We start from the raw sequence: 55525 nt of genomic DNA, 5'->3' as shown, positions 1-55525 counted from the left end.
GAAGTCGCCAGCGGTGGTCGCTCGGACGCGAGCCACAAGAGGGCCGCGAACACCCAGCGCCGCAGGCGCTGGAAAAACAACACAGCCGCGAACACGCCGCGACGAAGTCGCGGCCAAATACACTGCACGGATGCGTCGCTATGTGGCCGCCATCGATCAGGGCACGACCTCGAGTCGGTGCATCGTCTTCGACCGGCAGGGGCGTGTCGTCGGCGTGGCCCAGCGGGAACACGAGCAGATCTTTCCGCAGCCGGGGTGGGTCGAGCACGATGCCGAAACCATCTGGCGCAATACCGAAATCGTCCTGGGCGAGGTTTTGGAGCGCAGCGGGCTCAGTGCCGACGACATCGCCGCGGTCGGCGTCACCAATCAGCGCGAGACCACGGTGGTGTGGGACCGCGAGACCGGACGGCCGGTGCACAACGCGATCGTCTGGCAGGACACCCGTACCGACCGGCTGTGCGCCGAACTGGGCGGTGATGCGGGACCGGCCCGCTACCAGGATCGCACCGGTCTCCCGCTGTCCACTTACTTCGCCGGGCCGAAGCTGCGCTGGATCCTGGACAACGTGCCGGGCGTGCGGGAGCGCGCGGAGGCGGGTGAGCTGTGTTTCGGCACCGTCGACAGCTGGGTGCTGTGGAACCTGACCGGGCGGCACATCACCGACGTGACCAATGCGTCCCGCACGATGTTGCTGGATCTGCGGTCATTGCAATGGGATTCGGAGATCTGCCGGGAGTTCGGCGTGCCCGAGTCGATGCTGCCGCAGGTGCACAGTTCCTCGGAGGTCTACGCGCCGATCAGTTCCGGCCCGCTGGCCGGGGTGCCGGTCGCGGGCATTCTGGGCGACCAGCAGGCCGCCACCTTCGGCCAGGCCTGCCTGTCGCCCGGCGAGGCCAAGAACACCTACGGCACCGGTAATTTCATGCTGCTGAATACCGGCACCACACCGGTTTTCAGCAAGCACGGCCTGCTCACCACGGTCTGTTACCGCCTCGGTGACGCGGACGCGGTGTACGCCTTGGAGGGCTCCATCGCGGTCACCGGTTCACTGGTGCAGTGGTTCCGCGACAACCTCGGCATCATCTCCGCCGCCGACGAGATCGAGCCGCTCGCCCGCAGCGTGGCCGACAACGGCGGCGCGTACATCGTGCCCGCCTTCTCCGGGCTGTTCGCGCCCCGCTGGCGCCCCGACGCGCGCGGCGTGATCACCGGGCTCACCCGTTTCGTCACCAAAGCGCACCTGGCCCGGGCGGTACTGGAATCCACCGCCTTCCAGACCCGCGAGGTGGTCGACGCGATGCGCGCGGACGCCGAGTCCCAGCGGCTCGGCCTGGAACTGACCACGCTGAAGGTGGACGGCGGCATGGTCGGCAACGATCTGCTCATGCAATTCCAATCCGACATCCTCGACGTACCCGTGGTACGGCCGGTCGTGAACGAAACCACCGCGCTCGGTGCCGCGTACGCGGCCGGGCTCGCCGTCGGCTACTGGTCGGGCACCGACGACATCCGCGACAACTGGACCGCGGACAAGACCTGGCACCCCACCATGCCGGACGCGGACCGGCACGCGCACTTCGCCGCGTGGAACAAAGCGGTCGAGCGCACCTACGGCTGGGTGGACTGACCACGCCGGATCCGACTTCGCTCGCCGGGCCGCATCCAACGATGACGTCGCGCGGCGCGGTTGTCGCCGTGGACCCGGTTTCGCCGTAGATCCGGAGACGAAGATCGGGCCGGTTCCGAGATGGAACCGGCCCGATCGAGGTAGCCGTGATTCAGTTCCCGGCCGACGACTCGACTAGCTCGGATGGCACCACGTCGTCACCGGCTGGCAATGGTGCGCCGAAGCGACACCCGGCACCAGCGAAACCATGCCGACGGCAATCACCGCGCTCGCAAGGAATTTCACGATCATCGAATTACTCCCCTCCTATTGGATGCCTGCAACCCTATCTGGCGAACCCACGCGCGGGCAACCGAAAGCCCCTGTGCCCCGCAGCTATTCACCTATCGCACGCGCCAAGCGCGCGACCGCCTCCCGAAGCGTCGCCGCCTCGGAGGTGGTGAAGCACAGGCGCATCGAATTGCGGTGACCGCCGGCCACCGCGAACGCATCGCCGGGGACGTAGGCGACGCCGAGATCGATGGCGCGGGGCAACAAGTCCACAGTGTCGGTCCCATCGGTGAAGTCGACCCACACGAACATGCCACCCGCGGCGTCGGTGCTCACCAGCCGGTCACCGAAGCGCGCGCGCAGCTCGTCCACCAGGACCCGCGCTCGCGCACCGTAGACGCGCCGGATCCCCTCCACCTGCGCCCCCAGCCAGTCGGCGTCGGCGAGCAGATCGGCGGCGATCTGCTGCGTCAGCGCCGAACCGCACAGGTCCGCGCCCTGCTTCAGCAACTCCACGCCCCTGCACACAGCGTTCGGCGCGGTCATCCAGCCCACCCGCAAGGTCGGGGCCAGGGTCTTGGACACACTCGACAGCCGGATCACGTTGGGCGAGTATGTCGCGATCGGCTCCGGCGACGGCCGATCGAACCACAGCTCGCCGTAGGGATCGTCTTCGATCACCCAGAATCCGTACCGGTCGGCGAGTGCGGCGAGTTCACGTCGACGCGGTTCGCTCATGGTGACACCGCGCGGATTGTGGAAATTGCTCACCGTGTGCACCACTGCGGGCCGCTCGCCGCTGCCGAGCAGGTCGGCCAGCTCGTCGACCCGCATGCCTTCGGCGTCCAGCGCGACCGTCACAATGCGCGCTCCGGCAGCGCGGAACACCTGCAGGGCGCCGACGTAGGCCGGGTCCTCGACCACGACCAGCGCGCCCGGATCCAGCAACACCTCGGCGAGCAGCGACAGCGCCTGCTGCGAACCGTGGGTGACGAACACCTCATCGAGCGGCACCGGCCGCCCCAGCCGCACCGTCTCGCGCGCCGCGAGCACCTCACGCAGCGGGCCCCAGCCCGCCGATTCGGTGTACTGCAGTCGCGCGCGGTCGGCCAGCGCCGCCTCGGCCGCCTGCGCGATCCGGTCCCGCGGCATCAACTGCTCGTCGGGCAGGCCACCCGCCAGGCTGATGACGTCGTCGCGCGCGGCCACCTTCAGCAGATCGCGGATCGCCGAACTCGTCAGGCCGTCGAGACGCCGGGCCAGCGGTGGAGTGATCGGCGACAGGGACACCTCCGAGAAATGCGCCATAAGGCACTGTCGCACAGTCATATCAGAATCTGAAATAGAAATCTCACATTCTGAGAAATAGACTCAGTCGATCAGATAGATGAGGGTCCGTCCGTCCAGGTTCACGGTCGTGATCACCGGGAAGTACCGGGCCTCGGTGCCATCGGGACGGCGCTCGGTGATCTCGACGTTGAAGCGATCGGGGGCCATCTCCGCGATCCGCAGGCAATAGGCCGTGCCCTGCGGGATGTGCTGGTCAATGGTTTTCTGCAGGTCGGCAGGCGGCTCGACGTTCGCGCCCGGCGCCACGAACGTGTGCGCGCGGGTAGCGCTGCGCTCGGAATAGTACGCATGCTCGAAGCCGAGAATCGCCCGGATCCCACTGCTCGTATCACCCGCACCGTTGCCGAAGGTGACATTGCCCTCGGTGCGGGTCGGGCAGCTCATCGCCACGGCGCTGGTGGTAGCCGCAGCAGCCGTGCCGTCCTGGCCGTCATCGCTGCCGCTGGACATCAGGATGGTCACCGTCAGCGCGACCAGCACCACCACGGCCGCGAGCGTGCCCAGGACGACCCTGCGCCGCGAGGAGTTGCGCCGCGCGGGCGAGGGCGTCTCGGGAACGCCCAGCGCAAGCCGCATGGCGATGGGGTCCTCGGCCCAGGACAGGCTCGACTCGGAGGGCTGCGGAGGCTTCGGAACGCCGCCTTCCAGCGTCGGCCGGTTCCACCAGGAGTCCTGCTTGCCGTCCGTGGACTGCGGGCGCACGGGCTCCGCGGCAGGCGGCTCGGGCTGGGCGGGCGCGGGCGGTGCGGACGGCCGTTCGGAGTAGACCGTCGAATCCGGCGCGCGATACTGCGGGGGCGGTGCAGACATCGCCTCCGGCTCGCCCGCCGGGCGCCAGGTTAGTTCGGGGTGGTCGGCCGACTGCTGCGGCACCTGCCAGCCCGGGCCGGTGTCCGCGCCCATCGGCGGCCCGAATTCCGCGACAGGCGGCCCGAATTCGGAGATCGGCGGCCCGAACTCCCCCACTGGGGGACCGAACTCCGACCCGGACTGGTCGGATTCATTCCTCGCATCACCCTCGGAGGTCACACCCAATCCTTTCCCGTGACACACGTGTGGGGCGGTCGCGAACGACCGCCCCACCCGTCGGAATCAGCTCGTGTCAGTACTGGAGTGAACCACCCCACTGGGTGGTGACACCACCCACTTCGGCGGTTTGCGGAGCGAAGTCGCCCGGCTGAAGCGGAAGCTTAACCTGTGCGGCGGCTTCCAGGGCGGCCGCGCCGCCCGGCTGCTCCCGGATCCAGTCCTCCACCGCGGCCTTGGCCTGGTTCAGCTGGGTGGTGTCGAACACCGCGGTGGTGTTGTTCGAGGCCAGGCCCTCGCCACCGGTGTAGGTGGTCAGCTTGACGGTGTTCTTGTCGACGAACTCCACCGAGACGCCCGCTTCACCGGCACCGGTCGGCGTGCGGTAGCCGATGGTGCCGACGTAACCCGCCTCGTTGCTGAAGTGGTGGGTGTTTGCCACGTGGCCCGGCAGCAGGGTGCCGCCGTCGACGTTCGCGCCGATCTCCGCGTGCGGGCCGGTCATCTCCACGACCGGGGCGGCCGGGGCCGCCTCCAGACGCGGAGCCTGCCAACGCGGCTGTGCCTGTGGCTGCACCAGCGTCGAGCTCTCCGGCTGCCGCGCCTCGGAATTGTCGCTCTCGGTGCCCTGCTGCGGGGCGGCTTGCTGGCCGGGCTGCGGAGCCGCCTGCTGTCCGGGCTGCGGTGCGGCCTGGTCCGGCGTGACCGCGGCCTGCGGGTCGCTCGGCTTCTGCTGGCCGGGGACCGGCAGCGGCGCGACACGCGGCGGGGTCACACCCGGCTGGGTCGGCTTGGACAGCCGCGGATCCTTCTGGTCCGGCATGGCATGATCCGGGTCCGCGTCCGGTTCCGGAGTGGTGACGCCGGGCTGACGCGGCGTCGGCTTGCTCTCCGGCTTCTGCGGATCCTGCTTGGACTCCGGCTTGTTCGGCTCCGGCTGTGTGGTCTCCGGGGTGCTCGGCGACTCGTTCACGCCCGGCTGCGCCGGAGCGGGCGTCGGCGGAGTGGTCGGCTGATCGTTGGGAGCCGCCCCCGCCGGCGCAGCGAAGAGCGTGGCCACGGCAGCCGCTGTGGCCAGTGGCAACGAGGTGCTCGCCATCGCTCGCTGCGCCCGACTCGGCTTACGATGTTTCACTTTCCGCATTCCCTTCCCGGGTGCGGCCCGGCAGGCCGCATTCAGTTGTCCCCTGGGTGAGACGCCTGATCGTCGAACGACCCGGGCCGTTCGCTCGTGCCGATTTGGAAAGGACCATCCCCCCACACCGAACCCCGCGACCGCCTCCGATCGCATCTCTGCCGAGAGTGAACCACATGTGCGCACGATGGGCAACGCGGCGAATAGCCAAGGGTGGCAAGACCGCCCGCCTCCCCTGCCCGCCCCGAGTTCGCAGGGCACGATGTCCGAGACCGGACACGGCACCGTACGCGCCAAACCGAGGTCAGTCCAAGTCGTCGTGGCGCATCAGCAATCGCGCCGCCTCGGTGACCGAACCGGTGAGCGACGGGTACACCGAAAACGTCTGTGCCAGGTCGTTGACCGTCAGATTGTTCTGCACCGCAAGGGCGATCGGCAGGATCAGCTCCGACGCGATCGGCGCCACGACGACGCCGCCGATCACCACGCCGGTCGCCGGGCGGCAGAAGATCTTGACGAAACCGCGTCGCAGCCCGGACATCTTGGCGCGCGGGTTCGTGTTCAGGGGCAGCATCACCGTGCGCGCGGGCACCTCACCGTTGTCGATCGCGGTCTGGCTGACGCCGACGGTCGCGATCTCCGGCCGGGTGAACACCGCGGAGGCGACGGTCTTCAGCCGGATCGGGCTGACGCCCTCACCGAGCGCGTGGTACATCGCGATGCGTCCCTGCATCGCGGCCACCGAGGCCAGCGGCAGCAGGCCGGTGCAGTCGCCCGCGGCGTAGACGCCGGGCACCGAGGTGCGCGAAACACGGTCCACCCGCAGGTAGCCGCCGCGATCGAGTTCGATGCCGACCTGCTCCAGCCCGAGACCGGCCGTGTTGGGTGTGGAGCCGACGGTCATCAGCGCGTGCGAGCCGGAAACCGTGCGCCCGTCGGACAACTTGACCACGATGCCTTCGGCGGTGCGCTCCACGGCGTCGGCGCGCGCGTGCTTGACCAGTTCGACGCCGCGCTCGGCGAGCGCGTCCTCCAGCACCAGCGCCGCGTCGGCGTCCTCGCCGGGCAGCACGCGATCGCGGCTGGAGACCAGCTTCACCCGCACGCCCATTTCGGTATAGGCGGAGACGAACTCCGCGCCCGTCACACCGGAACCGACGACAACCAGGGTCTCCGGCAGCTCCGCCAGGTCGTAGAGCTGACGCCAGTTGAGGATGCGCTCACCGTCGGGCTCCGCGCCGGGCAGCACCCGCGGGCTCGCGCCGGTGGCGATCAGCACCACCTCCGCCTCGATGGTCCGCTGCGCGCCGTCGGCCAGCTTGGCCAGCACCCGGTGCGCGGCAGGCCCGCTGCCGCGATCGATCAGCTCGCCGTGCCCGGCCAGCACGGTCACCCCGACGGTCTGCAGCTTCGAGCGGATATCGGAGGACTGGGCCAGCGCCAGCGCCTTGACGCGGGCGTTCACCTCGGGCAGCTGCACCTGCGCCTGGTTCGGGTCGAGGGTGATCCCGAGATCGCGCGCCCGGCGCAGGTCGGTGCGGACGCCGGTCGAGGCGATGAAGGTCTTGGAGGGCACGCAGTCCCACAGCACGCACGCCCCACCGATGCCGTCGGAATCGATCAGCGTCACCGACGCCCCGTGCTGGGCCGCCACCAGGGCCGCCTCATAGCCGGCCGGTCCGCCACCGATGATCGCGATGCGGGTCATTGATACCTCCGCTCGTGCTTCGCGCCGGGATCTCCGGCACGGGGTAAACGTTATCCGGGAACCACCTCGCACTACCGACCGCGTTACCGGTGCGCAACCCTTCCCGGTCGCGCGCCGCGCCGCAGGTGCGGCAATCGAACGCGGTCTCTCCCGGTTATTGGCTACCCTTTGCTGGTGCCGATCTATGCCGCCTATGGGTCCAACATGGACTCGACGCAGATGCTCGATCGCTGTCCGCACTCCCCCATGTCCGGGACGGGCTGGTTGGAGGGCTGGCGGCTCACCTTTGCCGGTGACGACATCGGCTGGGAAGGGCCTCTCGCGACGGTCGTCGAGGACCCCGGTTCCCGGGTGTTCGTCGTGCTCTACGACGTATCCCCCGAGGACGAGCAGCGGCTGGACCGCTGGGAGGGCTCGGACTTCGGTATCCACAAGAAGATCCGTCTGCGCGTCACCCGCAACGCCGACGGCGGGGGTGAGCCCACGCTGGCCTGGCTCTACGTGCTGGACGCCTACGAGGGCGGGCTGCCCTCGGCCCGCTACCTCGGGGTGATCGCCGACGCGGCCGAAAAGGCAGGCGCACCAGAGGATTACGTGCACGCACTACGCACCCGCAACAGCCGCAACGTCGGCCCGGGCAACTTCGGCTGACCCGGGCGCCCGCGCAGACGGCAGCGGCGTGGCCGACCCGAGGGTTCGGCCACGCCGCTGCCGGTGTGACGAAGAACTCAGCGCGTGCCGAGCACGAGATTGCTCAGCACCCGGACGCCGACCGCGAGCGCGCGCTCGTCGATGTCGAAGGTCGGCTGGTGCAGATCCAGCTGCTCGCCCTCGCCGGACCAGACGCCGAGGCGCGCCATCGCGCCGGGCACCTCCTCCAGATACCAGGAGAAGTCCTCGCCGCCGCCGGATTGCGGGGTGTCGGAGAGCGCGTCGGGCCCGAGCGCCCGGATCGCGTCCTCGAACATGCGGGTGGAGTGCTCGTCGTTGACCACCGGCGGCACGCCGCGCCGATAGTTCAGCTGGTAGCGCACGCCGGTCGGGGCGAGCAGGCCGTCGACGATCTCCCGCACCATCGGCTCCAGCAGCGACCAGGTCGCGTGGTCTCCGGTGCGGATGGTGCCGGTGAGCATGCCGGTTTGCGGAATGGCGTTCGGCGCCTTCCCCGCGCTCACCGCGCCCCACACCATCACGGTGCTGGTGCGCGGGTCGATGCGGCGGCTGAGCAGGCCGGGCAGGCCGGTGATGACCGAGCCGATCGCGTAGACCAGGTCGCTGGTCAGGTGCGGACGCGAGGTGTGGCCGCCCGGCGAGTCGAGCACCAGTTCGATGGTGTCGGCGGCGGAAGTGATCGCGCCGACGCGGATGCCGACCCGGCCCACCTCGAGGCGCGGGTCGCAGTGCAGCGCGAAGATCCGCTGCACGCCCGTCATGGCGCCCGCGGCGACCACGTCGATCGCCCCACCGGGCATGACCTCCTCGGCGGGCTGGAAGATCAGCCGCACGCCGACCGGCAGCTGCGGCACCTCGGCCAGCGCCAGCGCCGTGCCGAGCAGGATGGTGGTGTGCGCGTCGTGACCGCACGCGTGCGATACGCCCGGCACGGTGGAGGCGAAGGGCAGTCCGGTGAACTCCTGGAGAGGCAGCGCGTCCATATCGGCGCGCAGGCCGATCCGCGGCCCGTCGGGGCCGATATCACAGATCAGGCCGGTGCCGCCGGGAAGCGGCTGCGGCGTGAGCCCCGCCTTGGTCAGCCACGCCGAGACGAACTCTGTGGTGCCGAACTCGGTACGGGACAGTTCCGGATTGGCGTGGATGTGCCTACGCCACCCGACGAGATCGACCGTGTGACCGGCCAGCCACGACTCCACCGCTCCCCGCCCGGATACCACGGTCTCCGGCGCTGCGGAGTTCCCTGGCTCCTGCGTGACCACACGGACGCCCTCTGCCGGGCCCGTCGCCGGTGCCGCCGAACGGCCGGTTGTGCTCACCGAATGTCCTCCTGTCGTTGAACTAGCCGTTGCAACAACCTGTCTCTATGTATGTCATCGCCGGCGACGGTGATCGCGGTACGCGCGAGCGCCAGTGCGCCATCGATGACCGCGCGATCCGCCGAGGCGTTGACGCTGGCCGCGGCGAAGCCTGGCTGATGTGTCACCGCACCACCGGCATCGATTCCGATGACCGGGTGAATGCCCGGAATGACGTTGGTGACGTTCCCCATATCGGTGCTGCCCAGCGGCCGCTGCGCCTCGAACTCCGGAGCGAGCGGCACGCGTCCCGATCCGGTGATCTGCTCGCGGTAGACGAGCAACAGCTCCGGATCCGGGGTCAGCTCGGTATACGTCGGCGCGAGCGTCCGGATTTCGTGGGTGCAGCCGGTCGCGAGGGCGCCCGCCTCGAAACAAGCCGACGCTCGTCGCATCAGATCGTCGAGGGATGCGGAGTCGACTGCGCGTAGGTAATACAGCAGTTCCGCACGTCCGGGCACGATGTTGGGAGCTACGCCACCGTCGCCGACTATACCGTGCAGTTGCTGGCCCGGCAGGAGGTGCTGCCGTAGCAAGCCGAGAGCAACCTGTGCGACGGTCACCGCGTCGCCCGCGTTGCGGCCCTGTTCGGGGGCCGCGCTGGCATGCGCCTCGCGCCCGTGGAAGACCACCGACACGTCGGCCAGCGCCAGCGAGCGGGCGCCGACGATGTCGAGCGGACCCGGGTGCACCATCATCGCCATCGCGACGTCGTCGAACACCCCCTGTTCCAGCATCAGCACCTTGCCGCCACCACTCTCCTCGGCGGGCGTGCCGAACACCAGCACGGTGAGATCGAGCGCGTCGGCGACCTCGGCGAGTCCGAGCGCCGCGCCCACCGCCGAGGCGGCGATGACGTTGTGCCCGCAGGCATGCCCGATCTCGGGCAACGCGTCGTACTCGGCGCAGATGCCGACGGTCAGCGGCCCGCTGCCGTAGCGCGCGCGGAAAGCCGTGGGCAGTCCGGCGACGCCGGTCTGCACCTCGAAGCCGCGCTCGGCGAGCGGTGCGATGGTCTTGGCCGCGCTACGGGTCTCCTCGAACGCCAGCTCGGGCTCGGCGTGAATCGCGTGCGAGAGCCCGATCAGGTCGGCGGCGGCGGCGCGGATCGCGGCGTCACTGCGAGCGGCCGCGCCGACCTCGCACACAGCGTTGCCGTCGTGCTGCGATTCCGGGCGCCCGCTGCGCGGTGGTGGCATGCAACACAGTCTCGCACTGTGTTCGTTTTGCCGCGCCTTCGGCGCGGCGGGTTCGCGGCCCTCTTGTGGCCGCGAACGGCGCATGCTCGGTCTCGCTTCGCTCGAAACCGGGGCTGGAGTGCGCTGGGCGCGTCAGGGGCGACCGCTGTGGCCATTGGCACGCCGTTCGAGAGACCTCCACGCCGTTGCGGGACGGCGGGTCAGTTCGCGCCGAACGCCAGGTTCTCCGGAGTGGTGAGCACCGCGAGGCCGGCCAGCGCCTTCGCGTGCAGGGCGCGCTTGATCACCGGCAGGTTCGGCTTGCGGTTGCCGGCCAGCGCGGCTGCCCGCTGCACGGCGGTCGCGAGCAACTCGGCGGCTTCGGCCTTGCCGTCCACGATGCCCGCGGCGATCGCCTCGTCGGCCGGGTAGCGGTGGCCGGTGGTCATCGCCTGCACGCAGACCTGGTTGGTCAGCCGCTCGGTGAGCAAGGCGTTCATCCCGATGGTGAACGGCATGCCCAGATGCACCTCGGGCAGGCAGTAGAAGCCGCGATCGGCGCGCATCACCCGGAAGTCGTGCGAGGTGGCCAGCATGGCGCCCGCGCCGAAGGCATGGCCGTTGATCGCCGCCACGGTCGGCAGCGGGAAGGCGAGCAGGCGGGTGTAGAGCGAGTGCACACGGTCGAGGTAGCCGTGCATCTTGTCCAGATTGGGGAACAGCCAATCGGTGTCCAAACCGTTGCTGTAGAACTTCCCCGTCGCGGTGGTCACCAGCGCGGCAGGCCCCTCGGACTTCTCGACCTCGTCCAGCAGCCCGTGGAATTCATCGATCCAGTCCGGGTGGAAACGGTTCTCGCTGTCCGTGGTTCCCTCGGCGCCGAGGTACACGACGAACACTTCACCTTGGCGTTCGAGATACGGCATGCGGTGCAGAGTAACGGTCCGTGGCAGACCTCCCTACTCGCGGGTAGCAGTTGCTCGCGCCCCACCTCAGTGCCCCTGATCCGGCCCCCAGCCGAACCGACAGAGAGGGGACGAAGCGAAACGCCCCCACACGCCGTACACCTGGTCCCGACCGGCTTACACAGCCGACGGCTCACATGACAGCCCCTCCACCTGCGAGCCCCACGATCATCGGCGACGATCCCCATCACGTCCGCCCCGCCGCCCTGTCCACGGCACACCGACGCCCCGCCGCCGTGTCCACGGGACAGCCGACACTCACCGACCAACCGTCCCTTCGCCAACGACAACCCGACGCCACCGACAACACCCACCCGAAATCGAGCCCCCAACCACCCCACGCAACCCGAAATCGAGCCACCACCCCACACAACCGGAAATCAACCCACGACCACCACACGCAACCCATCACCCCTAACCCCGGGTTTCGAGCGAAGCGAGACCGAGCATGCGCCGTTCGCGGCCCGGCTCGCGTTTGCGCGGCCGCCGCGTACTCGACGAAGGAGCAAGCGGCGGCCGCGCAAACGCGAGCCACAAAGGGGCCGCGAACACCCAGCGCCGCAGGCGCTGGAAATCAAACACCGCTATCGTGACGATCATGCTTGCCGAACAGGCCGCCGAGGCGATCGCCGAACGTACGGGAGTGGCACGCCACCGGGTCGCGGTGGTGCTGGGGTCCGGCTGGCAGGACGCGGCCGCGGAGATCGGGGCGCCGCGGGCGTCGGTGCCGATGCCGGAGCTGCCCGGGTTCGGGACGCCGACCGCGCAGGGCCATGTCGGCGTGATCCATTCCGTCCAGGTGGACGACAACGCGGTGCTGCTGCTGATGGGCCGCCAGCATCTCTACGAGGGCTATCAGCCCGCCGATGTGGTGCACCCGGTGTCGGCCGCCGTGGCGGCGGGCGCGGAGATCGTGGTGCTGACCAACGCCGCGGGCGGCATCCGATCCGGCCTGCGGGTGGGCGATCCGGTGCTGATCAGCGACCATCTCAACCTGACCGGTCGCACGCCGCTGGCAGGCGCGACCTTCGTCGACCTGGTCGACGCCTGGGATCCCGAGTTGCGGGCGGTGGCCAGGGAGATCGACCCGAGCCTGACCGAGGGCGTCTACGCGGGCCTCACCGGGCCGCAGTACGAGACCCCGGCCGAGATCCGGATGCTGCGCACGATCGGCGCGGACCTGGTCGGCATGTCCACGGTGCTGGAAGCCATCGCCTGCCGCGCGCTCGGTGCACGGGTGCTGGGCATTTCCTTGGTCACCAACCTGGCCGCCGGGGTCACCGGCGCGCATCTGTCCCATGCCGAGGTGCTCGCCGAAGGGCACGCCGCGGCTCCGCGTCTGGGCAAGCTGCTGCGCGGCGTGCTGGAACGGGTGTAATGCTGCGCTTCGGCACGGCAGGTCTGCGCGGGCCGCTGCGCGACGGCCCGGACGGCATGAACGTCACCACGGTGAGCAGGGCGACCGCAGGAATCGTCGCGTGGCTGCGTAACCGCTGCCTCGGTGGCGGCGCGGTGGTGGTCGGCCGCGACGCCAGGCACGGTTCCGCTGAGTTCGCCGCGGTGACCGCGGAAATCTTCGCGGCGGCGGGCTTTCCGGTGACGCTGCTGCCGCGTCCGCTGCCCACCCCGGTGGTCGCGTACGCGGTGCGCGAACTGGGCGCCGTCGCGGGCGTACAGATCACCGCTTCGCACAATCCGGCCTCCGACAACGGCTACAAGGTCTACCTCGACGGCGGGTCGCAGCTGATCGCCCCGGCCGACGCCGAGATCGAGCGCTGTATCGAGGCGGTGGCCGAGCCGATAGACCGTACGCCGGTCGCCCCCGCTGACGACGACGTGGTGCGGCGCTACGTGCGCCGCGTCGCCGAATTGCCCACCCGGATCGGCGGATCGGGCGAGCGCGCCGGAATTCGGATCGCACTCACTCCGCTGCACGGCGTCGGCGGTGATCTCGCGGTCGAAGCCCTCGGCGCGGCGGGTTTCCCCGACGTCCACGTGGTCGCGGAACAGTTCGAGCCGGACCCCGACTTCCCCACCGTCGCGTTCCCGAACCCGGAGGAACCGGGTGCGGCCGACCTGCTGCTCGCGACGGCCGCCCGGGTCGGCGCCGACGTGGCGATCGCGCTGGACCCGGACGCGGATCGGTGCGCGGTGGGCGTGCCGCGGCGCGACGGCACCTGGCGGATGCTGCGCGGCGACGAGACCGGCGTGCTGCTGGGCGACTGCGTGCTGCGCACCGCCGCGGCCGGCGCACTGGTGGCGACGACCATCGTGTCCTCGCGGCTGCTGTCGAAGCTCGCTCCCGCGCGCGGCGGCCGCTACGCGGAAACGCTCACGGGATTCAAATGGCTGGCCCGCGCGGGCGACGGCTTGGTCTACGCCTACGAGGAGGCGATCGGCCATTGCGTCGACCCGGCGGCGGTGCGGGACAAGGACGGTATCTCCGCCGCCGTGCTCGTCGCCGACCTGGTGGCCCGGCTGAAGGCGGCGGGCCGCGACCTGGACGACGAGCTCGACGACTACGCGGTGGAATTCGGCCTGCACGCGGGCGACCAGGTGTCGCTGCGACTCGCCTCGGCCGCCGACGCCGCGGCGGTGGTCGATCGGCTGCGGGCGAACCCGCCGGAGGAGATCGCGGGCGAGCCGGTGAAATACACCGATCAACTCCAGGTGCGGGGCCGGATGCGCACCGACGCACTGATCTTCGAGGGCGGTTCGTCCCGCGTGGTCGTCCGTCCTTCGGGCACCGAGCCGAAGCTCAAGTGCTATCTGGAGGTGGTCGAACCGGTCGGCTCGCACGCCGATCTCCCGGCCGCGCGGGAGGCTGCGCGCGTACGCCTTTCGGCGCTGCGCGAGGTCTGCCAGCGGTTCTGACCCGCCCACCGCCGGTCAGCGCGGGCCGAACTGCCGGTCGCCCGCATCGCCGAGACCGGGCACGATGTAGGCGTTCTCGTTCAGCCCAGCGTCGACGACGGCCGTGACCAGCCGTACCGGAAGTCCCGAGTCTGCGAGTGCCGCAACGCCTTCCGGAGCCGCGACGACGCAGACCGCGGTGATGTCGGTGGCTCCGCGCGCCGCCAGCAGTTGCAGGGTGTGCCGCATCGAGCCGCCCGTGGCCAGCATCGGGTCGAGCACGAAGACCGGCAGCCCGGCGAGATCGGCGGGCAGCGACTCCATGTAGGGCACCGGCAGGTGGCTGTCCTCGTCGCGGGCCAGGCCGACGAATCCGATCCTGGCGTCCGGGATCAACTCGGCGGCCGCGTCGACCATGCCGAGCCCGGCGCGCAGCACCGGCACCAGCAGCGGCGGCCGGGCCAGCCGGACGCCTTCGGTGGGGGCGACCGGCGTGCGGATCTCGAAACGCTCGACTTCCGCGTCGCGCAGCGCCTCGTAGATCAGGATGCCGGTCAGATCACGCAGTGCGGCACGGAAAGCCGGATTCGCCGTTCGCTCATCTCGCATCGTGGTGAGCAGGGCGGCGACGAGTGGATGGTCCACGGTGTGGGTGCGCATGAGGGAACGATAAGGTCGGTCGCGGGCGCGCCGCCGAACGCCACCGGACTTTTTTGCGAAGCGGCGGAACCGAACCGGAACCACGCGCGTCGAACCAAGTGGATGACGTACTCTGCCTGGGAACGACAGATGGGGGAAGCTCTGATGCGAAAGATGTCGGCGGACACCGAGGGCATTGCAGCCTACGGCGCGACCGCCCACGTCATGGCGGGTGAGATGGCGACGGCGGGAGCGAGCGCCGCGGCGGCGGAGCCCGCGTTGCTCGGTCCGATCATGGGGCTGATCGGCGGTGACTTCATGGCCGCCTATACCGCGGCGCACGCAGGCCACGTCGCGGCGATCGGCCAACTGTCGGCGGTGCTGACCAGTATGGGCGGCGCGGCCACCGGCGCGGCCACCGTTCTCACCGAGACCGACGCCGCCCACGCCGGCGCGCTGCAGAACGCGGCCGGCGAGCTGGAGTGAGCCTGTGATCGACGTCAACGCGCTGGCACAACCCATCCTCGACCTGCTCGCCAGCTTCGGCAGCGGCGTGCTGCCCGCGGGCGGTCCCACCGACGCGCTACGCAGCACCTCGGCCGTGGTCGACCAGATCCATCAGATGGGCCGCGACAGCATCAACGGAATGAACGCCGCGTGGGACGGCCGCGCCGCCGACGCGGCCACCGCCAAGGCGCTGCGCGTGCAGACCTCGGCGGCCACCATCTCCGATCGCGGCAACGAGATGGCCACGGTCGTGAACCAGGCCGCGGGCGAGGTCGAGACGGGTCAGAAGGATCTCACCGACATCGCGCAGTCCTTCGTGAACACCGCGGCGAGCATGGGCCCGGTCCTGGCGACGCCGGAGGGGCTGACGGTGCTCGTCGGCTCGGCGATCGACCATCTCAACCAGGCGCTCAATGTCGTCGGCCGGGTCCAGAACGAATTGCAGACGCACACCGCGTCGATGAACGACCTGACCCCGCCGCCCACCACCCCGTCGCTCGCCGGTGTGCCCGCTGCCGGTGTTCAGCAAGTGGTGTCCACCGCATCCGGCGCGCTGGGCAGCGCGGGTTCGTTGCTGAGCACCGTGATGGCCACGCCGCAGTCGCAGTCCTCGCGCAATTCCCGCGGCACACCCGACACCTCGGGTACGCCCAGGCCGGACACCGGTTCGTCGGGGACGGCCGACGACGGCAAGGGCGTGAAGATCACGCTGCCCGACGGCAGCGTCGTGGAGGCGCCCAACGAGCAGGCCGCCACGGCGGTGCGGTCGGCGATCGGCGCCGTCGGCACGCCCTACGTCTGGGGCGGCAACAACCCGGGTGCGGGATTGGACTGCAGTGGGCTCACCAAGTACGCCTACGGCGAGGCGGGCGTCGACCTGCCCCGGCTCGCGGCCGAGCAGGGCAACGGAGCCACACCGGTGTCGGCCGGTGATCTGATGCCCGGCGACCTCGCGATCTGGGACGGCCACGTGGCCATGGTGATCGGCAACGGCCAGCTTGTCGAGGCGGGTGACCCGGTCCAGATCAGCTCGATTCGAACGGAGAACTCAGGCATGGACTTCTACGGTTTCTACAGGCCGACGGCATGACCCGACCCCAGGTCCCCAATGTCACGGTCGCGGCCAGCAGCAATCGGTCGGGCACCATCTCGGTCCGCGCGACCGATCAGGGTATGCCGGTGGAAATCAAGTTCGAGCGCAGCGAATACCGTTACGGCGCACAGTCGCTCGCGAACGAGATCCTGCGGCTCACCCAGCGCTCCGCCATCGCGGCCAGGGCGCGGCGGCGCGAACTGCTCGCCGAGGCGGGCATGCCCTCGGACGTCCTCGACCGGCTCGGCCTGCCCACCCGCCAGCAGGCGGTGGACGAACTGGACCGGATCGATGACGCGGACACGGGACCGACGAGCTGGATGAGGCCGGTATGAGCGCGGAAATGGACGCCCTGGTGGCGTCGGCTACCCAGAAACTGGAGGCGCTGGAAGCCGCGCTGTACGGGTTGAAGCAGGTGCGCGGGCGTTTCACCTCGGAGGACGGCGCGGTGAGCGTCGAGGTGAACAGCGACGGCGCACTGGTCGGCCTCAACCTGGCGGAATCGGTCACGTCGCTGCCGCCTGCCGAGGTCGGGCAGTTGATCGTGTGGGCGTGCAGGCAGGCCGCCGAGGACGCCGGCGCGCAGCGGTCCAAGGTCGTTGCGACACTGAACGAGTCATTCGTCCCCGCCGGACAGCCGCCCGCGGGAGCGAATGGGGGCGGGCCGGATAGTGCCTGACGCGGAAGGTCGATAGGCTTCCGCACATGGCTTCTGGAGACATCGTCCCGATCGAGCTCGGCCTGACCGACGGCGATCTCGTCACCTTGTGGGCACCGCGCTGGCGAGACGGTGACGACGAGTGGGAGGCGTTCCTCGGTCACGAGGACGCCCTCTACGGTTTCGAGTCCGTGGCGGAGCTGGCCGCGTTCATCCGCACCAACACCGACAACGACCTCATCGACCATCCGGCGTGGAAGGTTGTCGCGGGTCTCTCGGCGGTCGAACTAGAGCCGGAGGAGAATTTCTCCTTCGATCTGGTCGCCGTGCCGGAGCTGGCGGCCGGCGATCCGGACGTGGACACCGTCGCCGAGCTGGAGGACACCCTCGGTATGGTGCGCAACATCGGCGAGGTGTGCGAACTCGAGACGGTCACCAAGTTCTTCGGTTCCCATCCGGTGCTCGGCGCGCTGCCCGGCGGCGTGAGCGCGTTCGTCGGTCGCGACGGCGAGGAACTGTGGGACCAGATCGGCGCCGCCATCGCCAAGGGCTGGGACGACGTACTGGATGCCATCGACTCCGTCGTGCAGACGCCCGAGGTCGACGCCGAGGCGGTCGCGGTCGCCGAGGCCGAACTGCTGGCCGCCGAGGAGAACGTCGTAGACGCCGACGACGCGGCCGACAGCGACGAGGACGAGGAGTTCGAGCCCGTCGACCTCGAAGCAGAAGACGAGGAGGAGGACGAGGACGAGTCGTTCTGGCACGAGGTCGGCATCGACCCGGTCAAGATCGTCACGTCCGAGGGCAGCGTCTTCACGCTGCGCTGTTACCTCGACGACGAACCGATCTTCCTCGGCACCAAGCGCGCGATCACGGTGTTCTCCTCCGAGCGCGCGCTGGCCCGCTACCTCGCCGACGACCACGAGCACGATCTGGCCCGCGTGAGCACGTTCGCCGACGTGCAGACCGCGGCGGTGGACGGCTCGCTGGAGGTCGAGGTCACCGACGAGAACGTCTACGTGCTGCCCGGTCTGGCCGACGACCTGGCCGAAGGCCCGGAGGCGGTCGACATCGAACAGCTCGACTTGGCGGTCGAGTTGTTCACCGACGCCGCCGACTACGCCGACGACGACACGGTGGAGCAGGCCTTGGCGCAATCCACCCCGCTGGGCTGGTACGTCTCCTACCTGCTGAACCCCGACCCCACCCGGTTGGCGCCGAACCCGCCGTTCACCGCCGAGGCCCAGGCCTGGCGCGAGCTGGAACGCAACCTGGAGTCCCGGCTCGACAAGCAGTAGTCACCGCAGCCGGATCCAGACCTGCTCGGCCTGCCCGAGCAGGCGTTCGTCGGCGCCGTAGACCGCGGTGGAGGCCCAGCATTTGCGGCCCTGCTCGCCGTGGAACTCGCCCACGACGACGCAGCGCTCACCGACCTGGGGCACATCGCGCACGGTGGCGGTCATCGAGCCCAGCAGGGCGGGACGTTCCAGCATGCCGGGCAGCGACCAGCCACCGGGGCAGTCCATCGCGGCCCACAGCAGGGGCGGCACCCAGCGGGACGGTCTCGTCGGGAACCCACGGCGCGGCTACCCGGGCCGCGTCCACTCGACCGGGTTCGATGCGCAGCCCGTCGGCCCGCCCGCTGCCGCAGACGAAGCAAGACGCGAACATCTCGATGCTCGTGTAGCCGCGCGATGCCGCTACCGCGTCGGCGAACGGAACGGCGTGCGGCGCGTCCCGCTCGAGTCCGCCGCTCTTCGACTCGGCGATCAGCGTGTCGCGGTCGTACAGCCGGTCCTCGCGCACGTCGAGCGGCGTCTCCAGCGGCGGGGGGCTGCGCAGGATCACGGTCGCCGTCGCCTCGTCGCGCTGCTCGGCGAGCAGACCGGCCACATAGCCGCCGTTGCCGGAGTCGGGCGGTCCGTTGAAACGGCGGGGAATACGCAAGGTCGCCATGTTCGTCACGCTAGCGAACCGGTTGCCGGGCGCCTGCAAAGCCGCATCGCCGATTCGTACCTTTCCGGCACGACGGGCTCGGCGGTTCCTTCGATGCCGCACCCGGCAATCGATCGCGAGGACGGGTCCCCCTACCCGATGAGCACCGCGTATCCGGGCTTGATGATGTTGTCGATGATCCGCAGCCGCTCGGGGAACGGGATGAACGCCGACTTCATGGCGTTGATGGTGAACCGCTCCAGGTCACTCCAGCCGTAGCCGAACGTCTCGACCAGCTTGAGCATCTCCTGGCTCATGCTGGTGTCGCTCATCAGCCGGTTGTCGGTATTGACCGTGACGCGGAAGCGCAGCCGGGCCAGCAGGTCGAACGGATGCTTGTCCAGCGACGGCACGGCGCCGGTCTGCACGTTCGACGACGGACACAGCTCCAGCGGGATGCGCATGTCCCGGACATAGTTGGCGACCAGGCCGAGCTGTGCGTCCTCGACCGCGCCGGGCACGCTGATGTCGTCGGTGATCCGCACGCCGTGACCGAGCCGGTCGCAACCACAGAACGCGAGGGCCTCGTGGATGGACGGCAGGCCGAACGCCTCACCCGCGTGGATGGTGAAGTGCGCACTGTTCGCGCGCATGTACTCGAACGCGTCGAGGTGCCTGCTCGGCGGGTAACCGGCCTCCGCGCCCGCGATGTCGAAGCCGCCCACCCCGCGATCGCGGAAGCGCACCGTCAGTTCCGCGATCTCCCGCGAGCGCGCCGCGTGCCGCATCGCGGTGAGCAGGCAGGTCACCACGATGGGGTGGCCCTGCTCCGCGGCGGCCGCCTCGCCTTCGCGGAATCCGGCCAACGTGTGCTCGACCACCTCGTCCAGCGTCAGTCCGCGCTCCAAGTGCTGTTCGGGGGCGAAACGCACTTCCGCGTACACGACGCCGTCGGCGGCGAGGTCCTCGGCGCATTCCCGGGCGACGCGGCGCAGGCCCTCCGGGGTCTGCATCACGGCGACGGTGTGGGCGAAGGTCTCCAGGTACCGTTCCAGCGATCCGCTGTCGGCCGCGTCGCGGAACCAGGCCGCCAGCGCCGCCTCGTCGGTGGCGGGTAGGTCGTCGTAGCCGCTGTGCGCGGCGAGTTCGAGCACCGTCGCGGGCCGCAGGCCACCGTCGAGGTGATCGTGCAGCAGTGCCTTCGGCGCTTGGCGGATCGAGGCGAGAGTGAGAGGCATCGGTCCAGTCATGTATCGACGGTAGCCGCACCGCGCCGAAACGGCAGCCGACTCCGGCCGTGGCAACCATCTCGTTGCCCGCTGGATGCGGGCCGGTCCACAAGCGGACACCGCCCGGACCCCACCGTTGCGGCAGCCGAAGCGCAACCCGGACCGAAGGTCGGTCAGGACACGATTCGATCGAGGATCAGCGGGGCGGCAGGCACCGGCGAGGCATCGGCTTCGATCGTGACGGCGTCACGCAGGGCCGCCATGGCGCCGGTGAAGGCGTCGGGGGTGTCGGTGTGCATGGTGAGCAACGGCTGTCCCGTGGTCACGGCCTCGCCCGGTTTGGCGTGCATCTCGATGCCCGCGCCGAACTGCACCGGATCACCCTGACGTGCGCGGCCCGCGCCCAGGCGCCAGGCGGCGATACCGACACCCAGCGCGTCGAGCCGGGTCAGCACGCCGTCGGCGTCGGCGCGCACGGTCTCGGTGTGTTTCGCGGTGGGCAGCGGCGCGTCCGGGTCGCCGCCCTGGGCGCGGACCATCGCGCGCCAGTGGTCCATCGCCCGGCCGTCGGCCAGCGCCTCGGCGGGGTCGGCATCGAGGCCGGCCAGCGCGACCATCTCGCGGGCCAAGGCGAGGGTCAGCTCGACGACGTCGGCGGGCCCGCCGCCCGCGAGCACCTCCACCGATTCCGCGACTTCCAGAGCGTTGCCCGCCGTCCGGCCGAGCGGGATGTCCATGGCGGTGAGCAGCGCCACCGTCCGCACGCCCGCGTCGTTGCCGAGTTCGACCATCGCCGTGGCCAACTCCCGCGCCCCGTCCGAGGTCTTCAGGAACGCGCCGGAGCCGACCTTGACGTCGAGCAGCAGCGCCGCGGTGCCCTCGGCGATCTTCTTGCTCATGATCGAACTGGCGATCAGCGGAATCGATTCGACCGTGCCGGTCACGTCGCGCAGGGCGTACAGTCGCCGGTCCGCGGGTGCGAGGTCGGCTCCTGCCGCGCAGATCACCGCACCGATGGCAGGGTCGGTCAGCAGGTCCCGCATCCGCGACACCGGCACGTCGGCCTGCCAGCCGGGGATGGACTCCAGCTTGTCCAGGGTGCCGCCGGTGTGGCCGAGGCCGCGCCCGGACAATTGCGGCACCGCCGCGCCGCACGCTGCGACCAGCGGCGCCAGCGGCAGCGTGATCTTGTCGCCGACGCCACCGGTCGAGTGCTTGTCCACAGTCGGGCGTGGCAGGTCGGTGAGGTCCATACGCCGCCCGGAGGCGATCATCGCGGCGGTCCATCTGGCCGTCTCACGCCGGGTCATCCCCCGCCAGACAATCGCCATGGCCAGCGCGGACATCTGCTCGTCGGCCACCACACCGCGGGTGAACGCGTCGATCACCCAGTCGATCTGCGCATCCGACAGTTGCCCGCCATCGCGCTTGGTGGTGATGATCGAAACCGCGTCCAGTGCCGTCACGGTCGCCAGTTTGGCATGAGCCGTCGCAGAACCGGTTTCTCGCCGATGGGATGCAACCGCCTCAGCGTCGCCGAGAGAACCGGCTACAGCTGTCCCGCGTCCAAGTCGTCCGGACCGAACGCGTCCGGCAGCAGAGTGCGCAACGGCACCGCTCCCGCCTTGTGATCGACGAGCAGATCGGCCCCGCCGTGCTCGTAGAGCAACTGTCTGCAGCGACCGCAGGGCATCAGGATTTCGCCGCGAGAATCGGTCACGGAGACCGCCGTCAGACGCCCTCCACCCCCCGAAATCAAGTTACCGATGAGTACACATTCGGCACACAGGCCCAATCCATATGAGACATTCTCCACATTGCAACCGCTCACAATTCGGCCATCGGCACTGAGAGCAGCGGCGCCGACCGGAAACCGCGAGTACGGCGCATAGGCATTCCGCATAACTTGAAATGCGTTGTCGCGCAACAACTTCCAGTCGATTTCCGCCATGGGGAACCTCTCTCGGACCGACCCGATCACGGCCGCGCGAGGGCCACGACGCAACCCCGCACACATCAAGAAAGGTAAGCCTAACCCGATTGGATGTCGCGCAACGCACGGTACGCCGAATTAGTTCCGGGATTGCCGGGGGATTAGAGTCCAGAACAGATCGGTTCAGGTTTCCCCTGCGACGGGCCGGAGTACAGCCACCTGGGCATTCGCCCCCAACGCCGTCGGCGTCGGACCTGCAACCGGGGTCCATCAACGACGTTGGAGGCATCGCACTCTATGACCACGATTGAAGCTCCGGCCCAGCCGAAGCGGAAGACGCTGTACCGAGGCGACCCCGGAATGTGGTCGTGGGCGCTGCACCGGATCACCGGCGTCGCCATCTTCTTCTTCCTCTTCGTCCACGTGCTGGATACCGCCCTGGTGCGGGTGAGCCCGGACACCTACAACGAGGCGATCGAGATCTACAAGACGCCCATCGTGGCGTTGATGGAAATGGGCTTGGTCGTCGTCGTGCTGTTCCACGCGCTCAACGGCGTCCGCGTGATCCTGGTGGACTTCTGGTCCAAGGGACCGAAGTACCAGCGCCTGATGCTCTGGATCATCCTTGCGATCTGGTTCCTGCTGGCCGTTCCGGCGATCGGACGCCAGTTCTTCTACCTGTTCACGGAGCACTGATAATGAGCGAGCGAAGCGAGCGACTCATGAACACAGCCGCCAGTGCGGTCATGCCGGAGCCGAGCGCCAGCGAGGTGGAGGCATGAGCGCACCTGTTCTCGGTAAGTCCTACGACCGGCCGGCCAGCCTGGATCTGCCCCGCTCGCCACGCGCGCGCTCGAGCAACAACTTCGAGAAGTACGCCTGGCTGTTCATGCGGTTCTCCGGCCTGCTGCTGATCGTGCTGGTGCTCGGCCACATGACGATCATGCTGCTGCTCGACGGCGGTGTGAAGCGACTCAACTTCGCCTTCGTCGCGGGACGCTGGTCCAGCCCGTTCTGGCAGTTCTGGGACCTGAGCATGCTGTGGCTGGCGCAGTTGCACGGCGGCAACGGCCTGCGCACCGTCATCGACGACTACTCCCGCAAGGACTCGACCCGGTTCTGGCTCAAGACCCTGCTGGCCATCTCGATGATCCTGATCATGGGCGTGGGCACCTACGTCATCTTCACCTTCGACCCCAACATCAGTTAGGAACAGGCCCCCTCGCATGAGTGAGCGCAGCGAACGAATCATCGGGACTGGTGGATCTCGTCCTGTCCAGGAGCACCGCTACGACGTCGTCATCGTCGGCGCGGGCGGCGCGGGCATGCGCGCCGCGATCGAGGCCGGCCCGCGTGCTCGGACGGCGGTGCTGACCAAGCTGTACCCGACTCGCAGCCACACCGGCGCGGCCCAGGGCGGCATGTGCGCCGCGCTGGCCAACGTCGAAGAGGACAACTGGGAATGGCACACCTTCGACACGGTCAAGGGTGGTGACTACCTGGTCGACCAGGACGCCGCGGAGATCATGGCCAAAGAGGCCATCGACGCGGTGCTCGATCTGGAGAAGATGGGCCTGCCGTTCAACCGGACGCCCGAGGGCAAGATCGACCAGCGGCGCTTCGGCGGCCACACCCGCGATCACGGCAAGGCCCCGGTCCGCCGCGCGTGCTATGCCGCCGACCGCACCGGCCACATGATCCTGCAGACGCTGTACCAGAACTGCGTCAAGCACGACGTGGAGTTCTTCAACGAGTTCTACGTGCTCGACCTGGTGCTCACCGAGACCGAACGCGGTCCGGTCGCCACCGGCGTGGTCGCCTACGAGCTGGCCACCGGTGAACTGCACGTCTTCCACGCCAAGTCGATTGTGTTCGCCACGGGCGGCTCGGGCCGGATGTACAAGACCACCTCGAACGCGCACACGCTGACCGGCGACGGCATGGCGATCGTGTTCCGCAAGGGCCTGCCGCTGGAGGACATGGAGTTCCACCAGTTCCACCCGACGGGCCTGGCCGGCCTGGGCATCCTCATCTCCGAGGCCGTCCGCGGCGAGGGCGGCATCCTGCGCAACGCCGACGGCGAGCGGTTCATGGAGCGCTACGCCCCCACCATCAAGGACCTCGCGCCGCGCGACATCGTCGCCCGCTCGATGGTGCTGGAGGTGCTGGAGGGCCGTGGCGCGGGACCGAACAAGGACTACGTCTACATCGACGTGACCCACCTCGGCGAGGACGTGCTCGAGGAGAAGCTGCCCGACATCACCGAGTTCTCCCGCACCTACCTGGGTGTGGACCCGGTGAAGGAACTGGTGCCGGTGTTCCCGACCTGTCACTACGTGATGGGCGGCATCCCGACCCGCATCCGCGGCGAGGTGCTGCGCAACAACAGCGACGTCGTCCCCGGCCTCTACGCCGCGGGCGAGTGCGCGTGCGTCTCGGTGCACGGCGCCAACCGTCTCGGCACCAACTCGCTGCTGGACATCAACGTGTTCGGCCGCCGGGCCGGCATCGCCGCCGCGGAGTACGCGCAGCGCAGCGAGTTCGTCGAACTGCCGGAGAACCCGGCGCAGATGGTGCAGGACTGGCTGGCCCAGCTGCTGAGCGAGCACGGCGACGAGCGGGTGGCCGACATCCGCACCGAGCTGCAGCGGTCGATGGACAACAACGCCTCGGTGTTCCGCACCGAGGACACGCTCAAGCAGGCGCTCACCGACATCCACGCGCTCAAGGAGCGCTACGCGCGGATCACCGTGCAGGACAAGGGCCAGCGCTACAACAGCGACCTGCTCGAGGCCGTCGAGCTCGGCTTCCTGCTCGAGCTGGCCGAGGTCACCGTGGTGGGCGCGCTCAACCGCAAGGAATCGCGCGGCGGCCACGCTCGCGAGGACTACCCGGACCGCGACGACGTGAACTTCATGCGGCACACAATGGCCTACAAGGAGGGCTCGGATCTCCTCTCGGACATCCGCCTGGACTTCAAGCCGGTGGTGCAGACCCGTTACGAGCCGATGGAGCGTAAGTACTGATGACTGCTGTTGCCGAAGCACCCTCTTCGCAGAAGCCCGCTCCGGTCCCCGAGGGCTCGGTGATGATCACCGTCAAGGTGGCCCGGTTCAACCCGGAGGACGACAAGGGCGCGCACTGGGAGTCCTTCCAGGTGCCGGTCCTGTCGACCGACCGCTTCCTGAACGTGCTGATCTACATCAAGTCCTACCTGGACGGCACGCTCACCTTCCGCCGTTCCTGCGCGCACGGCGTCTGCGGGTCCGATGCCATGCGGATCAACGGCGTCAACCGGCTGGCCTGCAAGGTGCTGATGAAGGACATGCTGCCCAAGGGCGGCAAGTCGATCACCGTCACCGTCGAGCCGATCCGCGGCCTGCCCGTGGAGAAGGACCTCGTGGTGAACATGGAGCCGTTCTTCGACGCGTTCCGCGCGGTGAAGCCGTACCTGATCACCACGGGTAACGAGCCCACCCGCGAGCGCATCCAGAGCCAGGCCGACCGCGCCCGGTTCGACGACACCACCAAGTGCATCCTGTGCGCCTGCTGCACCACTTCCTGCCCCGTGTACTGGAGCGACGGCAGCTACTTCGGCCCGGCCGCGATCGTGAACGCCCACCGCTTCATCTTCGACAGCCGCGACGAAGCCGCCCGCGAACGCCTCGACATCCTCAACGACGTCGAAGGCGTCTGGCGCTGCCGCACCACCTTCAACTGCACCGACGCCTGCCCCCGCGGCATCGAGGTCACCAAGGCCATCCAAGAAGTCAAGCGAGCCCTGCTCTTCACCCGCTGACCTCTGGCCCAGCCGAAAAGCGAAGGCCGCCTCCGTCACCCGATGAAGGCGGCCTTCGCCGTTCCTGCCTCGGCCCGGTTGCCGCGATCGGCAAGTACATCGTGTTTCACACAGTTCACCGGATAGCCGGAGCGCTGGACCAGCTCTCGCCGGCGAGCACCACGTGGTCCAGGAAGCGGAGGCCTACGGTGTGGGCGGCTTCGGTGAGGAGGGTGGTGGTGCGGCGGTCGTCGAGGCTGGGGGTTGGGTCGCCGGAGGGGTGGTTGTGCACTATGGCGAAGGCTCGGCCGTCGTGGCGGAGGACGGTGTTCAGGATTTCGCGGACCGGGACGGCGACTTGGTCGATGGCGCCTTCGGCGACGAAAACCTTTTGGCGCAGGCGGTTCTGCGCGTCGCAGACCAGCACGAGCAGGCGCTCGACACGGGCGCCCGCGAAGTGGGGGCGGGCGGCGGCGGCCACGTCGGCTGGGCTGGTCAGCCGGATCGCGGTGTCCGGCCTGCCGCGTGCTCGTGCGCCGAGGTGGAACGCGGCGATGATCGCGGCGGCCTTCGCGACGCCGACGCCCGCTCGGCGGGACAACTCCTCCGGGCGCGCCGACGCCAGCCCGGCGAGGCCGCCGTGCTCGACCAGCAGTTCCACCGCTAGATCCAGCGCGCTCGCCCCGCGCCTGCCCTGCCGCAACAGCAGAGCCAGCAACTCCGCGTCGCTCAGCGCGTGCGGCCCGAGCGCCAGCAACCGCTCGCGCGGCCGCTGCGCCACGGGCACGTCGACAAGAGAGACCGCCATGACTCCCACCCCTCGCCTCACGCCAACAGTGCCCGGGATTCTGCCAGCGGCCACCGACAGTCCACGCCCACCGAGTCGCGTTCCACCCGCCCACCGGACTTCATCCCCACACCCACTGGACTCCGACCCATATGCTGGCTGATGTGCGTTCGGTCTCCGAGTCGGTCGCGAACTGGGGAGTTGATGGGCGATGTGGTACCTGAAGGCGCAATGGCACCACGACTTCGACGACGAGCCGGTCGAGCTGTTCAGCGAGATCGGCGACGACGGCTTCGAGGTGCGCAAGGTCGAGATGTTCCGCGACGGGCACAGCGACTGGGCCGAGACCGGTCGCGGCACCGGCACGACCGAACTCGGGCAGATTCCGGTTCCGGCGCCGGACGAGCTGAATGCCGAGACCGAGTTCACCGCTCTCCAGATCGATGCTCAGGAGTTCGAAGAGGTCTGGCTGCGCGCACTCGATGAGCAACGGCCCGCCGCTCCCCGATAGCTCCCGCCCCACCGGAGGCGTCGAGCAGCGCCCGCGAGCCGCCTAGCGGTCTGACATCGCGACGTCCGGCAGCCCGGCGAACGCGTTCGCGGCGAGCCTTTCCAGATTGTGCAGCTGGCGCTCGTGCACGACGATCCGGCGCAGGGCCTCGTTGATGGTGGCGTCGCTGGTCGACGTGCCCATGATCGCGGCCGCCGCGTCGAGCAAATTCTGGTCGAGATCGATCCGCACGGATTTCATGCGCCCTCCTTCGTACTTTCGCCATCTTGCGGCATAGCGCCCGCTCATGTCCGGCAAATCGCGAACTCGGGGTTGTATAAATACCCTACGGGGGTATAGTTCCATCCATGGAGCACAGGCACGACACCTCGGGCGAGCACCTCTCGCCTACCGCCCACCCGGCGATCAGCGCCGGGCAGCACACCGCGCACCACTCCTCGGCTACCTGGCGTATGGCGGCCATGGCGACGCTGCACTGCCTCACCGGCTGCGCCATCGGCGAGGTCCTGGGCATGGTGATCGGCACCGCGCTGGGCTGGAACAACACTTCGACGATGGCGCTGGCCATCGTGCTGGCGTTCCTGTTCGGCTACGCGTTCACCATGCGCGGCGTGCTGCGGGCCGGCCTGCCGCTGGCCGCCGCCGTCAGCACCGCACTGGCCGCCGACACGGTGTCCATCACGGTCATGGAGATCGTGGACAACGCCGTGATCCTGGCCGTCCCCGGTGCGATGGACGCCCACCTGAACACCGTGCTGTTCTGGGCCACCCTGGCCTTCGCCTTCGCGGTGGCGTTCGTGGTGACCACGCCGGTCAACAAGTGGCTGATCGGGCGCGGCAAAGGCCACGCGGTGGTGCACTCGCTGCACGGCGCGCACTGATCAGCAGGCCGCCCGATTCGAGATTTCTACTGCCGTGATCACGCAGAACGGCCCGTCCGGCTAGGCAGATTGCTCAGCTGGACGGGCTTTTGTTGTCGCCGGGTTCGAGCGGTGCTTGCATCGAGATATGTTCAGCGAGGCGCAGCTGTACTCGCCGGTGACCCGCACCGGCGACGGCGACGTGACCGTGCACCTGAGCGACGAGCACCCCGGCGTGCACGACCCCGACTACCGGGCCCGGCGCAACGCGATAGCCGCGTTGGCGCTGGACTACGCACCGGGAAAGCCGCTCCCCCAGATCGCCTACACCGACGAGGAGCAGCAGGTGTGGCGAATCGTGTCGGCCGAACTCGCGCGCAAGCATCGCAGATATGCCAGCGCGGAGGTCCTCGCGGCCGCGGAGGCGCTGTCGTTGCCCACCGATCACATCCCACAACTGGACGAGGTATCGGCGGCGCTGGCGCCGCTGACCGGATTCCGCTACGCCCCGGCCGCGGGCCTGGTGCCGCTACGGGAGTTCTTCGGCTCCTTCGCCGACCGGATCTTCCACTCCACGCAGTACATCCGGCATCATTCCGCGCCGTTGTACACCCCGGAACCGGACGCCATCCACGAGATCATCGGGCACGCCAACCAGATCGCCAGCCCGCGCTTCGCCGCCATCTACACGACGGTCGGCGCGGCGGTCGCGCGGCTGAGCACCGACCGCGCGCTGAAGTTCTTGGCCGACGTCTTCTGGTTCTCGATGGAGTTCGGCGTCGTCCGGGAACGGGGCGAAGTTCGTTGCTACGGAGCGGGCCTGCTGTCGTCCTACGGCGAGATCGAGGAGTTCCGGCACGCCGAGCTGCGTCCGCTCGACATCGCCCAGATGGGGACCGCGACCTACGACATCACCCATTACCAGCCGATTCTCTACTGTGCGGACTCGATCGCCGAGATCGAGGACGTGATCGGCGGCTTCTTCGCGACCATGGACGACGACACCCCGGATCGGCTGCGGCAGGCCAGCGCCGCCGGGGCGCAGTAGGTCCGTATCACCCCCAGATCGCCTTCAGGATGACCGCTCGGGCCCGAGCGGCATGCCCGCACCCAGGAAATCCAAGGTGCGCGTGATGTTCTCGACATTCAACGGCGTCATCGTCGCCATGGCCAGGGCCGCGCCTGCCATCGCGCCCGCCGCCACCCGCACCTCGAAATCATCGGCCGACCGGCCGACATGCTCGGCCAATAGGCTTGCGATGAGGTCGATGCTGCGGATGATCTCCAAGCCGATGGCCGAGCGCAGCTCCGGCACGTGATAGAGCAGCGCCTGCCGTTCCTGCTCGAACGCGAGTTCGGCGGCGGGCAGACCGCTGAATACCTCGAGCACGGCGTTGCGGAAGGCGGTCCACGGTGAGACCTCGCGCGGCTGGCGTTGCAACGCCTCGATCATCAGCGGATCGAGGTCGTCGGCGAGCACCAACTGTTCCTTGGTCGGGAAATAGCGGAAGAAGGTGCTGGGCGAGACATCGGCGCACGCGGCGATCTGCTCGACGGTCGTCTCGTTGTACCCCTGCTCGCGGAACAGCCGGAAAGCCTCGAGGCGGATCGTCCGACGGGTCCGTTCCTTCTTCCGCTCGCGCAGACCCTGCGCCGTCCCGTTCGCGGGTAGCTCAACCGACATGAATCGATTCTGCCGCACCCGGCTCGCGCACCCGGCCGGGTCGCCGCGCGCGAACGAGCACCGCCGTGAGCACCGCCGCCAGCAGGCACAACGCGGCGCAGGCCCAGAGCATCGCGCTCATGCCGCCCAGGAAGGCGACCTGCACCTGGTGCAGCACCGACGGATCACCCAGCTCGTGCGCCGCGGCGACGCCCGCGTTCACGCCGTCGGCGATCGGTTCGCGGTTCAACGCGCCGAGCTCCGACCGATACCGGGTGGACAGCACAGTGCCCAGCACCGCGACGCCGATGGTGCCGCCGGCCTGACGCAGCGCCTGCAACAGCGCGGAGCCGGAGCCGGAACGCTCCGCGTCGAGTTCCCCCATCGCCATGCCCATCGCGGCGGGCATCACCAGCCCCATCCCGGCGCCGAGCAGCGTCAGCCACAGCGCGGTGTAGCCGTAACCGCTGTCCACGGTGGTCAGCGCGCCGAGGACGAGGGCACCGGCCAGAAGGGTGAACCCTGCGGTGATCACCACGCGGATGCCCAGTTTCGGCAGCACCTTGTCGACCAGTCTGCTGCCGACCAGGATCCCGCCGATGAGCGGAAGCAGCCGCAGGCCGCTGCCGAGCGCGTCCACGCCGAGTACCGCCTGGAAGTACTGCGGAACGGTGAAGAACATGCCGAACATGGCGAAGTTCACCACGATGGAAAACGCGGTGCCCCAGCGGAATCCGTCGGCGGCGAACAGTCCGAGATCGACCAGCGGATGCGTGGTCCTGCGCTGCCAGGCCAGGAACGCGCCGAACAGCAGCACACCGGCCGCGACAGTCGCCCAGGCCGGGCCGTCGCCCCAGCCTTCCTCGCCGATCCGGATGAAGCCGTACGTCAGTCCGAGCATGCCGACGGCCGACAGCACGACACCGGGCAGATCGATCCGGAAGCGCTGCGCGCTGCGCGATTCCGGTACCAGCACCGCGACGGCGAGCGCGCCGATCACGACCATCGGCACGTTGATCAGGAACACCGAACCCCACCAGAAGTTGCGCAGCAACCAGCCGCCCACGATCGGACCCAGCGGAAGACCGATCGCGGTGGAGGTGATCCAGATGGTGAGCGCCCGCTGGAGATCGGCCGGTTCCGGGAACATCGCGGGCAGCACCGACATCGACAGCGGCATCATGGCCGCCGCCGCGATTCCGAGCACGACGCGCGCCGCGATGAGTTCACCGGGCGAGGTGGCCAGGGCGCACGCGACGGAGGCGACGCCGAACAGCATCAGGGCGGCGAGCAGGAATTTCTTGCGGCCGTAGCGGTCGCCGAGCGCGCCCGCCGGCAGCATCACCGCGGCCAGGGCCAGCGTGTAGGCGCTGCTGAACCATTGCAGCGCGGCGGTATTCGCGTGCAGGTCCACCGCGAGCGTGGGCAGCGCCACGGTCAGCACGGTGACATCGAGCCCGATGGTCAGCATCGCCGCCGCCAGCGCGCCGAGCGCCAGCCAGCGGCGGGTCGAGTCGTTCTTCACTGGACCTCCCCGAAAATGGTATCTACTACTTTTTGATAGTAACTCTCATTTGGTTGTTACTGTCAATACCGTGCTCGCGTGCACGAGTGTGTGCGGCCGATCACCGGATCGCTCGCTAGGCTCATCGGCGATGAAGATCACTCGCCGTGCCTTGCTCTGCGCGGGCGCCGTGCTGGCCGTCGCCGCGATCGGAGCGACGGCCGTGCCGTCCCTGGCCGAGCCGAGCACCACCACGCCGTTCACCACCCCGAACACCGACGCCTGCCCCCAGAAGACGTTGCCGCCCGCACCGATCGACGCCTCCGAGGTGCCCGTGCCCGGACAGCCCACTCCGGCGCCGCTGCCGGTCCCGTCCCCGCCGATCGGCGGGGCCCGTCTCGGCGAGTGCGGCGTCGTGCTACCCAAGGCCGCACCGCCCGCGCCGCAGGACATCTCGGCGACGGCCTGGCTGGTGGCGGATCTGGACACGGGCGAGGTGCTGGCGGCAAAGGATCCGCACGGGCGCTACCGGCCCGCCAGCACGATCAAAGTGCTGCTGGCCACGCTGGCATTGCGATCGTTGAATCTCGACAAGACGGTCGTCGGCACGCAGGCCGACGCCAACGTCGACGGCACCCGGGTCGGCATCGGTCCCGGCGGCCGCTACACGAACCGGCAGCTGATGCAGGCGCTGATCATGGCCTCGGGCAACGACGCGGCGCATGCCCTCGCCGCGCAGCTCGGCGGCGACGCCGCGACCGTCGCGAAGATGAACGAACTGGCGAAGTCGTTGCGCGCCATGGATACTCGCGCGGCCACCCCTTCCGGCCTGGACGGTCCCGGGATGAGCACGTCGGCCTACGACCTCGCCGTGCTGTTCCGCGAAGCCATGACCATCCCGCTGTTCGCCGAACTGATCCACACCGAGCAGGTCGACTTCCCCGGCTACCCCGCCGACCCGGCCGTTCCGGGTGACACCGACCGCCCCGGCTACCCGATCGGCAACGACAACCAGCTGCTCTACAACTACACCGGCGCCCTCGGCGGCAAGACCGGCTTCACCGACGACGCGCGCCAGACTTTCGTCGCCGCCGCGCAGCGTGACGGGCGCAGGCTCGCCGTCACCTTGCTCCAGGCCGAGGTGCAGCCGCTGCGGCCCTGGGCCCAGGCCGCCCGGCTGCTCGACTATGGATTCGCGCTGCCCCGCAGCGCCTCGATCGGCAATCTGCCCGGTGCGGTACTACCCCAGCGCGACCAGAGCGCGGTCACCCTGGCCGCGCCGCCCGCGCCGGGCAGCGACCGGGCCACGCCTTCGGTGCCGGGCAGCGACCCCTCCGCCATGCCCCCAGCCGAAGATCGTCGCACCGGCGCCAGAACCACGCTCATCATCGGCGGCGTCCTCTTGGTCGCCGCGCTGCTGCTAGGAGCACGGCAGGCGAACCGGCGGCGCTGATCGAACCGGCGCACGAGGAACTCGAACCTGCGAACGGGTCAACGACGGCCGGGTAACTTACGTAAACCGGAAAGCGCAAGGGCCGCAAGCGCGCCCGCGCCGAAGTAGGCCGCGCCCACGCCCACCGAGATGTCGCGTGCGCTGACCCGCGGGGCGATCACGGCCGGTCCGGGTGCGGGAATCTCCGCTTCCGGCTCGTTCTCCGCCGCGGTGGCGGCCCAGGCGGTAGCGAACAGGACGATGCGATAGGTGACGTAACTGAACACCATCAGGCCGATGATCGAGCCGAAGGTGGCGCCCGCCGGGCTGCTCAGCACCGATCGCAAGTAGATCGACGCGACGATCTTGAACACCTCGAACACCACCGCGGCCAGGGCAGCCGCCTTGACGGCGCTGGCCAGCGTGACCGCTTCCCTGGGCAACCTGGCGATGACCCACGCGAACACCGCCCAGGAGGCGAGAAACCCGAGCGAGGTCGACAACAGCCACAGCAGCACGCCCGCCCCGGGCGCATCGCCGAGACCGAGGCTCTCGAGCAGCCGCCTGCCGAGGGTGCTCGAAGCCAACGCCGACAAACCCAGCGACATCGTGAAGGCGAGACCGAGACCGACCAGCGCCCCCAGATCGGAGAGCTTGGTCATCAGCCAATTGCCGTCCGGAGACTTCTGCTCCCACTGCTCGGTGAGCGCCGCCCGCAGGTTGGCCATCCAACCCAGCCCGCTGTAGACGCCGGTGACCAGTCCCAGGACACCGACCGTGCCCCGCGACTCGATCGCCTGATCGACCAGGTCGTTCAACTGGGTGCCGAACGAGCCCGGGATATTCTCGACGATCTTGGCCTGTAACTCCTCGAGCAGTTCCGGATTGTTGGACAAGACCACGCCCGCGACCGCGAAAGCGATCATCAGCAGCGGAAACAGCGACAGCACAGTGAAATACGTGATGCCCGCCGCGTAGTAGTCGCCCCGCTGCCGCTGGTAGCGCGCCGCCGTACGGACCAGATGGTCCAACCACGGCTGCGCCTGAACACGGCGTTCGATCCCGGCCTTGACGTTGTCGATCACCTGCACCGTTTGCCCCTTCGACCGAGAGACCTCGCACGACACCTGACAGGCCGCACAAAGGTGAGGTAGCCGTTCAGCGACGCAGCAAACCGACCCGATCGTAAACCTGCGCGAGGGTGTTTCCCGCGATCTCTCGCGCGCGCTCGGCTCCAGCGGCGAGGATGCGGTCGAGTTCGCCTTGATCCGACATGTACTCCTGCACCTTCGCACGCAACGGCGTGACGAATTCGACCAGCGCGTCGGCCACGTCGGCTTTCAGCTCGCCGTAACCCTTACCTTCGAAATCCTTCTCCAAGGTGACGATCGGCGCACCGGTCAGCGAACTCAGAATCACCAGCAGGTTGCTGACGCCCGGCTTCTGCTCCGGGTCGTAGCGGATCTCCCGTTCGGTGTCGGTGACCGCGGACTTCACCTTCTTCGCGGTGACCTTCGGGTCGTCGAGCAGGTTGATCAGGCCAGCGTCGGCGGAGGCCGACTTGCTCATCTTCGCCGTCGGGTCCTGCAGGTCGTAGATCTTCGCCGTGCCCTTGACGATGTGCGCCTCCGGCACCACGAACGTCTTCTTGAACCGGGTGTTGAAGCGCTGGGCCAGGTTTCGGGTCAGCTCCAGGTGCTGGCGCTGGTCCTCGCCGACCGGGACCTGATGGGCGCGGTAGAGCAGGATGTCGGCGGCCATCAGCACCGGGTAGGTGAACAGGCCCACGGTCGCGTTCTCCGCGCCCTGCTTCACCGACTTGTCCTTGAACTGGGTCATCCGGCTGGCCTCGCCGAAACCGGTGATGCAGCTGAGCACCCAGGCCAGCTCGGCGTGCTCGGGCACCTGGCTCTGCACGAACAGGGTGGACTTCTTCGGATCGATACCCAGCGCGAGCAGCTGAGCGGCGGCGACCTTGGTACGCGCCTTCAGCTCCTTCGGGTCCTGCGGCACCGTGATCGCGTGCAGGTCCGGAATGAAATACAGCGCGTCGTAGTCGTCCTGCATGGTCACCCAGTACTGCAGCGCGCCAAGGTAGTTCCCGAGATGAAAAGAGGAGCTGGTCGGCTGGATCCCGGACAGAACCCGCTGTTTGCGTTCGGCGGCCGGGGTGGGCGCAGGACTGGACATGCCTTCGATTTTCGCACGCGGCTCAAGCGGAATTTCGCTGCACCCAGTTGCGCGGGTGCACTCCGGGCATACTCGGCCGTCCGCCGCTGACCAGTTCGTGTTCCCGCTTGGAGAGCATTTTGTAGACCGGCGCGCTGGGGCCGGCGAGTGTGCCGCGCAGCACCGGGGGCACCAGCGGGACCGGCACGTGCGCGGTGCGAACCGCCCGGGACAACGCCTGGTAGGCGACTTGCTCGGCCACGCCCCAGCGGATGCCGTACATGGTGCGGATCCGCGGCGGCAGACTGCCCTGCACCAGCAGGTAGAACACCGAGGTGACCTGCTGCAACGGCACGCCCTGCGGATACGGCACGCGCTGCCCGGCCAGGTACGAGCCGACCAGCCGCGCCTCGTCGGTGAGGAACAGTTCGTCGGAGGCCAAATAGCCGTCGAAGAACGCGCGGAACTCGCGGTAACTGCCCGGCGCGGCGTCCGCGGGCATGCCGAACAGCTCGCCCCAGCGCACGTAGTCCTGATAGAGCCCCTCGCGCTCGCCGTCGGTCATGGGGCGCACCAGCAGGTCGTACATCACCTCGGCCGAGTCGAAGGTGAAGGCCATCGTCATGAACATCAGGTGCGGGTCGAGCGCGGAGTACCCGGTGCCTGCCGGGTGGTGGGCTCCGGCGTACTCGGGGAGCGCGCCACGGACCTTGACGTGCCGCTTCCTGGTGAACGCCAGCGCGCGATCGGCCTCGGCCTTGCTGCCGAGGAACACCGCCTCGAACAGATGCCCGGTGAGCGCGAGCCGGGTGTAGGGCGTCGTCCGGTGCTCGGTGTTCTCGGCGGTGCCGACGTACAGCAGCGGGTGCACCGCGCCGATCACCAGAGCGCGCAGGCCGTAGGTCAGGCCCACCGCCCGTTTGCTCATCACCCGCCGAACCATCGAGTGGTCGCTGAAATAGCCGGGCTCGGACACCGCTGCCTCCTCGTCGAGATCATCTGGCAATAGCATCCACCAGAATTGCTAATTCTGGCAATACCCTCTGCCAGAATTGTTCTCTGTCAGAATCGAACGGTGGCGGCGCAACGGACTTATGGAGGCATCTCCGCCGAGGAGCGCCGGGCGCAGCGGCGTGCGGCCTTGCTGGAGGCGGCGCTGGAGATCATCGGCACCGAAGGGCTGTCGAAGCTGACCGTGTCGGGGCTGTGCGGACAGGCCGGGCTCAACGAGCGGTACTACTACGAGAACTTCGACAGCCGGGACGCCGTACTCACCGCCCTGCTCGACGGGATCGCCGCGGAACTCGCGGCGACCATTCTCGCGGCCGTGCGCACCGCACCGCCCGACACGCGCGCGACCGCGCACGCCGCGATCACCGCGGGCGTCCACCTGCTCACCGACGACCCGCGCAAGGCGAAAGCGGCCCTGATCACGGCCATGGCGACGCCCGAACTGCGCGCCCGCACCACCGAGACGGTGCGCGCGTTCGCGCGGATGGTGGCCGCGGAAGGCATGGATTTCTACCGGATGCCCGATGCGGCCCCGGACCCGGCGATCGACTTCCGCGCCCTGTATCTGGTCGGTGGACTGGTGCAGACGCTGACCGCGTGGCTCCAGGGCGATCTGAACCTCACCCGGGACGAACTCATCGAGCACACCGTCGACGTATTCGTCCTGCTCGGCGAGGACCTCGCGGGCAAATTGCGCTGACGGCCCCGGTCACAGGCGCAGGGACACGTCCTCGAGGTCGGGCGCGTCGCCCTGGAGCACCACCCGGAACAGCACGTCACGCCGTGACCAGTAAGCCGCGCAATCCCGCATGGCCTCGGCGAACCAGTCGCGCTCGATCGGCTCCTCGGCGAGCAGTTCGGCCGAGTCGCGCACCACGGCAACGTATCCGGCCCCTTCGCCGAGAAAATCGTCCAGGTCGCGCAGGCATTCGTCGAAGGCGTCCTTGTTCCCCCCGAAGTAGTACGGGAACTGGAACGCGGCGGCGAACTCGTCGAACAGGCGGGCGGTGGTGGACATCTTCGTGCCGCGGACCTCGCGCACCAGATAGCCGGGGGGCGCCTTGTCGCGCACCCCGCTGAACTCGGCCGCGTCGACCGCGAGGGCGCCGAAGGTAACCCGCGGCGGGGCGAGTTCGGCGCGGGGCGGCGCGTCGTCCGCGTCGGGACGGGCAAGGAACTGCGACAGCGTGACGGTCTTTGTCATCAGCGCATCCTCGTGAAGGTCTTGTAGTGGTCACCGGTGTACCACGCCGAGCCGTCGCTGCCGGTGACGATGCGTTCGGCGTCGCGGGACCGGCCGGGCTGCTTGGGATTGACGTCCCATTCCTGATAGGTGATCGACTTACCGGAACCGTCCGTGGCCGGCAGGTCGCCGCCGCGGTTCATCCATCGCTCGCCCCCTTTGGTGCCCGGGGCGTTCGCCGAGCCCGGCCAGCGGCCCGCGTCGATCTCCCGCAGCGTGGCGTACGCGCGCTCCGGGACGCCGACGGCCTGGGTGACCGGCGACGCGGTGTCCCCGCCGCGCGGTGCGGTGGCGGGCGAGGTGACGGTGCTCGCAGCGACGGTGCTCGCGCGACTCGCCGAGGGGGACGTGGTGGCATCGCCACCGTCGTACAGAGCCAGCACCGCGGCGATCAGCACCAGAGCGACCGCGCCGAGTACGCCGAGTACGCGCTTGGTCAACGGCGACCGGTTCATCGGTACTGCACCGTGACGGGCGCGTGGTCGGACCAGCGCTGGTCATAGGTCGCGGCGCGTTCCACCACCGCCTCTTTCGCACGGGCGGCCAGTTCGCCGCGCACCAGCTGATAGTCGATGCGCCAGCCGCTGTCGTTGTCGAACGCGCGACCCCGGTATGACCACCAGCTGTAGGGGCCGTCGGCCCCTGGGTTCAGGCTGCGCACCACATCGACGTATCCCGCGGCCAGCAACTCATCAATCCACGCCCGCTCCTGCGGCAGGAACCCGGCCGACTTCAGGTTGCCCTTCCAGTTCTTCAGGTCACGCTCGGTGTGCGCGATGTTCCAGTCCCCGGCCACCACGAAATCCCCGGTGCGCGCAGTGAGGTAGGCACCGAGTTCGGCCATGAACCGATACTTCTCGTCCTGGCGCACGGTGCCCGCGTCACCGGAGTGCACGTAGACGCTCGCGACGGTGACGTCGTCGAAGTCGGCCTCGAGATAGCGGCCCGCCGCCGCGAACTCACTGCTGCCGAAGCCGATTCGCACGGCACTCGGCGCCCGCCGGGACAGGATGCCCACTCCGGCGCGACCCTTGGACTCCGGCTCGGCGTGCGAGAGCTGCCATCCCGCGGCGAGCGCCGGCGCGAGCGCGGCCCTGACCTGCTCGTCGGTGGCGCGGGTCTCCTGCACGCAGACGACGTCGGCCTCGGTGACCGCGAGCCAGGCCAGCAGCCCCTTGCCCGCGGCAGCGCGGACACCGTTCACGTTCACTGTCGAGATATACGGCACTCCACGACCGTACAATGCTGGTCTGATGAAGTCCCCCGGACACTGCCGTCCAGGAAGGGGTGATGACGATGTCGTCTGACGCCTCCCAGTCCTCCTCCGCCGCCGCGCGCGGCTCCACCCGGGCCAACCGGCCCCAGCCGATCAAGGCATTGCACCTGGGTTCCGGCGACCCCCTGCTGTTGCTGCACGGATTCATGATGTCGCCGCACGCCTGGGAGCAGACCGCGGCGCGGCTGTCGACGCACTGCGAAGTGTTCGCGCCCGCGTTCGCGGGCCACTGGGGCGGTGCGCCCAGCGACGGCCGGTCGGTCGACGTGTACGCGCTCGCCGACCGGATCTGCGATCAGCTCGACGAACTGGGTTGGCGCACTTGCCATATCGCAGGCAACTCGCTCGGCGGCCTGGTCGGCGTCGAACTCGCCCGCCGCGGACGCGCCCGCACCCTGACGCTCATCGCGCCCGCGGGCGGCTGGCACGCGCCCTCGCTGACCCAGTGGCGGATCAACCTGAAATTCCTCTCCCTGGTGCCACTCGTCGAAATCGGCAAGCGGCTGGGCGGATTCGCGATCGGCAACCCGCTCGCCCAACGCGTCGCCCTGCTCGCGCTGAGCAAGCACGCCGCCGCGGTATCCCGCCGCGACGCCGCCGCAGCCCTCGCGGCCGCGTTGAACTGCTCGGCGATGATCCCGATGATCCTCGGCGCGATGCGAGCGCCGGCCCAGGAGGACCTGGCCACCCTGCGGACGCCGGTCCGGCTGCTGCTCTCGGAGTACGACCGGGTCATCCCCAACCGCGTCTACGCACGCCGCTACCTGAAGGAACTGCCCGAATCCGCCGACCGCATCCTGGTCAACGGCGTCGGGCACGTACCGATGCTGGAAGCGCCCGACCGCATCGCCACCCTCATCGCCGAGCACGTCTACGCCAGCCGCACGCGCCTTCGGGCTGTGTAGTTTGGCCGCGACTTCGTCGCGGCGTGTTCGCGGCCCCCTTATGGCTCGCGGGCCGCGAACGGTGCATGCTCGGTCTCGCTTCGCTCGAAAGCTGGGGTTGAGGTGCGCTGGGGGCGTTGGTTTCTGAAGTCAGGATTCAGTGCACGCGGTTTGTGGTCGCTGGCCGTCAGGTTGCCGGGACTGGTGACTGGTCGCGTACGCGGCGTTCACTGGGATGTGCGCCGGGGCTGCGAACGGCGCATGCTCGGTCTCGCTTCGCTCTGTGGTCGGGCCGATGTGGTCGCGTGGAGTGGGCAGCGCCCGCCTGAAGGTTCGCTGAGGAGGGTCGGCGTGTGGTCAGTGCGGGCCGACGGCCCGAGTGCTCAACGTGCGCGTCGCTTCCTGCTCGATGGCCGCCCACGACTCGGCGCCACTCGGGCACGAGCCGAGCCGCGAACGGGCCGACGCTCGGCCCGCCTCGGACGAAGCCGTGGGCCGAGCCAGCCCGGAAGTGACATCGCTTCCACAGCGAGTGAAGTCGCCTGGGCGCTGCCGTCCCGGGAATTACTACGCGAGCAGACCCTTCGCTATGTGGGTCACCTGGATCTCGTTGCTGCCCGCGTAGATCATCAGCGACTTGGCGTCGCGGGCGAGTTGCTCCACGCGGTACTCGGTCATGTACCCGTTGCCGCCGAAGAGCTGGACCGCTTCCATGGCCACCTCGGTGGCTGCCTCGCTGGCGTACAGCTTCATCGCCGACGCCTCGGCCAGGGTCGGCGGTTTGCCCGCCCTACCTCGCTCCAGGGTGTTGAACACCATGTTCTGCACGTTGATCCGGGCGATCTCCATCTTCGCCAGTTTCAGCTGCACCAGCTGGAAGCGGCCGATCTCCTGGCCCCAGAGCTTGCGGCTCTTGGCGTACTCCACGCACAATCGGTGGCACTCGTTGATGATGCCCAGCGCCATGAAGGCCACGCCGATCCGCTCGGCGGTGAAGCTGGAGCGGGCGCTGTCGCGGCCGTCGCCGCCCCGGTGCTCCTCGGTCTCGCCGAGCAGCCGGTCCCGGCCGACGCGCACGTTGTCGAAGAACAGCTCACCGGTCGGCGAGGAGTGCAGGCCCATCTTCTTGAACGGCTTGCCCTGGGTGAGGCCGGGCATGCCCTTGTCCAGCACGAAGGTGAGCACCTTGCGTTCGCGCCTGTCGCCACCCGCGCCATCGTCCAGCTTCGCGTAGACGATCATCACGTCGGCGTAGGGGCCGTTGGTGATGAAGGTCTTCTGGCCGTTGAGCAGGTAGTCCTCGCCGTCGCGCTTGACGTAGGTCTTCATGCCGCCGAACGCGTCGGAACCGGAATCCGGTTCGGTGATCGCCCAGGACGCGACCTTCCGCATGGTGACGATGTCCTCCAGCCAGCGCTGCTTCTGCGCCGGCGTCCCCCGCGACATGATCGTGGTGGCGCCGAGACCGATGCTCACCCCCATCGCGGTGACCAGGCCCATGCACACCCCGGACAGCTCACCGATGAGCACCGCCATCAGCGATTCCTGGCCGGCGAACGGGCTGCCGCCGGAGGCCTTCTTCTCCGGCTTCGGCTCCCCCGCCTCGACCGCCGCCTCCCGCGCCGCCTGCTTGGCCAGCATCTTCTGCACGGCCTCGCCGCCCATCACGTCGATGCCGAACTCTGCGAACAATTTCCGGATGACGGGGTAGGGCGGCAGTTCACCGCTGTCGAGCGCGTCCAGGTTGGGGCGGACCTCCTTGTCGATGAACGCCCGGACGGCGTCGCGGATCATCACATCGGTCTCGGACCATTCGAACATCGTCGTTCTCCTCACGTTCCCCGAGATCAGGGCAGCCGGGCGGCGATGTCGTCGATCAGCCAGGGACCCTCGGTCTCGATGGTCTTCACATCGTGCCAACCGGCCAACTCCGAGATCGCGCCGCCCTGCACCGCGAACACTTTGCCGGTGATCGGGCAGGTGTCGGCGGCCAGATAGGCGACCAGCGGGGCGATGTTGGCCGGGGCGAAGGCGTCGAACTCGCCCTCGGACGCTTCCGCCTCCGCCGCCAGCATCTCGCCCATGCCGGGGGTGGCCAGGGTGAGCCGGGTGCGCGCGATCGGAGCGATCGCGTTCACCCGCACGCCGTAACGCCCCAGTTCCTCGGCGGCCACCAGGGTCAGCGCCGCGATTCCCGCCTTCGCCGCGCCGTAGTTGGCCTGGCCCGCGTTCGGCAGGGTGGTGCCCGACGCCGAAGCGGTGTTGATCACCGCGGCCTTGGGCTGGTTGCCCGCCTTGGACTGCTGCTTCCAGTACGCCGCGGCGTGGTGCAGCACCGCCGCGTGTCCCTTGAGGTGCACGGCGATCACCGCGTCCCACTGCGCCTCGTCCATGCCCGCGATGAAGGCGTCGCGCAGAATGCCCGCGTTGTTGACCACGACGTCGAGGCCGCCGAACTCGGTGACCGCCTGTTCGACGAGCTTCTGCGCGCCGTCCCAGGTCGCGACGTCGTCGGAGTTGGCCACCGCCTTGCCGCCCGCGGCGACGATCTCGCGCACCACCTCCTGGGCGGGACCGGAGTCGGCGCCCTCCCCCGCATTGCTGCCGCCGAGATCGTTGACGACCACCGCGGCCCCCTCCCTCGCGAACAGCAGTGCGTGCTCGCGGCCGATGCCGCGGCCCGCGCCGGTGATGACGGCGACCCGTCCGGCCAGTGCGCCCATGTTGTCTCCTGAAGTTCCGCCGAATCCGGCGTCGGGTGGAAAGGTGCGGCGCAATCGCGCCGCCGCACCGGGATCAGTCGGCGATCTCCGCCAGTCCGTCGCTGAGCACGACGTCGTCGCCGCGCACGGTCTCGAAGACGTAGCGGGTGACGCCATCGGCCGAGCCGGCTTTCCAAATGCGGGTCTCCAGGTGGTCACCGGGGAAAACCAGCTTGGCGAAGCGCACCGCGAACCGCCTGAGCCGGTGCACATCCGATGCCGCGACCTCGGTGAGCACCGCCCAGGACGCGAACGCCATGGTGCACAGCCCGTGCGCGATGATGCCGGGCAGCCCGGCGTCCTTGGCGACCTGCTCGTCCAGGTGCAGCGGCACCGGATCGCCGGACGCCGGTGCGTAACGGAAGGTCTGGTCGTCATCGACGTGCTGCGCCACGACCGCGACCGGCTCCTGCTCGCGCAGGCGTTCATCGAACTTGTGCGCCGGAGCGGCCTCGCCGACCGTCCTCCCCGCGTCGATATTGCGGAAGAACGCCGTCAGGTACTGGTCGTTGACCGGTTCGCCCGCCTCGGTGCGGCATTCGATGCGGATGGTGATGGTGGTCCCGTTGGGGCGGCTGGTGTAGCCGATCGCCTTGGCGCGCGACACCAGCCGGTCGCCGGGCCGGATCGCGCGGTGGAAGTGAAAGTCCTGTTCCCCGTGTACGACTCGGCCGAAGATGTCCATCGGGGCGACGTCGATGACCGGCATCATCATCGCCTCGAAAACCGGGACGATGGCGAAGACCGGCCCGGCAACCGTCCCGGCCAGATGCGCGGCGATCGGATCGTTGGTCGCGGCGGCGTACTCCGCGACGCGCTCGGCGGTGACCTCGAAACGTTCCTCGTCGCACCAGGTTTCCAGGCCGCTGTCATCGAACTCGACCACACGGGCCGCGGCAGTATCGGAACTCATGCGGACACCTTTCCGGCACGAGCGGGGCCCTGCGTGGTCACGCTCCGCTGCCGCCTCCGGGCCTGACCGCTCATGCTGTAGCTGCTGTCGGCACGAGCGGGGCCCTGCGTGGTCACGCTCCGCTGCCGCCTCCGGGCCTGACCGCTCATGCCGCTGCGGCCAGGGCGTCGAGCTGTTCGAGCGATCGGTCCAGCTGCTTGATGCCGTCCTTCTCCACGGCTTTGCCGAGCGCGCCCTTGATCAAGGCGCCTTCGAAGTCGCCGGAGACCAGGATGGTGCTTCCCGCGCCGCTGGGCCGGATGTCGAAGGTGAACTCGGTCTTCACCCCGGCCATTCCGGTTCCGCCGAGGGTCAGCGTGTGCGGCGCGGCCACCGAGACGATGGTCCACTCCAGCTTGTTCGCCATGCCGAGCATCACGATCTTGGCGACCAGTTTGGCGCCCTCGCTCAGCACGGCGGGCGGCTCCTCCATGAAGCGCTCGTGGATGGTGAACCACTTGTCCCAGGTCTGCGGGTCGGAGACGACCGCCCACAGCGCCTCGGGCGTGGCGTTGACGTCCTTGGTGGCTTCGATGTGTCCCATGTGTGCACTCCTCGTCGAGTTCGTCCGCGGATCGGGCCGCGGTTCAGCGGTCGGCGCGCTGGTAGGCGGTGACGACGGCCGCGCCGCCGAGGCCGATGTTGTGTTGCAGGGCGGCGGTGACGCCGTCCACCTGACGCTTGTCCGCGGTGCCGCGCAGCTGCCAGGTCAACTCCGAGCACTGCGCGAGACCCGTCGCACCGAGCGGGTGTCCCTTGGAGATCAGGCCGCCGGAGGGGTTCACCACCCACTTGCCTCCATAGGTGGTGCGGCCGTCGTCGATCAGCTGCCCCGCCTCGCCCTCCGCGCACAGCCCGAGCGCTTCGTAGAGCAGCAGTTCGTTGGCCGAGAAACAGTCGTGCAGCTCGATGACCTGGAAGTCGTCCGGGCCGAGCCCCGCCTGCTCGTACACCTTTCGCGCGGCTTGGACGTTCATGTCGTAGCCGATCAGGTTCTTGGCGGTCTCATCGAAGGTGGAGGCGAAGTCGGTGGTCATCGCCTGGCCGACGATCTCCACCGCCTGCCCGGCGAGGTCGTGCGCGTCGACGAAAGCCTCGCTCGCCAGGATCGCCGCGCCGGACCCGTCGGAGGTCGGCGAGCACTGCAGTTTGGTGAGCGGGTCGTAGATCATTCGGGAGCCGAGGATGTCGTCGAGCGTGTACGCGTCCTGGAACTGCGAATACGGGTTGTTCACCGAGTGCTTGTGGTTCTTGTAGCCGATCGTGGCGAAATGCTCGGCGGTGGTGCCGTACTGCTTCATGTGCTCGCGCCCCGCGGCGCCGAACATCCACGGCGCCACCGGGAACAGCACCTCGGAGATCTCGGCCAGCGCCATGACGTGCTTGGCCATGGGCTGCTCGCGGTCGTCCCAGGTGGAGCCGAGCGAGCCGGGTTGCATCTTCTCGAAGCCGAGCGCCAGCGTGCATTCCGCCAGCCCGCCCCGGATCGCCTGCGCCGCGAGGTACAGCGCCGTCGAGCCGGTGGAGCAGTTGTTGTTCACGTTGACCACCGGGATGCCGGTCATGCCGAGTTCGTAGACGGCACGCTGACCCGAGGTGGATTCGCCGTAGACGTAGCCGACGTAGGCCTGCTCGACCAGGTCGTAGGCGATGCCCGCGTCCGCGAGCGCCTTGGTACCCGATTCCCTGGCCATGTCCGGATAGTCCCAGGCACGGGTGGTGCCGTCGGCTTCCTCGACGAGGCGGCGGCCCGGCTTCTCGAACTTCGTCATGCCGACACCGACGACGTAGACCTTGTTCGCCATCGAACTCCTCAGGTTGTGCGTGCACCGCGGGGGCGGCCGCCCGGAACGAGCTGGAAACAAACATACATATTTGTATGTAAGTGAGCAAGGCTAAGTGGCGGACGTGCCACGATCACAGGAATAACCAGGCAATTGCGTATGGCCTGGTACATACAGTGAGACATGCATGTGTTCTGATCATTGCGTCGGCGCGCCGCAGGTCGGACTCACCGGATTGCCGAAGCGACCACTCCTCCGCCGGTCGCGACCGAGTGACCGATTCCGCGCGTCGCGGACTCGTCGGCACCGCGCTCAGCGTCCGGAACATACAGTGCTGTATGTAAGTGTAGGATCTAGCGGTGGCCAGGAGCGTAATCGTGAAACAGCAGCGCCGAACGCAAGAGCAGCGCAGCACCGAGATGCGCACCCGCCTGCTCGACGCGACCGTGGACTGCCTGGTCGAGTACGGATACGCGGGCACCACGACGCCGCGGGTAGCCGAACGCGCCGGCGTGACGCGCGGAGCCCAAGTGCATCACTTCGGCTCGAAAACCGATCTGGTGGTCGCCGCGATCAGCCATCTGGCACAGCTGCGCGCCGAGAGCGCCATGCGGGAGATGTCCCGGGTGGAAGCCGGTGACGATCCGGTGGCCGCGGCGCTGGAGTTCCTGTGGGACCTCCACCAAGGCCCGCTGTTCATCGCGACCGTCGAGCTGTGGGTGGCGGGGCGGACCGATCCGGTGCTGGCCGCGGCGATGGAGAAGGTCGAGCCGTTCGTCAACAACGCCGTCCTGATGGCGGTCGCCCGTTTCGTGCCCGACGACGTGCGCCGCAAGGAGGCGCGCGACTTCGTCTACACGGCCATGGACGCGCTACGCGGCATCTTGATCTCGAATTTCATCGACACGGATGCCGAACGGGCGCAGCGCCGCTGGCGCCGTGCCTCGGCACATCTGCACGAGATCGCCGGCCGCGCTCTGGGCGGCCGACCCGCCGAATAGCCTTCACTCCCCACCGGGCGGCTTACCGTTGTCTTGTCACGGCCGCTCCTGATTGTCGCCGCAAGGCGACCGAGGGCCGCTACTACGGCATGATCACCGCGTCGCTACCTGTGCCCGGGATTTCCGCGCGATCCAGACCGTCACGGCGAACAACAACACGCCGGTCGCGGCCAAGCCGGCGCCGACCACGGCCGGAGCCGTATAACCGAGGCCCGCGGCGATGACCAGCCCGCCGAGCCAGGCGCCCGCGGCGTTGGCGATGTTCAGTGCGGCGTGGTTGAGGGCGGCGGCGAGGGTCTGGGCATCGGCCGCGACGTCCATCAGCCGGGTTTGCAGACCGGGCGCCAGCGCGGCCCCGGAAGCGCCGACGAGCAACGCGCCGACGGCCGCGGTGTAGGGGTTGTGGGCGGCGGCGACGAAGCCGGCCAGGATGACAGCCATCGCGATCATGGCCGCGAAGACGGCGCGGTCCACGCCGCGATCGGCGAGCACGCCGCCGACGATGTTGCCGATCACCATGCCCACGCCGAACAGCATCAGCACCAACGGCACCGCACCGGCCCGCAGACCCGCGACGTCGGTGAGCGTGGTCGCGATGTAGGTGTAGACGGCGAACATCCCGCCGAACCCGATGGCGCCGACCAGCAGCGTCAACAGCACCTGGGGACGGCGCAGCGCGCCGAGTTCGGTCATCGGATTGGTCATCGTGATGCCGGTGAGTTCCGGGACGAAGCGCAGCAGCGCGGCCACGGTGGCGATCCCGATCAGCGCGACCACCACGAACGCGTCCCGCCAGCCCAGATGCTGACCGAGCCAGGTGGCCGCGGGAACGCCGACGACATTGGCGGCGCTCAAGCCCAGCATAACCGCGGCAACCGCTTTGGCCCGCTGTCCTACCGGAGCGAGGGTCGCGGCGGCCAGCGAGGCGACACCGAAGTAGGCGCCGTGCGGCAATCCCGAGACGAACCGGGCCAGGACCAGCGTCTCGAACGAGGGCGCCAGCACGGTCGCCGCATTGCCCAGTGTGAAGGCCACCATGAGCGCGACGAGCAGCCGCTTGCGCGCCACCCGCGCGGCCAGCGAGGCGATAAGGGGTGCGCCGATCACCACTCCGAGCGCGTAGGCCGATACCGCGTGCCCCGCCGTCGGCTCGGAGACGTGGAAGGCCGAAGCGATATCCGGCAGCAACCCCATGGTGACGAATTCGGTTGTCCCGATCCCGAATCCGCCGAGGGCAAGGGCCAGCATGGCGGGCACGTGCCAATCGGTTCGCTCGGGCGGCGCGGTGGTGCTCGTGGTCACGGGCCTGGTCACGTGTTCATGTAACCGTCCGCGGGCCGTCTTCGCTTCCCGGGCAAACGTGAGTTCGCCCACCGTGACGTCGAGGAATGACGCAGGTCAGCCCCAGAATCGCCGCAATGCGGACAAACGAGTCGGTTCGCGCGCCACAGTCCAGCATTCGTAGCGATGTTCGATCGAGCCGGGGCCGGCGCGAAGTAACCCCGAAAACAGTCCGGGCACCCGTTCCACCGAAGGTGGGGCGGGTGCCCGATTGTGTCAGCCCGGCGCTGGGTGAACACCCAGCGCCGGAGTCGGCCGAGCGACGCGGCTCGGCCCCGCAGTTCGGCGCCCGAGACGGCGCCGAGCGAACTCAGCGCAGTGCGCGAGCCAGGTTGGCATCCAGCGCGCCGAGGAACTCCTCGGTGCTCAGGTAACCCTGGTCTCCGCCGACGAGCAGCGCGAGGTCCTTGGTCATCTGGCCGCCCTCGACGGTCTTGATGACGACGTCCTCGAGGGTCTGCGCGAAGCCGATGACCTCGGGGGTGTTGTCCAGCTTGCCGCGGTGCTCGAGACCCCGGGTCCAAGCGAAGATCGACGCGATCGGGTTGGTCGAGGTCGGCTTGCCCTGCTGGTGCTGGCGGTAGTGCCGGGTGACGGTGCCGTGCGCGGCCTCGGCCTCACAGGTCTGGCCGTCCGGGGTGAGCAGCACCGACGTCATCAGGCCGAGCGAACCGAAGCCCTGGGCCACGGTGTCGGACTGCACGTCGCCGTCGTAGTTCTTGCACGCCCAGACGTAACCGCCCTCCCACTTCATGGAGGATGCGACCATGTCATCGATGAGGCGGTGCTCGTAGGTCAGGCCCGCGGCGTCGAACTGGCTCTTGAACTCGGCGTCGAAGATGTCCTGGAACGTGTCCTTGAACATGCCGTCGTAGGCCTTGAGGATGGTGTTCTTCGTCGACATGTACACCGGGTAGTTCTGCTGCAGGCCGTAGTTGAACGACGCCCGCGCGAAATCCTCGATCGACTTGCGGAAGTTGTACATGCCCATGACGACGCCGCCGTCCTCGGGCATCTTCACGACCTCGTGCACGATCGGCTCGCTGCCGTCGTCCGGGGTGAAGGTCAAGGTGACGGTGCCGCCCTGGAACACCTTGAAGTCGGTGGCGCGGTACTGGTCACCGAAAGCGTGGCGGCCGATGATGATCGGCTTGGTCCAGCCGGGAACCAGCCGCGGAACGTTGGAGATGATGATCGGGGCGCGGAAGATGGTGCCGCCGAGGATGTTGCGGATGGTGCCGTTGGGCGAGCGCCACATCTTCTTGAGACCGAATTCCTTGACCCGCGCCTCGTCCGGGGTGATGGTGGCGCATTTCACACCGACGCCGTGGCGCTTGATGGCCTCGGCGGCGTCGACGGTGACCTGGTCGTCTGTCTTGTCTCGGTATTCGATACCGAGGTCGTAGTACTCCAGGTTCACGTCGAGATAGGGGTGGATCAGCTTGTCCTTGATGAACTGCCAGATGATCCGGGTCATCTCGTCGCCGTCGAGTTCTACGACGGTGCCTTCAACCTTGATCTTGGACATGGATCTTCGTGTCCTCCTAGGATGGTGCCCTCATTGCACGGCCAGGCGAACACGCTTGTGAGCGGACCCCAGCTGTTCCAACAGACAACGTATATGTCCCGCGTTGTCCGCGAGACGTGTGGTGCAAACAAGACAAGCGTACTGCTGCCGAAGTCCTCACCGCACGGGCAGCCCCCGGAGTGAGCTGGACCACCTTTGTTACCGATTGGTAGGTCAGCGGCACCTTCCGGCGCCTCGACGGGCACCCGCGCAACCGCCGTCGCCGCTATGATCCGCTATCTGTTCGAGCTCGGCAACTCTCCCGCAAACGGCGAGGTCCGCACAACGCCATGACGCTGCGCGGACCTCGCTGCCGACGGATCAGACCGCGACCGGGACCCGGGCCCCGTCCTCGGAGCCTTCGATCAGGTTCTGCGGCCGGTCCCGGATCATCAGGGCGATGATCGGGATGGCCGCGAGGAAGAACCCGGCGCCGACGTAGAAGGCCACGTCGTAGCTGTGGATCGCGGCGCGCGCGGCCAGGTTGTCGATGCCGGGGTTGTCGTGGGCGAAGGTCTCGGCGACCTGCACCGAGATGGTGGTCAGCAGCGCCGTTCCGACCGCGCCGCCGACCTGCTGCGCCGCGTTCAGCAGCGCGGACGCCACACCCGAGTCCGCTTCCTCCACCTGGTGCAGCGCCACCGTCTGCATCCCGACGAACAGCGGGCCCATACCGAGCGCGATGAGCACCTGGGCAGGCAGCACCCCGGCAAGGAAGCTGTCGCCGTAGCCGAGCTGTGCCAGCAGCAGCAAGCCGATGACACCCAGCACGGCGCCGGCCACCATCAGTGGACGGGGGCCGAGCTTCGGCAGCAGGGCGCTGGTGACACCCGCCGAGATCGCGATGCCGGCCGGGAAGGGCAGGAAGGCGAAGCCCGCTTTCAGCGCCGAATAGCCCAGCGTGATCTGGAAGTAGTAGCTCAGGAACAGGAACATCGCGAACATCGCGATCGGGATGAACAGTGCCGCGAGGAACGCCCCACCCCGGTTGATCTCGCCCGGGATGTGCAGTGGGAGCAGCGGGTTCGACGACCGCCGTTCGATCAGGACGAAGGCGGCGAGCAGAACCGGTCCGGCGATCAGCAGCGCCAGGGTGCCACCGGCCAGCCAGCCGTCCTCGGCGGCGCGGCTGAAGCCGTACACGATGGCGATCAGGCCCAGCGTCACCGTGACGGCACCGGGCATGTCGTATCCCCCGACGCGCGGCGCCGGCACGTCCTTCACCACCCAGGCCAGCGCTCCGACCAGCGCGAGCAGCGCGATCGGCGTATTGACCAGCAGGCACCAGCGCCACGACGCGTACTCGGTGAGCGCGCCGCCCGCGATCAGGCCGAGCGCCGCACCGCCCGCGGAGATACCCGCGAACACACCGAAGGCGGTGGCCCGCTCGCCTGGCTCGGTGAACGTCACCGACAGCAGCGAGAGCGCGGCCGGCGCCAAGAGCGCGGCGAACGCGCCCTGCAGCGCGCGTCCGGCGAACATCTCCGCACCGTTCTGGGCGAGACCGGCCAGCGCCGAAGCGCCCGCGAAGCCGATCAGGCCGACGATGAAGATCCGGCGGCGCCCCAGGTAGTCGGCCATCCGGCCGCCCAGCAGCAGCAGGCCGCCGAAGATCAGCGTGTAGGCGGTGAGCATCCATTGCCGGTTGCCGTCGCTGATGTCGAGATCACGCTGCGCGAACGGCAGCGAGATGGTCACGATGGTGGCGTCCAGAACCACCATGAGCTGGGCCAATGCGATCACTGCCAGCGCGAGCCAGCGCGCTGAGCCGCCCGGTTTGTGCGGCGCGTGCACCGCTGTCGCCGTGTCCGTCACGGTCATCTCCTCGTCCCTCGATGATCTGGAGCCATCCTGGCATTGGACGACATTTGTCGTCAAGCGAAAAATGTCGTAATACGACATTTGACTGTTAAGGACAGGAAAACGGAGGGTTGCGTTACCATCGGGACATGCTCGAGTCATCGACGTCGATGGGCGCGAGCGCCGCGGGAGCCGCCGCGAGCGCCCAGGGCCTGCGCGAACGCAAGAAGCAACAGACCAGGTTGCGCATCATCGCGACGGCCCTCGACCTGTGCGACGCCCAGGGCTTCGAGGCGACCACGATCGAGCAGATCGCCAACGCCGCGGACGTCTCGCCGCGCACGATCAACCGCTATTTCGACAGCAAAGAGGACATCGTCCTGGGACCGGTCCAGGACTTCGGCCGCACCGTGGCCGAGACCCTGCGCGAGCTGCCACGCACCGGCAACGAACTCGCCGCCCTGCGGGAGGCCTTCCTGTACGTGGTCGATCGAGCCGCCGCGGCGGGTGAGGCCGACCCGCTGTCGTTCCGGCAGTTCCAGAAGTTGCAGCGGATCCTGCGCAGCAGTCCGTCGGTCAGCGCGCGCAGTCTCGAACATGCCGACGACAAGAACACCGCCATCGCCGCGGTGGTCGCCGAGCGCCTCGGCACCGAGCCGGACGCCCGCGCGGTGCGGCTCATCGTCGGTACCTGGCAGCTCATCGGCCACGTCGGCATGGAGTGCTCCGACGATCTGTTCCTGGACGAGGACATGGCCACCGCGGCCCGGGCCGGGCGCGCCGTCTTCACCGAGACCTTCGACGAATTCGTGCGCAGCTGCTGCGTCGCGCCGACGGCCCCCGATCAGCGGCATGCGCTGGAGGATTTCGGACGCTGACGGCCCGCCGGTTATGATGCCGGGCAGGTCATGAGTATCAGCGCCAAGCCCCGGCTCGCTGGTCGGCAACCCTCCATCCGCGGTGGGGTGCTCCGGGTGATGACCTGGCTCCCGAAAGCCGGGAGCAAGCGCGTAACAGGAGGTCGCCGGCATGTGTTGTTGTTCACACCGCTAACCCCTGCTGTACCGGCGAACACCTTTTGGGAGCAAACCATGAGTGAATCCACCGCGCGCGGGGCCGAGCACCACCCGACGCATTCGCACCTCACACCCGAGGAACGGCTCGCCCCAGGACCGGTCCGTCTCGCGGTCGGCATCGAGGACATCCCGGCCGATCTGCGCGCCGGTTTCGCGGCGGCGACGACGTGACCGTGGATACCGAACGGAGCGCCCGGACCTCCGCCGTCGCCCTGCCGCCCTCGGACGGGCAGTTCGGCACCATCGCCATCGGCGATGTGCGATTGGAGAACGGAGCGGTCATCCCGGACGTGCGCTTGGCGGTGCAGCGCTGGGGTGAGCTCTCCCCCGGACTCGACAACGTCGTGCTGGTCGAACACGCGCTGACCGGAGATTCGCACGTCGTCGGCAAGCCCAACGACGTCCACGAGATGCCCGGCTGGTGGGACGGCATGGTCGGGCCGGGTGCGCCGCTGGACACCGACGAATGGTGTGTGATCGCGACGAACGTGCTCGGCGGCTGCAAGGGCAGCACCGGGCCGTCCACTCTCGCTCCGGATGGAAAGCCTTGGGGTGCGAGGTTTCCCGAGATCTCCATCCGCGACCAGGTGACCGCGGAGGCCGCTCTGCTCGACTTGCTCGGCGTCGAGCGGCTCGCCGCCGTTGTGGGCGGGTCGATGGGCGGCATGCGGGTGCTGGAGTGGATGGTCGGCGCACCGGAGCGGGTCGCCGCGGCGCTGGTGCTCGCGGTCGGCGCGCGCGCTACCGCCGACCAGATCGGCACCCAGACCACTCAGATCGCGGCGATCAAGGCCGACCCGGACTGGCAGGGCGGCGACTATCACGGCACCGGCCGCGCCCCGACGACGGGCATGGCCCTGGCTCGACGGATCGCGCACCTGACCTACCGCACCGAATTCGAGCTGGACCACCGGTTCGAGAACAAACCGCAGGGCGACGAGGACCCGTGGAACGGCGGCCGGTACGCGGTGCAGAGCTACCTCGACCACCAGGCCGAGAAGCTGTGCAAGCGTTTCGATCCCGCCACCTACGTGTTGCTGACCGAGGCGATGAACCGCCACGACGTCGGCCGCGGTCGCGGCGGCATCGAGGCGGCGCTCGCGGCGACGCCGGTGCCCTGCGTGGTCGGTGGCGTCGACTCCGACCGGCTGTACCCGCTGCGTACCCAGCAGGAGCTCGCCGATCTGCTCCCCGGCTGCGACGGACTGGAGATCGTGCACTCCCGCGACGGGCACGACGGGTTCCTCACCGAGGCGGCGGCGGTGTCGAAGCTGCTGACCGAGACCATGCGACTAGCCAGGACCGGTGTGCGACCCGAACGCTGACAGGTTCGGTGGTCGCCACCCTCACAGCGCCGCGGCCCGCCGCGCCGCTTCGATTCGGTTGATATTGGTCTCGATCCACTCCCGCAGCGCCGCTATCGGCGTGCGCAAGCTGTGACCCAGCTCCGTCAGCGTGTACTCGACCCGCGGCGGCACGGTGGGATGCGCTGTCCGCGTGACGAATCCGTCGGTCTCGAGTTGACGCAACGTCTGCGTCAGCATCTTCTGGGAGATGCCGTCGATGCGGTGGCGAAGATCGGTGTACCGCATGGTGCCGTCGGCGAGCGCGTCGATGATCAGCACCGTCCATTTGCCCGCGATGTGGTCGAGGACCTCCCGCGTGGGGCACTTCGCGGAGTAGACGTCGGCGGGCAGACCGGAATCTTCGAGATACGTGCGCACCTATCGGAGTGTAGCGCACCGAAAAGTGCCTTCTTCCCATTGGAGTGTGACTCTCCGATAGTAAGAAATATGGAAACACAGACACTTTCGGTGGCCGACGCGATTCGAGGACGTCGCACGGTACGGCACTATCGCCCCGACCCGGTGCCGCCCGGCCTGATCGAGGAATTGCTCGAGTTGACGATGCAGGCACCGAGCGCGTGGAACATGCAGGACCGGTCGATCGTGGTCGTGACCAGTGCGTCCGGCCGCGACGCCTTGTCGAAGGCGGCATTCGGTCAGCCGCAGCCGAAGGAGGCGCCGGTGGTACTGGTCTTCGTCGCCGATGCCGCCGCCTGGCGAGACCGCAACACCGATATCGCCGAACTGGCCGGCCGCAACGGCGCGTGGAACGCCGAATTCACCGCGTTGTTCGACGCGCGCGCCGAGTACCTGGCCTTGGAGCAGCGCGGACTGCTGCGGGAGAACGCCGTCAAGAACGCGATGATCGCGGCCACCTACGCGATGCTCGCCGCCACCGGACTCGGCCTGGCCTCCGCACCGATGAACGGCTGGGACCCGGACCTGGTGAAGCAAGCCATCGGTATCGGCGACCGCGAGGATCTCGCCATAGCGGTGCTGATCACCATCGGCTACAGCGACGCCGTCCCACCCCATCCCGGGCGACGGCCGCGTGAACGAACGGTTTTCGCCGAGCGATACGCCGCTGCCCGCTGATCACCTGGGCGACCCGACCCGGCCCGGCCGGGTCGCCGATCGCTCGAGCTGTCAGCCGACGCCGAGTGTGTTGATCGTGGCCGCGAGGAACAGAATGCTCGACCCCAGCAGGGTCAGCGCGCCGACGTCGAAGGGTTTGCTGCGCACCGCGAGCAGCCCGACCTGCGCGGTCGGCAGGCACAACCGGAACGCCGCCGCCAGCAGCGTCGCACCGCCGAAGAAGAACGCCCCGCGCCGCCACCGGTCGGACGCCACGAACACCACCGCCACCACCATGACCAGCGTCACTACCACCATCGGCAGATGGCAGCGCAGAAACTGCGCCCCCAGACTCCGGGCACCACCCCGGTGCTCCGCGATAGGCGTGTCGGCATCGGTCACACCCAGATTCTTGCAGACTCCCCCGCGCCCGGTCCGCCGGAGGTTCTTCGAACCGAACAGCCGGGCCATGGCGGCTGCCATCGTTGACGCTCCCGACAAGCATCCATGCAAGTTGTCGATGACTGACGATATAGAGGCCGGGGTTGCGGTCGCTCACCTGCCCAAAGACCTGAGCCATGCGTCGTGCTCAGCCGGTGAGAACATCCGGCCGCCGCTGCACCCTGGCGCCCAGCGAGCATAGGTCTTCGTTGAATCCACCGTGATCACGTCGACGACCTTCACCAACTCGGGCGGCACTTCCCCACCGAAGTGCCGGACACCGGGAACGATCACGGCGTCGACATCCACTCGGCGAACGACGTTCATCAGGCGGCTCAGAGGGCTGTCGGTCTCAGGACCGAACACGACCGTCTTCGCGAGTTCGTACCCGAGTCGCTTGGCGAGACTGCGGAGTTGAATCTCATCCCAGGTCTGTGAGACGCCGGATATATCTCGGCGCAGATACCCGATTGCTGTCGGCCGTGGCCTCATTCGTCCACCCCATCCGTCGCGGTTGGCAGGCACCCGACGTCGGGGGCAGGTCACCCGGCGTCGCGTGCCGGTAAGGACGGTAAAGAGCTCACCGGAGGTGCGTCCAGGTTCATGCACGGGTATGCACAAAGCAATATTTGCCTGGCGCACTGCATATTTGTGAGTCAGACTGGAATGACAGTCCATCATGCATGTGCATGTCACGATGGGAGAAACCCAGATGCGGTTGAGGTTCCTTGGCAAGGGCGGGTCCGAGGCCAACGGTTGTCCGTCGTTGTACGCCACCGACCAGGCGAGCTACCTCGTCCAGGGGTGGAAGACAGACACACCCGGAACATCGAAATCCCACACCTGCTAACTGGCTTCGCGGAAGCCGATACGTTCCTTGGGACAACGATGACGGACACCGGCCGAGGGACTTTCACCCTTGCCGGACGACCGATCACGGATGATGAGACCCTGAGTCAACTCGACTTGGCCACCGACGAAACGGCTATCGAGGTACCCAAGCTAGGAAGGACGTTCTACGGTGCTGCTGGCCGACGGTGACCCGTGGAATGACTGGTTCCGGGCATTGCGGCGCAGCGCATTTCATCTAGAGGTTCGCGACTCCTACGCCGTGGCATCCGAGG

General features: G+C 68.6%; 58 protein-coding genes and 1 riboswitch (1 of these 59 running past the window's edge). Of the genes, 25 read left to right on the top strand and 33 right to left on the bottom strand.

Translation table 11 applies throughout. The annotated features are described in order from the left end of the window. Positions 1-130: 130 nt before the first annotated feature. On the top strand, positions 131-1630 hold the full coding sequence (glpK, locus tag ON19_RS05760; protein WP_043687900.1) for a glycerol kinase GlpK: 1500 nt from the start codon (positions 131-133) through the stop codon (positions 1628-1630). A gap of 375 nt (positions 1631-2005) precedes the next feature. On the opposite strand, the gene ON19_RS05755 is transcribed toward glpK, so the two are convergent. The 4 genes from ON19_RS05755 to ON19_RS05740 form a co-directional block, all read right to left on the bottom strand. Next, entirely contained in the window at positions 2006-3229 is a 1224-nt protein-coding gene (locus ON19_RS05755) for an aminotransferase-like domain-containing protein (RefSeq protein WP_227954457.1), read from the bottom strand. Positions 3230-3271: 42 nt separating this feature from the next. Further along, complete coding sequence (locus ON19_RS05750; RefSeq protein WP_043688025.1) at positions 3272-4279, bottom strand: DUF8176 domain-containing protein; 1008 nt, start codon at positions 4277-4279, stop codon at positions 3272-3274. Positions 4280-4352: 73 nt separating this feature from the next. Beyond that, a complete protein-coding gene (locus ON19_RS05745; protein ID WP_255218369.1) occupies positions 4353-5411 on the bottom strand; it encodes a hypothetical protein in 1059 nt (352 codons plus the stop codon). 304 nt (positions 5412-5715) lie between these two features. Further along, positions 5716-7119 (bottom strand): NAD(P)H-quinone dehydrogenase, encoded by a 1404-nt coding sequence (locus ON19_RS05740; RefSeq protein WP_043687896.1) that lies wholly within the window; start codon positions 7117-7119, stop codon positions 5716-5718. A 174-nt stretch (positions 7120-7293) separates the two neighbouring features. Here ON19_RS05740 and ON19_RS05735 point away from each other — a divergent pair, with 174 nt between their 5' ends. Next, positions 7294-7770 carry a gamma-glutamylcyclotransferase family protein gene (locus tag ON19_RS05735; RefSeq protein WP_043688019.1) on the top strand — a complete coding sequence of 159 codons (477 nt, stop codon included), beginning with the start codon at positions 7294-7296 and terminating at the stop codon, positions 7768-7770. A 77-nt stretch (positions 7771-7847) separates the two neighbouring features. Here ON19_RS05735 and ON19_RS05730 read toward each other — a convergent pair whose 3' ends face one another. From ON19_RS05730 to ON19_RS05720, 3 genes are all read right to left on the bottom strand, one after another. Further along, positions 7848-8990 (bottom strand): M20 family metallopeptidase, encoded by a 1143-nt coding sequence (locus ON19_RS05730; protein WP_372478707.1) that lies wholly within the window; start codon positions 8988-8990, stop codon positions 7848-7850. Between the two features lie 116 nt (positions 8991-9106). Beyond that, a complete protein-coding gene (locus ON19_RS05725; protein WP_083899156.1) occupies positions 9107-10348 on the bottom strand; it encodes a M20 family metallopeptidase in 1242 nt (413 codons plus the stop codon). 200 nt (positions 10349-10548) lie between these two features. Beyond that, positions 10549-11253 carry an enoyl-CoA hydratase-related protein gene (locus ON19_RS05720; RefSeq protein ID WP_043687894.1) on the bottom strand — a complete coding sequence of 235 codons (705 nt, stop codon included), beginning with the start codon at positions 11251-11253 and terminating at the stop codon, positions 10549-10551. Positions 11254-11890: 637 nt separating this feature from the next. Between ON19_RS05720 and ON19_RS05715 the strand changes: the two genes are divergently transcribed. Next, on the top strand, positions 11891-12670 hold the full coding sequence (locus ON19_RS05715) for a purine-nucleoside phosphorylase (RefSeq protein WP_043688012.1): 780 nt from the start codon (positions 11891-11893) through the stop codon (positions 12668-12670). After that, positions 12670-14166, top strand: coding sequence for a phospho-sugar mutase (locus ON19_RS05710; RefSeq protein ID WP_043687891.1), 1497 nt, complete (start codon positions 12670-12672; stop codon positions 14164-14166). The genes ON19_RS05715 and ON19_RS05710 overlap by 1 nt, the downstream gene beginning before the upstream one ends. 15 nt (positions 14167-14181) lie before the next feature. On the opposite strand, the gene upp is transcribed toward ON19_RS05710, so the two are convergent. Continuing rightward, positions 14182-14805 carry a uracil phosphoribosyltransferase gene (upp, locus tag ON19_RS05705; RefSeq protein WP_043687887.1) on the bottom strand — a complete coding sequence of 208 codons (624 nt, stop codon included), beginning with the start codon at positions 14803-14805 and terminating at the stop codon, positions 14182-14184. Between the two features lie 144 nt (positions 14806-14949). Between upp and ON19_RS05700 the strand changes: the two genes are divergently transcribed. Genes ON19_RS05700 through ON19_RS05680 form a run of 5 tightly spaced genes read left to right on the top strand, consistent with a single transcriptional unit; the run spans position 14950 to position 18340 of the window. After that, positions 14950-15270: a type VII secretion target gene (locus ON19_RS05700; protein WP_043688009.1), complete on the top strand. Its 321-nt coding sequence runs from the start codon at positions 14950-14952 to the stop codon at positions 15268-15270. Positions 15271-15274: 4 nt separating this feature from the next. Further along, complete coding sequence (locus ON19_RS05695; protein WP_043687885.1) at positions 15275-16381, top strand: C40 family peptidase; 1107 nt, start codon at positions 15275-15277, stop codon at positions 16379-16381. Continuing rightward, positions 16378-16719, top strand: a complete 342-nt coding sequence (locus ON19_RS05690; protein ID WP_043687883.1) for a hypothetical protein — start codon at positions 16378-16380, stop codon at positions 16717-16719. Before ON19_RS05695 ends, ON19_RS05690 begins: the two co-directional genes overlap by 4 nt. Continuing rightward, positions 16716-17063 (top strand): YbaB/EbfC family nucleoid-associated protein, encoded by a 348-nt coding sequence (locus tag ON19_RS05685; RefSeq protein WP_043687880.1) that lies wholly within the window; start codon positions 16716-16718, stop codon positions 17061-17063. The genes ON19_RS05690 and ON19_RS05685 overlap by 4 nt, the downstream gene beginning before the upstream one ends. A 26-nt stretch (positions 17064-17089) precedes the next feature. Continuing rightward, positions 17090-18340 carry a SatS C-terminal domain-containing protein gene (locus tag ON19_RS05680; protein ID WP_043687877.1) on the top strand — a complete coding sequence of 417 codons (1251 nt, stop codon included), beginning with the start codon at positions 17090-17092 and terminating at the stop codon, positions 18338-18340. Here the strand turns inward: ON19_RS05680 and ON19_RS43600 are convergent, their stop codons facing one another. The 5 genes from ON19_RS43600 to ON19_RS05660 form a co-directional block, all read right to left on the bottom strand. Beyond that, positions 18341-18484: a hypothetical protein gene (locus tag ON19_RS43600; RefSeq protein ID WP_227954459.1), complete on the bottom strand. Its 144-nt coding sequence runs from the start codon at positions 18482-18484 to the stop codon at positions 18341-18343. Beyond that, positions 18468-18998 carry a hypothetical protein gene (locus tag ON19_RS05675; protein WP_227954460.1) on the bottom strand — a complete coding sequence of 177 codons (531 nt, stop codon included), beginning with the start codon at positions 18996-18998 and terminating at the stop codon, positions 18468-18470. Before ON19_RS05675 ends, ON19_RS43600 begins: the two co-directional genes overlap by 17 nt. Before the next feature lie 131 nt (positions 18999-19129). After that, complete coding sequence (locus ON19_RS05670; protein WP_043687875.1) at positions 19130-20227, bottom strand: adenosine deaminase; 1098 nt, start codon at positions 20225-20227, stop codon at positions 19130-19132. Between the two features lie 152 nt (positions 20228-20379). Beyond that, positions 20380-21672, bottom strand: coding sequence for a thymidine phosphorylase (locus tag ON19_RS05665; protein WP_174377666.1), 1293 nt, complete (start codon positions 21670-21672; stop codon positions 20380-20382). Between the two features lie 83 nt (positions 21673-21755). After that, entirely contained in the window at positions 21756-22157 is a 402-nt protein-coding gene (locus ON19_RS05660; RefSeq protein WP_043687871.1) for a cytidine deaminase, read from the bottom strand. Positions 22158-22436: 279 nt separating this feature from the next. Here ON19_RS05660 and sdhC point away from each other — a divergent pair, with 279 nt between their 5' ends. From sdhC to ON19_RS05640, 4 genes are all read left to right on the top strand, one after another. Next, a complete protein-coding gene (gene sdhC / locus ON19_RS05655; RefSeq protein WP_083899155.1) occupies positions 22437-22835 on the top strand; it encodes a succinate dehydrogenase, cytochrome b556 subunit in 399 nt (132 codons plus the stop codon). Positions 22836-22917: 82 nt separating this feature from the next. After that, a complete protein-coding gene (locus ON19_RS05650) occupies positions 22918-23349 on the top strand; it encodes a succinate dehydrogenase hydrophobic membrane anchor subunit (RefSeq protein ID WP_043687868.1) in 432 nt (143 codons plus the stop codon). Between the two features lie 16 nt (positions 23350-23365). Beyond that, positions 23366-25165: a succinate dehydrogenase flavoprotein subunit gene (sdhA, locus tag ON19_RS05645; protein WP_051168563.1), complete on the top strand. Its 1800-nt coding sequence runs from the start codon at positions 23366-23368 to the stop codon at positions 25163-25165. Continuing rightward, the gene (locus ON19_RS05640; RefSeq protein WP_043687867.1) at positions 25165-25938 is read left to right on the top strand and encodes a succinate dehydrogenase iron-sulfur subunit; all 774 of its coding nucleotides are present in this window, start codon (positions 25165-25167) and stop codon (positions 25936-25938) included. The genes sdhA and ON19_RS05640 overlap by 1 nt, the downstream gene beginning before the upstream one ends. Before the next feature lie 115 nt (positions 25939-26053). Here the strand turns inward: ON19_RS05640 and radC are convergent, their stop codons facing one another. Continuing rightward, a complete protein-coding gene (radC, locus tag ON19_RS05635) occupies positions 26054-26725 on the bottom strand; it encodes a RadC family protein (RefSeq protein WP_043687865.1) in 672 nt (223 codons plus the stop codon). A 190-nt stretch (positions 26726-26915) separates the two neighbouring features. Here radC and ON19_RS05630 point away from each other — a divergent pair, with 190 nt between their 5' ends. After that, positions 26916-27215 (top strand): DUF6881 domain-containing protein, encoded by a 300-nt coding sequence (locus ON19_RS05630; RefSeq protein WP_043687863.1) that lies wholly within the window; start codon positions 26916-26918, stop codon positions 27213-27215. Positions 27216-27257: 42 nt separating this feature from the next. On the opposite strand, the gene ON19_RS05625 is transcribed toward ON19_RS05630, so the two are convergent. Continuing rightward, positions 27258-27455, bottom strand: coding sequence for a type II toxin-antitoxin system VapB family antitoxin (locus ON19_RS05625; protein WP_043687860.1), 198 nt, complete (start codon positions 27453-27455; stop codon positions 27258-27260). A gap of 107 nt (positions 27456-27562) precedes the next feature. Here ON19_RS05625 and ON19_RS05620 point away from each other — a divergent pair, with 107 nt between their 5' ends. Beyond that, a complete protein-coding gene (locus ON19_RS05620; RefSeq protein WP_083899154.1) occupies positions 27563-28096 on the top strand; it encodes a DUF4396 domain-containing protein in 534 nt (177 codons plus the stop codon). A gap of 127 nt (positions 28097-28223) precedes the next feature. Further along, complete coding sequence (locus ON19_RS05615; RefSeq protein WP_043687858.1) at positions 28224-29123, top strand: phenylalanine 4-monooxygenase; 900 nt, start codon at positions 28224-28226, stop codon at positions 29121-29123. A gap of 24 nt (positions 29124-29147) precedes the next feature. On the opposite strand, the gene ON19_RS05610 is transcribed toward ON19_RS05615, so the two are convergent. Both ON19_RS05610 and ON19_RS05605 read right to left on the bottom strand, forming a co-directional pair. After that, positions 29148-29759 carry an acyl-CoA-like ligand-binding transcription factor gene (locus tag ON19_RS05610; RefSeq protein ID WP_043687856.1) on the bottom strand — a complete coding sequence of 204 codons (612 nt, stop codon included), beginning with the start codon at positions 29757-29759 and terminating at the stop codon, positions 29148-29150. Next, entirely contained in the window at positions 29749-31263 is a 1515-nt protein-coding gene (locus ON19_RS05605; protein ID WP_043687853.1) for an MFS transporter, read from the bottom strand. The genes ON19_RS05610 and ON19_RS05605 overlap by 11 nt, the downstream gene beginning before the upstream one ends. Positions 31264-31393: 130 nt before the next feature. Here ON19_RS05605 and ON19_RS05600 point away from each other — a divergent pair, with 130 nt between their 5' ends. Next, positions 31394-32695, top strand: coding sequence for a D-alanyl-D-alanine carboxypeptidase family protein (locus ON19_RS05600; RefSeq protein ID WP_043687850.1), 1302 nt, complete (start codon positions 31394-31396; stop codon positions 32693-32695). Between the two features lie 38 nt (positions 32696-32733). On the opposite strand, the gene yhjD is transcribed toward ON19_RS05600, so the two are convergent. The 3 genes from yhjD to ON19_RS05585 all read right to left on the bottom strand — a co-directional run bounded on the left by yhjD (position 32734) and on the right by ON19_RS05585 (position 35819). Further along, complete coding sequence (yhjD, locus tag ON19_RS05595) at positions 32734-33765, bottom strand: inner membrane protein YhjD (RefSeq protein WP_043687846.1); 1032 nt, start codon at positions 33763-33765, stop codon at positions 32734-32736. 67 nt (positions 33766-33832) lie between these two features. Next, positions 33833-34864, bottom strand: coding sequence for a tryptophan--tRNA ligase (gene trpS, locus ON19_RS05590; RefSeq protein WP_043687843.1), 1032 nt, complete (start codon positions 34862-34864; stop codon positions 33833-33835). A 22-nt stretch (positions 34865-34886) separates the two neighbouring features. Beyond that, the gene (locus ON19_RS05585) at positions 34887-35819 is read right to left on the bottom strand and encodes an oxygenase MpaB family protein (protein ID WP_043687841.1); all 933 of its coding nucleotides are present in this window, start codon (positions 35817-35819) and stop codon (positions 34887-34889) included. 99 nt (positions 35820-35918) lie between these two features. Between ON19_RS05585 and ON19_RS05580 the strand changes: the two genes are divergently transcribed. Further along, on the top strand, positions 35919-36554 hold the full coding sequence (locus ON19_RS05580; RefSeq protein ID WP_043687838.1) for a TetR/AcrR family transcriptional regulator: 636 nt from the start codon (positions 35919-35921) through the stop codon (positions 36552-36554). A 9-nt stretch (positions 36555-36563) separates the two neighbouring features. On the opposite strand, the gene ON19_RS05575 is transcribed toward ON19_RS05580, so the two are convergent. Genes ON19_RS05575 through ON19_RS05565 form a run of 3 tightly spaced genes read right to left on the bottom strand, consistent with a single transcriptional unit; the run spans position 36564 to position 38325 of the window. Then, the gene (locus ON19_RS05575; RefSeq protein WP_043687835.1) at positions 36564-37058 is read right to left on the bottom strand and encodes a barstar family protein; all 495 of its coding nucleotides are present in this window, start codon (positions 37056-37058) and stop codon (positions 36564-36566) included. Next, on the bottom strand, positions 37058-37552 hold the full coding sequence (locus ON19_RS05570; RefSeq protein ID WP_051168562.1) for a guanyl-specific ribonuclease: 495 nt from the start codon (positions 37550-37552) through the stop codon (positions 37058-37060). Before ON19_RS05570 ends, ON19_RS05575 begins: the two co-directional genes overlap by 1 nt. Beyond that, on the bottom strand, positions 37549-38325 hold the full coding sequence (locus ON19_RS05565; protein ID WP_043687826.1) for an exodeoxyribonuclease III: 777 nt from the start codon (positions 38323-38325) through the stop codon (positions 37549-37551). Before ON19_RS05565 ends, ON19_RS05570 begins: the two co-directional genes overlap by 4 nt. 62 nt (positions 38326-38387) lie before the next feature. Between ON19_RS05565 and ephH the strand changes: the two genes are divergently transcribed. After that, positions 38388-39278 (top strand): epoxide hydrolase EphH, encoded by an 891-nt coding sequence (ephH, locus tag ON19_RS05560; protein ID WP_043687823.1) that lies wholly within the window; start codon positions 38388-38390, stop codon positions 39276-39278. 546 nt (positions 39279-39824) lie between these two features. Here ephH and ON19_RS05555 read toward each other — a convergent pair. From ON19_RS05555 to ON19_RS05535, 5 genes are all read right to left on the bottom strand, one after another. Continuing rightward, positions 39825-41078, bottom strand: a complete 1254-nt coding sequence (locus ON19_RS05555; RefSeq protein ID WP_043687814.1) for an acyl-CoA dehydrogenase family protein — start codon at positions 41076-41078, stop codon at positions 39825-39827. A 26-nt stretch (positions 41079-41104) separates the two neighbouring features. Continuing rightward, a complete protein-coding gene (locus ON19_RS05550) occupies positions 41105-41980 on the bottom strand; it encodes an SDR family oxidoreductase (RefSeq protein WP_043687805.1) in 876 nt (291 codons plus the stop codon). Positions 41981-42053: 73 nt separating this feature from the next. Continuing rightward, entirely contained in the window at positions 42054-42932 is an 879-nt protein-coding gene (locus ON19_RS05545; protein WP_043687799.1) for a MaoC/PaaZ C-terminal domain-containing protein, read from the bottom strand. Between the two features lie 145 nt (positions 42933-43077). Next, positions 43078-43515, bottom strand: a complete 438-nt coding sequence (locus ON19_RS05540) for a type II toxin-antitoxin system Rv0910 family toxin (RefSeq protein WP_043687791.1) — start codon at positions 43513-43515, stop codon at positions 43078-43080. Between the two features lie 43 nt (positions 43516-43558). After that, complete coding sequence (locus ON19_RS05535; protein WP_043687788.1) at positions 43559-44776, bottom strand: lipid-transfer protein; 1218 nt, start codon at positions 44774-44776, stop codon at positions 43559-43561. A gap of 398 nt (positions 44777-45174) precedes the next feature. On the opposite strand from ON19_RS05535, the gene ON19_RS05530 reads away from it, so the two are divergent. Beyond that, positions 45175-45756, top strand: coding sequence for a TetR/AcrR family transcriptional regulator (locus ON19_RS05530; RefSeq protein WP_227954945.1), 582 nt, complete (start codon positions 45175-45177; stop codon positions 45754-45756). 93 nt (positions 45757-45849) lie between these two features. Here ON19_RS05530 and ON19_RS05525 read toward each other — a convergent pair whose 3' ends face one another. From ON19_RS05525 to ON19_RS05515, 3 genes are all read right to left on the bottom strand, one after another. Next, the gene (locus ON19_RS05525) at positions 45850-47004 is read right to left on the bottom strand and encodes an MFS transporter (RefSeq protein WP_043687993.1); all 1155 of its coding nucleotides are present in this window, start codon (positions 47002-47004) and stop codon (positions 45850-45852) included. 403 nt (positions 47005-47407) lie between these two features. Beyond that, positions 47408-48625 carry an NADP-dependent isocitrate dehydrogenase gene (locus ON19_RS05520; RefSeq protein WP_040864988.1) on the bottom strand — a complete coding sequence of 406 codons (1218 nt, stop codon included), beginning with the start codon at positions 48623-48625 and terminating at the stop codon, positions 47408-47410. Positions 48626-48985: 360 nt separating this feature from the next. Further along, positions 48986-50485 (bottom strand): MFS transporter, encoded by a 1500-nt coding sequence (locus ON19_RS05515; RefSeq protein ID WP_043687782.1) that lies wholly within the window; start codon positions 50483-50485, stop codon positions 48986-48988. A gap of 128 nt (positions 50486-50613) precedes the next feature. Here ON19_RS05515 and ON19_RS05510 point away from each other — a divergent pair, with 128 nt between their 5' ends. From ON19_RS05510 to metX, 3 genes are all read left to right on the top strand, one after another. After that, a complete protein-coding gene (locus ON19_RS05510; RefSeq protein ID WP_083899153.1) occupies positions 50614-51342 on the top strand; it encodes a TetR/AcrR family transcriptional regulator in 729 nt (242 codons plus the stop codon). Positions 51343-51368: 26 nt separating this feature from the next. Further along, positions 51369-51479, top strand: a riboswitch (SAM riboswitch). A gap of 76 nt (positions 51480-51555) precedes the next feature. Then, a complete protein-coding gene (locus tag ON19_RS41670) occupies positions 51556-51711 on the top strand; it encodes a hypothetical protein (RefSeq protein WP_157229602.1) in 156 nt (51 codons plus the stop codon). Continuing rightward, positions 51708-52865: a homoserine O-acetyltransferase MetX gene (gene metX / locus ON19_RS05505; RefSeq protein WP_083899152.1), complete on the top strand. Its 1158-nt coding sequence runs from the start codon at positions 51708-51710 to the stop codon at positions 52863-52865. Before ON19_RS41670 ends, metX begins: the two co-directional genes overlap by 4 nt. 21 nt (positions 52866-52886) lie before the next feature. On the opposite strand, the gene ON19_RS05500 is transcribed toward metX, so the two are convergent. Beyond that, complete coding sequence (locus ON19_RS05500) at positions 52887-53264, bottom strand: winged helix-turn-helix transcriptional regulator (protein WP_043687777.1); 378 nt, start codon at positions 53262-53264, stop codon at positions 52887-52889. Positions 53265-53333: 69 nt separating this feature from the next. Here ON19_RS05500 and ON19_RS05495 point away from each other — a divergent pair, with 69 nt between their 5' ends. Continuing rightward, positions 53334-53981: a nitroreductase family protein gene (locus ON19_RS05495; protein WP_043687773.1), complete on the top strand. Its 648-nt coding sequence runs from the start codon at positions 53334-53336 to the stop codon at positions 53979-53981. A 51-nt stretch (positions 53982-54032) separates the two neighbouring features. On the opposite strand, the gene ON19_RS43595 is transcribed toward ON19_RS05495, so the two are convergent. Continuing rightward, positions 54033-54278 (bottom strand): DUF3017 domain-containing protein, encoded by a 246-nt coding sequence (locus ON19_RS43595; RefSeq protein WP_195099024.1) that lies wholly within the window; start codon positions 54276-54278, stop codon positions 54033-54035. 1144 nt (positions 54279-55422) lie between these two features. On the opposite strand from ON19_RS43595, the gene ON19_RS44625 reads away from it, so the two are divergent. Then, positions 55423-55525, top strand: the 5' portion of a protein-coding gene (locus tag ON19_RS44625) for a DUF6879 family protein (RefSeq protein ID WP_043687768.1). It continues 410 nt past the right edge of the window; 103 of the gene's 513 nt are visible here — the first part of the coding sequence; the start codon lies at positions 55423-55425; its stop codon lies off the right edge, out of view.

This window comes from Nocardia abscessus NBRC 100374, assembly GCF_000308455.1.
In the GTDB taxonomy this organism is placed as follows: domain Bacteria; phylum Actinomycetota; class Actinomycetes; order Mycobacteriales; family Mycobacteriaceae; genus Nocardia; species Nocardia abscessus.
The sequence above is the reverse complement of the archived record's forward strand: the minus strand, read 5'-3'. Positions and strand labels throughout refer to the sequence as shown.

Coding starts and splice junctions, on each gene's coding strand:
- glpK (WP_043687900.1), top strand. CDS start 131: ATGCGTCGCTATGTGGCCGCCATCGATCAGGGCACGACCTCGAGTCGG.
- ON19_RS05755 (WP_227954457.1), bottom strand. CDS start 3,229: ATGACTGTGCGACAGTGCCTTATGGCGCATTTCTCGGAGGTGTCCCTG.
- ON19_RS05740 (WP_043687896.1), bottom strand. CDS start 7,119: ATGACCCGCATCGCGATCATCGGTGGCGGACCGGCCGGCTATGAGGCG.
- ON19_RS05725 (WP_083899156.1), bottom strand. CDS start 10,348: ATGCCACCACCGCGCAGCGGGCGCCCGGAATCGCAGCACGACGGCAAC.
- ON19_RS05720 (WP_043687894.1), bottom strand. CDS start 11,253: ATGCCGTATCTCGAACGCCAAGGTGAAGTGTTCGTCGTGTACCTCGGC.
- ON19_RS05715 (WP_043688012.1), top strand. CDS start 11,891: ATGCTTGCCGAACAGGCCGCCGAGGCGATCGCCGAACGTACGGGAGTG.
- ON19_RS05710 (WP_043687891.1), top strand. CDS start 12,670: ATGCTGCGCTTCGGCACGGCAGGTCTGCGCGGGCCGCTGCGCGACGGC.
- upp (WP_043687887.1), bottom strand. CDS start 14,805: ATGCGCACCCACACCGTGGACCATCCACTCGTCGCCGCCCTGCTCACC.
- ON19_RS05700 (WP_043688009.1), top strand. CDS start 14,950: ATGCGAAAGATGTCGGCGGACACCGAGGGCATTGCAGCCTACGGCGCG.
- ON19_RS05690 (WP_043687883.1), top strand. CDS start 16,378: ATGACCCGACCCCAGGTCCCCAATGTCACGGTCGCGGCCAGCAGCAAT.
- ON19_RS05685 (WP_043687880.1), top strand. CDS start 16,716: ATGAGCGCGGAAATGGACGCCCTGGTGGCGTCGGCTACCCAGAAACTG.
- ON19_RS05680 (WP_043687877.1), top strand. CDS start 17,090: ATGGCTTCTGGAGACATCGTCCCGATCGAGCTCGGCCTGACCGACGGC.
- ON19_RS05675 (WP_227954460.1), bottom strand. CDS start 18,998: ATGGCGACCTTGCGTATTCCCCGCCGTTTCAACGGACCGCCCGACTCC.
- ON19_RS05670 (WP_043687875.1), bottom strand. CDS start 20,227: ATGACTGGACCGATGCCTCTCACTCTCGCCTCGATCCGCCAAGCGCCG.
- ON19_RS05660 (WP_043687871.1), bottom strand. CDS start 22,157: ATGGCGGAAATCGACTGGAAGTTGTTGCGCGACAACGCATTTCAAGTT.
- sdhC (WP_083899155.1), top strand. CDS start 22,437: ATGACCACGATTGAAGCTCCGGCCCAGCCGAAGCGGAAGACGCTGTAC.
- ON19_RS05650 (WP_043687868.1), top strand. CDS start 22,918: ATGAGCGCACCTGTTCTCGGTAAGTCCTACGACCGGCCGGCCAGCCTG.
- sdhA (WP_051168563.1), top strand. CDS start 23,366: ATGAGTGAGCGCAGCGAACGAATCATCGGGACTGGTGGATCTCGTCCT.
- ON19_RS05640 (WP_043687867.1), top strand. CDS start 25,165: ATGACTGCTGTTGCCGAAGCACCCTCTTCGCAGAAGCCCGCTCCGGTC.
- radC (WP_043687865.1), bottom strand. CDS start 26,725: ATGGCGGTCTCTCTTGTCGACGTGCCCGTGGCGCAGCGGCCGCGCGAG.
- ON19_RS05630 (WP_043687863.1), top strand. CDS start 26,916: ATGTGGTACCTGAAGGCGCAATGGCACCACGACTTCGACGACGAGCCG.
- ON19_RS05625 (WP_043687860.1), bottom strand. CDS start 27,455: ATGAAATCCGTGCGGATCGATCTCGACCAGAATTTGCTCGACGCGGCG.
- ON19_RS05620 (WP_083899154.1), top strand. CDS start 27,563: ATGGAGCACAGGCACGACACCTCGGGCGAGCACCTCTCGCCTACCGCC.
- ON19_RS05615 (WP_043687858.1), top strand. CDS start 28,224: ATGTTCAGCGAGGCGCAGCTGTACTCGCCGGTGACCCGCACCGGCGAC.
- ON19_RS05610 (WP_043687856.1), bottom strand. CDS start 29,759: ATGTCGGTTGAGCTACCCGCGAACGGGACGGCGCAGGGTCTGCGCGAG.
- ON19_RS05600 (WP_043687850.1), top strand. CDS start 31,394: ATGAAGATCACTCGCCGTGCCTTGCTCTGCGCGGGCGCCGTGCTGGCC.
- trpS (WP_043687843.1), bottom strand. CDS start 34,864: ATGTCCAGTCCTGCGCCCACCCCGGCCGCCGAACGCAAACAGCGGGTT.
- ON19_RS05575 (WP_043687835.1), bottom strand. CDS start 37,058: ATGACAAAGACCGTCACGCTGTCGCAGTTCCTTGCCCGTCCCGACGCG.
- ON19_RS05570 (WP_051168562.1), bottom strand. CDS start 37,552: ATGAACCGGTCGCCGTTGACCAAGCGCGTACTCGGCGTACTCGGCGCG.
- ephH (WP_043687823.1), top strand. CDS start 38,388: ATGACGATGTCGTCTGACGCCTCCCAGTCCTCCTCCGCCGCCGCGCGC.
- ON19_RS05555 (WP_043687814.1), bottom strand. CDS start 41,078: ATGTTCGAATGGTCCGAGACCGATGTGATGATCCGCGACGCCGTCCGG.
- ON19_RS05550 (WP_043687805.1), bottom strand. CDS start 41,980: ATGGGCGCACTGGCCGGACGGGTCGCCGTCATCACCGGCGCGGGCCGC.
- ON19_RS05545 (WP_043687799.1), bottom strand. CDS start 42,932: ATGAGTTCCGATACTGCCGCGGCCCGTGTGGTCGAGTTCGATGACAGC.
- ON19_RS05540 (WP_043687791.1), bottom strand. CDS start 43,515: ATGGGACACATCGAAGCCACCAAGGACGTCAACGCCACGCCCGAGGCG.
- ON19_RS05535 (WP_043687788.1), bottom strand. CDS start 44,776: ATGGCGAACAAGGTCTACGTCGTCGGTGTCGGCATGACGAAGTTCGAG.
- ON19_RS05530 (WP_227954945.1), top strand. CDS start 45,175: ATGCGCACCCGCCTGCTCGACGCGACCGTGGACTGCCTGGTCGAGTAC.
- ON19_RS05525 (WP_043687993.1), bottom strand. CDS start 47,004: ATGCTGGCCCTTGCCCTCGGCGGATTCGGGATCGGGACAACCGAATTC.
- ON19_RS05520 (WP_040864988.1), bottom strand. CDS start 48,625: ATGTCCAAGATCAAGGTTGAAGGCACCGTCGTAGAACTCGACGGCGAC.
- ON19_RS05515 (WP_043687782.1), bottom strand. CDS start 50,485: ATGACCGTGACGGACACGGCGACAGCGGTGCACGCGCCGCACAAACCG.
- ON19_RS05510 (WP_083899153.1), top strand. CDS start 50,614: ATGCTCGAGTCATCGACGTCGATGGGCGCGAGCGCCGCGGGAGCCGCC.
- ON19_RS41670 (WP_157229602.1), top strand. CDS start 51,556: ATGAGTGAATCCACCGCGCGCGGGGCCGAGCACCACCCGACGCATTCG.
- ON19_RS05495 (WP_043687773.1), top strand. CDS start 53,334: ATGGAAACACAGACACTTTCGGTGGCCGACGCGATTCGAGGACGTCGC.
- ON19_RS43595 (WP_195099024.1), bottom strand. CDS start 54,278: ATGGTGGTAGTGACGCTGGTCATGGTGGTGGCGGTGGTGTTCGTGGCG.